The 55,772-nt window shown below is 58.8% G+C and carries 56 protein-coding genes, 2 pseudogenes and 1 riboswitch (1 of these 59 cut by a window edge); of the genes and pseudogenes, 30 read left to right on the top strand and 28 right to left on the bottom strand.

The genetic code is table 11. The features are described from left to right. Positions 1-45 precede the first annotated feature (45 nt). The gene (locus CE636_RS03270) at positions 46-1,065 is read right to left on the bottom strand and encodes a dipeptidase (protein ID WP_017900549.1); all 1,020 of its coding nucleotides are present in this window, start codon (positions 1,063-1,065) and stop codon (positions 46-48) included. Between the two features lie 242 nt (positions 1,066-1,307). Between CE636_RS03270 and CE636_RS03265 the strand changes: the two genes are divergently transcribed. The 4 genes from CE636_RS03265 (at position 1,308) to CE636_RS03250 (ending at position 5,760) form a co-directional block, all read left to right on the top strand. Beyond that, entirely contained in the window at positions 1,308-2,300 is a 993-nt protein-coding gene (locus CE636_RS03265) for an alpha/beta fold hydrolase (protein ID WP_017900550.1), read from the top strand. Between the two features lie 86 nt (positions 2,301-2,386). After that, entirely contained in the window at positions 2,387-3,127 is a 741-nt protein-coding gene (locus CE636_RS03260) for a response regulator (protein ID WP_017900551.1), read from the top strand. Further along, positions 3,124-4,467, top strand: coding sequence for an ATP-binding protein (locus CE636_RS03255; protein ID WP_017900552.1), 1,344 nt, complete (start codon positions 3,124-3,126; stop codon positions 4,465-4,467). Before CE636_RS03260 ends, CE636_RS03255 begins: the two co-directional genes overlap by 4 nt. Positions 4,468-4,569: 102 nt before the next feature. After that, positions 4,570-5,760, top strand: coding sequence for a cytochrome c biogenesis protein/redoxin (locus tag CE636_RS03250; protein WP_017900553.1), 1,191 nt, complete (start codon positions 4,570-4,572; stop codon positions 5,758-5,760). Between the two features lie 221 nt (positions 5,761-5,981). Here CE636_RS03250 and CE636_RS03245 read toward each other — a convergent pair whose 3' ends face one another. The 7 genes from CE636_RS03245 to CE636_RS03215 form a co-directional block, all read right to left on the bottom strand. Beyond that, entirely contained in the window at positions 5,982-6,887 is a 906-nt protein-coding gene (locus tag CE636_RS03245) for a LysR substrate-binding domain-containing protein (RefSeq protein WP_025999269.1), read from the bottom strand. Positions 6,888-7,098: 211 nt separating this feature from the next. After that, positions 7,099-8,580 carry a pyridoxal phosphate-dependent decarboxylase family protein gene (locus CE636_RS03240; protein ID WP_025999270.1) on the bottom strand — a complete coding sequence of 494 codons (1,482 nt, stop codon included), beginning with the start codon at positions 8,578-8,580 and terminating at the stop codon, positions 7,099-7,101. 9 nt (positions 8,581-8,589) lie between these two features. Then, on the bottom strand, positions 8,590-9,975 hold the full coding sequence (locus CE636_RS03235) for a diaminobutyrate--2-oxoglutarate transaminase (RefSeq protein WP_004202575.1): 1,386 nt from the start codon (positions 9,973-9,975) through the stop codon (positions 8,590-8,592). Between the two features lie 306 nt (positions 9,976-10,281). Beyond that, positions 10,282-11,217 (bottom strand): ABC transporter substrate-binding protein, encoded by a 936-nt coding sequence (locus tag CE636_RS03230; RefSeq protein ID WP_004202574.1) that lies wholly within the window; start codon positions 11,215-11,217, stop codon positions 10,282-10,284. 24 nt (positions 11,218-11,241) lie between these two features. Further along, a complete protein-coding gene (locus tag CE636_RS03225; protein ID WP_017900556.1) occupies positions 11,242-11,982 on the bottom strand; it encodes an ABC transporter permease in 741 nt (246 codons plus the stop codon). After that, positions 11,979-12,707 (bottom strand): ABC transporter ATP-binding protein, encoded by a 729-nt coding sequence (locus CE636_RS03220; protein ID WP_017900557.1) that lies wholly within the window; start codon positions 12,705-12,707, stop codon positions 11,979-11,981. The genes CE636_RS03225 and CE636_RS03220 overlap by 4 nt, the downstream gene beginning before the upstream one ends. Further along, positions 12,704-13,399: a TenA family protein gene (locus CE636_RS03215; protein WP_017900558.1), complete on the bottom strand. Its 696-nt coding sequence runs from the start codon at positions 13,397-13,399 to the stop codon at positions 12,704-12,706. Before CE636_RS03215 ends, CE636_RS03220 begins: the two co-directional genes overlap by 4 nt. Before the next feature lie 68 nt (positions 13,400-13,467). After that, positions 13,468-13,569: riboswitch (TPP riboswitch) on the bottom strand. A 220-nt stretch (positions 13,570-13,789) separates the two neighbouring features. Between CE636_RS03215 and CE636_RS03210 the strand changes: the two genes are divergently transcribed. The 5 genes from CE636_RS03210 (at position 13,790) to CE636_RS03195 (ending at position 18,246) form a co-directional block, all read left to right on the top strand. Next, entirely contained in the window at positions 13,790-14,911 is a 1,122-nt protein-coding gene (locus CE636_RS03210) for a BamA/TamA family outer membrane protein (RefSeq protein WP_017900559.1), read from the top strand. 18 nt (positions 14,912-14,929) lie between these two features. After that, positions 14,930-15,874, top strand: a complete 945-nt coding sequence (locus CE636_RS03205; protein WP_004202566.1) for a lipoprotein — start codon at positions 14,930-14,932, stop codon at positions 15,872-15,874. Positions 15,875-15,946: 72 nt separating this feature from the next. Next, positions 15,947-16,927 (top strand): IS5-like element ISKpn26 family transposase, encoded by a 981-nt coding sequence (locus CE636_RS03200; RefSeq protein ID WP_000019473.1) that lies wholly within the window; start codon positions 15,947-15,949, stop codon positions 16,925-16,927. After that, a complete protein-coding gene (locus CE636_RS29555; RefSeq protein ID WP_323053111.1) occupies positions 16,909-17,103 on the top strand; it encodes a hypothetical protein in 195 nt (64 codons plus the stop codon). The genes CE636_RS03200 and CE636_RS29555 overlap by 19 nt, the downstream gene beginning before the upstream one ends. Before the next feature lie 36 nt (positions 17,104-17,139). Further along, the gene (locus CE636_RS03195; RefSeq protein WP_004202562.1) at positions 17,140-18,246 is read left to right on the top strand and encodes a DUF4056 domain-containing protein; all 1,107 of its coding nucleotides are present in this window, start codon (positions 17,140-17,142) and stop codon (positions 18,244-18,246) included. Between the two features lie 36 nt (positions 18,247-18,282). Here CE636_RS03195 and CE636_RS03190 read toward each other — a convergent pair whose 3' ends face one another. From CE636_RS03190 to CE636_RS03180, 3 genes are all read right to left on the bottom strand, one after another. Then, positions 18,283-19,455, bottom strand: a complete 1,173-nt coding sequence (locus CE636_RS03190; protein ID WP_017900244.1) for a Gfo/Idh/MocA family protein — start codon at positions 19,453-19,455, stop codon at positions 18,283-18,285. Between the two features lie 13 nt (positions 19,456-19,468). Further along, entirely contained in the window at positions 19,469-20,392 is a 924-nt protein-coding gene (locus CE636_RS03185; RefSeq protein WP_017900245.1) for a TIM barrel protein, read from the bottom strand. 190 nt (positions 20,393-20,582) lie between these two features. Then, a complete protein-coding gene (locus CE636_RS03180; protein ID WP_020481012.1) occupies positions 20,583-21,623 on the bottom strand; it encodes a LacI family DNA-binding transcriptional regulator in 1,041 nt (346 codons plus the stop codon). A gap of 397 nt (positions 21,624-22,020) precedes the next feature. Here CE636_RS03180 and CE636_RS03175 point away from each other — a divergent pair, with 397 nt between their 5' ends. Both CE636_RS03175 and CE636_RS03170 read left to right on the top strand, forming a co-directional pair. Next, positions 22,021-23,271, top strand: a complete 1,251-nt coding sequence (locus tag CE636_RS03175; RefSeq protein ID WP_017900247.1) for a sensor domain-containing diguanylate cyclase — start codon at positions 22,021-22,023, stop codon at positions 23,269-23,271. A gap of 121 nt (positions 23,272-23,392) precedes the next feature. Next, on the top strand, positions 23,393-24,334 hold the full coding sequence (locus CE636_RS03170; RefSeq protein ID WP_017900248.1) for a hypothetical protein: 942 nt from the start codon (positions 23,393-23,395) through the stop codon (positions 24,332-24,334). A gap of 117 nt (positions 24,335-24,451) precedes the next feature. Here the strand turns inward: CE636_RS03170 and guaD are convergent, their stop codons facing one another. After that, positions 24,452-25,762 (bottom strand): guanine deaminase, encoded by a 1,311-nt coding sequence (gene guaD, locus CE636_RS03165; RefSeq protein ID WP_017900249.1) that lies wholly within the window; start codon positions 25,760-25,762, stop codon positions 24,452-24,454. Between the two features lie 102 nt (positions 25,763-25,864). Beyond that, on the bottom strand, positions 25,865-27,361 hold the full coding sequence (locus CE636_RS03160; protein ID WP_017900250.1) for an NCS1 family nucleobase:cation symporter-1: 1,497 nt from the start codon (positions 27,359-27,361) through the stop codon (positions 25,865-25,867). Between the two features lie 145 nt (positions 27,362-27,506). Here CE636_RS03160 and CE636_RS03155 point away from each other — a divergent pair, with 145 nt between their 5' ends. The 3 genes and pseudogenes from CE636_RS03155 to puuE all read left to right on the top strand — a co-directional run bounded on the left by CE636_RS03155 (position 27,507) and on the right by puuE (position 29,911). Then, positions 27,507-28,223 (top strand): GntR family transcriptional regulator, encoded by a 717-nt coding sequence (locus CE636_RS03155; RefSeq protein ID WP_002905523.1) that lies wholly within the window; start codon positions 27,507-27,509, stop codon positions 28,221-28,223. After that, positions 28,223-29,094 (top strand): annotated as a pseudogene (hpxA, locus tag CE636_RS03150) (allantoin racemase). Before CE636_RS03155 ends, hpxA begins: the two are co-directional and overlap by 1 nt. Continuing rightward, on the top strand, positions 29,012-29,911 hold the full coding sequence (gene puuE / locus CE636_RS03145) for an allantoinase PuuE (protein ID WP_223171644.1): 900 nt from the start codon (positions 29,012-29,014) through the stop codon (positions 29,909-29,911). The pseudogene hpxA and the gene puuE overlap by 83 nt, the downstream one beginning before the upstream one ends. Positions 29,912-30,011: 100 nt before the next feature. On the opposite strand, the gene CE636_RS03140 is transcribed toward puuE, so the two are convergent. After that, positions 30,012-30,803 carry a sulfite exporter TauE/SafE family protein gene (locus CE636_RS03140; RefSeq protein WP_017900252.1) on the bottom strand — a complete coding sequence of 264 codons (792 nt, stop codon included), beginning with the start codon at positions 30,801-30,803 and terminating at the stop codon, positions 30,012-30,014. A 109-nt stretch (positions 30,804-30,912) separates the two neighbouring features. Between CE636_RS03140 and CE636_RS03135 the strand changes: the two genes are divergently transcribed. From CE636_RS03135 to CE636_RS29360, 4 genes and pseudogenes are all read left to right on the top strand, one after another. Continuing rightward, a complete protein-coding gene (locus CE636_RS03135; RefSeq protein ID WP_017900253.1) occupies positions 30,913-31,680 on the top strand; it encodes an AraC family transcriptional regulator in 768 nt (255 codons plus the stop codon). 193 nt (positions 31,681-31,873) lie between these two features. Next, positions 31,874-32,098, top strand: a complete 225-nt coding sequence (locus CE636_RS03130) for a hypothetical protein (protein ID WP_002905514.1) — start codon at positions 31,874-31,876, stop codon at positions 32,096-32,098. A 218-nt stretch (positions 32,099-32,316) separates the two neighbouring features. Then, a complete protein-coding gene (locus CE636_RS03120; protein WP_004151880.1) occupies positions 32,317-32,937 on the top strand; it encodes a histidine phosphatase family protein in 621 nt (206 codons plus the stop codon). Continuing rightward, a pseudogene (locus tag CE636_RS29360) lies at positions 32,931-33,214 on the top strand (LysE family translocator); the annotation flags it as partial. The gene CE636_RS03120 and the pseudogene CE636_RS29360, both read left to right, overlap by 7 nt. Positions 33,215-33,427: 213 nt before the next feature. On the opposite strand, the gene CE636_RS03110 reads toward CE636_RS29360, so the two are convergent. Continuing rightward, positions 33,428-34,474 carry a GlxA family transcriptional regulator gene (locus CE636_RS03110; protein ID WP_017900254.1) on the bottom strand — a complete coding sequence of 349 codons (1,047 nt, stop codon included), beginning with the start codon at positions 34,472-34,474 and terminating at the stop codon, positions 33,428-33,430. Between the two features lie 72 nt (positions 34,475-34,546). Here CE636_RS03110 and CE636_RS03105 point away from each other — a divergent pair, with 72 nt between their 5' ends. Genes CE636_RS03105 through CE636_RS03095 form a run of 3 tightly spaced genes read left to right on the top strand, consistent with a single transcriptional unit; the run spans position 34,547 to position 36,299 of the window. Next, complete coding sequence (locus CE636_RS03105; protein WP_017900255.1) at positions 34,547-35,326, top strand: alpha/beta hydrolase; 780 nt, start codon at positions 34,547-34,549, stop codon at positions 35,324-35,326. Between the two features lie 25 nt (positions 35,327-35,351). After that, positions 35,352-35,987: an FMN-dependent NADH-azoreductase gene (locus tag CE636_RS03100; RefSeq protein ID WP_017900256.1), complete on the top strand. Its 636-nt coding sequence runs from the start codon at positions 35,352-35,354 to the stop codon at positions 35,985-35,987. Positions 35,988-35,990: 3 nt separating this feature from the next. Further along, positions 35,991-36,299, top strand: coding sequence for a YciI family protein (locus tag CE636_RS03095; RefSeq protein ID WP_017900257.1), 309 nt, complete (start codon positions 35,991-35,993; stop codon positions 36,297-36,299). 190 nt (positions 36,300-36,489) lie between these two features. On the opposite strand, the gene CE636_RS03090 is transcribed toward CE636_RS03095, so the two are convergent. After that, positions 36,490-37,215: a type 1 glutamine amidotransferase gene (locus CE636_RS03090; RefSeq protein ID WP_017900258.1), complete on the bottom strand. Its 726-nt coding sequence runs from the start codon at positions 37,213-37,215 to the stop codon at positions 36,490-36,492. 92 nt (positions 37,216-37,307) lie between these two features. Here CE636_RS03090 and CE636_RS03085 point away from each other — a divergent pair, with 92 nt between their 5' ends. Beyond that, a complete protein-coding gene (locus CE636_RS03085; protein ID WP_017900259.1) occupies positions 37,308-38,108 on the top strand; it encodes an AraC family transcriptional regulator in 801 nt (266 codons plus the stop codon). Between the two features lie 461 nt (positions 38,109-38,569). On the opposite strand, the gene CE636_RS03080 is transcribed toward CE636_RS03085, so the two are convergent. From CE636_RS03080 to CE636_RS03070, 3 genes are all read right to left on the bottom strand, one after another. Beyond that, positions 38,570-39,469, bottom strand: a complete 900-nt coding sequence (locus CE636_RS03080; protein WP_071600401.1) for a hypothetical protein — start codon at positions 39,467-39,469, stop codon at positions 38,570-38,572. A gap of 203 nt (positions 39,470-39,672) precedes the next feature. After that, entirely contained in the window at positions 39,673-40,029 is a 357-nt protein-coding gene (locus CE636_RS03075; RefSeq protein ID WP_074194074.1) for an ASCH domain-containing protein, read from the bottom strand. A gap of 251 nt (positions 40,030-40,280) precedes the next feature. Further along, on the bottom strand, positions 40,281-41,216 hold the full coding sequence (locus CE636_RS03070; protein ID WP_017900262.1) for a LysR family transcriptional regulator: 936 nt from the start codon (positions 41,214-41,216) through the stop codon (positions 40,281-40,283). 98 nt (positions 41,217-41,314) lie between these two features. Between CE636_RS03070 and CE636_RS03065 the strand changes: the two genes are divergently transcribed. Both CE636_RS03065 and CE636_RS03060 read left to right on the top strand, forming a co-directional pair. Beyond that, positions 41,315-41,749, top strand: a complete 435-nt coding sequence (locus CE636_RS03065; RefSeq protein ID WP_017900263.1) for a DMT family transporter — start codon at positions 41,315-41,317, stop codon at positions 41,747-41,749. 9 nt (positions 41,750-41,758) lie between these two features. Then, the gene (locus CE636_RS03060) at positions 41,759-42,250 is read left to right on the top strand and encodes a DMT family transporter (protein ID WP_017900264.1); all 492 of its coding nucleotides are present in this window, start codon (positions 41,759-41,761) and stop codon (positions 42,248-42,250) included. 3 nt (positions 42,251-42,253) lie between these two features. Here CE636_RS03060 and fabF read toward each other — a convergent pair whose 3' ends face one another. From fabF to CE636_RS03040, 4 genes are read right to left on the bottom strand one after another with little or no spacing between them, the layout of a single operon-like run. Next, positions 42,254-43,528 carry a beta-ketoacyl-ACP synthase II gene (fabF, locus tag CE636_RS03055; protein WP_017900265.1) on the bottom strand — a complete coding sequence of 425 codons (1,275 nt, stop codon included), beginning with the start codon at positions 43,526-43,528 and terminating at the stop codon, positions 42,254-42,256. 19 nt (positions 43,529-43,547) lie between these two features. After that, on the bottom strand, positions 43,548-45,110 hold the full coding sequence (locus tag CE636_RS03050) for a DHA2 family efflux MFS transporter permease subunit (RefSeq protein ID WP_017900266.1): 1,563 nt from the start codon (positions 45,108-45,110) through the stop codon (positions 43,548-43,550). Next, positions 45,107-46,147 carry an HlyD family secretion protein gene (locus CE636_RS03045; protein ID WP_017900267.1) on the bottom strand — a complete coding sequence of 347 codons (1,041 nt, stop codon included), beginning with the start codon at positions 46,145-46,147 and terminating at the stop codon, positions 45,107-45,109. Before CE636_RS03045 ends, CE636_RS03050 begins: the two co-directional genes overlap by 4 nt. Beyond that, positions 46,131-46,688, bottom strand: coding sequence for a winged helix-turn-helix transcriptional regulator (locus CE636_RS03040; protein WP_017900268.1), 558 nt, complete (start codon positions 46,686-46,688; stop codon positions 46,131-46,133). The genes CE636_RS03045 and CE636_RS03040 overlap by 17 nt, the downstream gene beginning before the upstream one ends. Before the next feature lie 307 nt (positions 46,689-46,995). Here CE636_RS03040 and asd point away from each other — a divergent pair, with 307 nt between their 5' ends. Then, entirely contained in the window at positions 46,996-48,114 is a 1,119-nt protein-coding gene (gene asd / locus CE636_RS03035; protein WP_017900269.1) for an aspartate-semialdehyde dehydrogenase, read from the top strand. Positions 48,115-48,254: 140 nt separating this feature from the next. Here asd and CE636_RS03030 read toward each other — a convergent pair whose 3' ends face one another. The 5 genes from CE636_RS03030 to hpxW all read right to left on the bottom strand — a co-directional run bounded on the left by CE636_RS03030 (position 48,255) and on the right by hpxW (position 52,323). After that, entirely contained in the window at positions 48,255-48,677 is a 423-nt protein-coding gene (locus CE636_RS03030; RefSeq protein ID WP_025999244.1) for a GNAT family N-acetyltransferase, read from the bottom strand. Positions 48,678-48,763: 86 nt separating this feature from the next. Further along, the gene (gene hpxZ, locus CE636_RS03025) at positions 48,764-49,150 is read right to left on the bottom strand and encodes an oxalurate catabolism protein HpxZ (RefSeq protein WP_017900271.1); all 387 of its coding nucleotides are present in this window, start codon (positions 49,148-49,150) and stop codon (positions 48,764-48,766) included. Next, positions 49,147-50,544 carry an AtzE family amidohydrolase gene (locus CE636_RS03020; protein ID WP_017900272.1) on the bottom strand — a complete coding sequence of 466 codons (1,398 nt, stop codon included), beginning with the start codon at positions 50,542-50,544 and terminating at the stop codon, positions 49,147-49,149. Before CE636_RS03020 ends, hpxZ begins: the two co-directional genes overlap by 4 nt. Further along, positions 50,541-50,726, bottom strand: a complete 186-nt coding sequence (gene hpxX / locus CE636_RS03015) for an oxalurate catabolism protein HpxX (protein ID WP_002905357.1) — start codon at positions 50,724-50,726, stop codon at positions 50,541-50,543. Before hpxX ends, CE636_RS03020 begins: the two co-directional genes overlap by 4 nt. Positions 50,727-50,736: 10 nt before the next feature. Then, positions 50,737-52,323, bottom strand: a complete 1,587-nt coding sequence (hpxW, locus tag CE636_RS03010; RefSeq protein WP_017900273.1) for an oxamate amidohydrolase — start codon at positions 52,321-52,323, stop codon at positions 50,737-50,739. 179 nt (positions 52,324-52,502) lie between these two features. Between hpxW and hpxU the strand changes: the two genes are divergently transcribed. From hpxU to CE636_RS02985, 5 genes are all read left to right on the top strand, one after another. Beyond that, positions 52,503-53,342, top strand: coding sequence for a MurR/RpiR family transcriptional regulator HpxU (gene hpxU / locus CE636_RS03005; RefSeq protein WP_004176115.1), 840 nt, complete (start codon positions 52,503-52,505; stop codon positions 53,340-53,342). A 214-nt stretch (positions 53,343-53,556) separates the two neighbouring features. Then, complete coding sequence (locus CE636_RS03000; protein ID WP_012968181.1) at positions 53,557-54,342, top strand: transporter substrate-binding domain-containing protein; 786 nt, start codon at positions 53,557-53,559, stop codon at positions 54,340-54,342. A gap of 9 nt (positions 54,343-54,351) precedes the next feature. Beyond that, positions 54,352-55,017 (top strand): amino acid ABC transporter permease, encoded by a 666-nt coding sequence (locus CE636_RS02995; RefSeq protein ID WP_017900274.1) that lies wholly within the window; start codon positions 54,352-54,354, stop codon positions 55,015-55,017. Beyond that, positions 55,017-55,673 carry an amino acid ABC transporter permease gene (locus CE636_RS02990; protein ID WP_002905295.1) on the top strand — a complete coding sequence of 219 codons (657 nt, stop codon included), beginning with the start codon at positions 55,017-55,019 and terminating at the stop codon, positions 55,671-55,673. Before CE636_RS02995 ends, CE636_RS02990 begins: the two co-directional genes overlap by 1 nt. After that, positions 55,654-55,772, top strand: partial view of an amino acid ABC transporter ATP-binding protein gene (locus CE636_RS02985; RefSeq protein WP_002905293.1) — the 5' portion only. The gene runs 619 nt beyond the window's last position; the window shows 119 of its 738 coding nt (coding positions 1-119); its start codon is at positions 55,654-55,656; its stop codon lies beyond the right edge, outside the window. The genes CE636_RS02990 and CE636_RS02985 overlap by 20 nt, the downstream gene beginning before the upstream one ends.

Below are 55,772 nucleotides of genomic sequence, written 5' to 3'. Positions count from 1 at the left end.
CAACCCGGAATCTGTAAGGATTTAACTTTATGTTTACAATATAACCTATTGTTGCCAAACATGTTTTAATACCCGCAGCCAGTTACGCCACAGCAGCTTATCCAGCACCAATTGATCATAGCCGCTAGCGCGCAAGGTATTGATAAGCCGCGGTAAGCCGGCCACATCCCCCAGCGCGTCCGGCAGGGTGACGCCGTCAAAATCCGAACCGAGGGCCACATGATCCTCACCCATTATGTTAATAAGATAGTCGATATGCCGGACGATGGTGGCGATGGGCGTGTCGCTATCGCGCCGTCCGTCGGCGCGCAGGAAGGCGTTGCCGAAATTGACGCCCACTACGCCGCCGCTGTCGCGGATCGCCCGCAGTTGCCGATCGGTCAGGTTGCGCGGCTGCGGGCACAGGGCGTGGGCATTGGAGTGGGTGGCCACCAGCGGGGCGGTGGAATGGTGGGCGGTATCCCAAAAAGCCTGTTCATTCATGTGCGAAACATCGATCTGCATCTTCAGGGCGTTGGCCTGGGCGATGAGCGCGATGCCCTCGCCGGTAAGACCCGGCCCGCTGTCCGGGCTGCCGGGAAAGGCGCCGGTGACCCCGCAGCCGAAGCGATTAGCGATATTCCAGAACGGACCGATGCTGCGCACCCCGGCGCGATAAAAGTCCTGCAGATCGTCGCCTTGCGCGTCGAACCCGCCGGCGCCTTCGATGTGCGCCACCATCGCCAGCGCCTTATCCTGACGACAGCGTTCGATATCCGCCGCGCTCAGGCACAGCCGGGCGCGGCTGGCGTCATGGGCGCAAATCGCCTTGAGAATAGCCAGCTGCTGCCAGAGGATCGTTAAGGGATCCCACGCCTGGCTGGCGTACTGCGGCGCCATACGGGCGATGTACTCCTGCGGCGGCACAAAGAGGGCGAACAGGCCGCCGGCCAGACCGCCCTGGAGAATACGCGGATAATCGAGGTGGCCGTTCTCTACCCCGGCAAAGAAGGCGGTCACCGGATCCTCGCGATGGTGAAGCCAAAGATTCAGCAGCAGGTCATTGTGACCATCAAAAATCGCCATAGCGGGCTCCTGGGTTATCAGGTGGTAAAAATGGCTGACACGGTAGCGGATTTATGCCCGGGGGCAAGCAGAAATTCACAAGCCCGCAACAATTGCCAACGTGAACGGTGTATCACACTGTATCCTGCGGCGGGTCCCTGACATTAAGAGATAAAAATGGCCCCGGTCGGGCACATGGCGGATACAAATTTCCGCTTAACTGGTCACGTACTCTCTTGACGAAGATAAAAGGTGAGAAAGCGATGAACAGATTATCCCTGATCCGGTATACCAGCGCCGCGGCGCTGGGGTTATCCACCCTGTGGTCCGCCGCCGTTTGCGCCGCTGAAGACGCGGGGGCGTTCGACAACATCCACCAGATCCACGCTGGCGATCTGAATATTGGCTACGTGGATATCGGTCCGCGGGACGGCCAGCCGGTGATTCTGCTGCACGGCTGGCCCTACGATATTCAGAGCTATGCCCAGGTGGCGCCGGCTTTAGCGCAGAAGGGTTACCGGGTGATTGTGCCGTATCTGCGCGGCTACGGCGCCACCCGTTTCCTGTCGGCGAAAACGCCGCGTAATGGTCAGCCGTCGGCGATGGCGGCCGATATTGTCCATTTGATGGACGCCCTGAACATCAGGCAGGCAGATCTGGCCGGCTTTGACTGGGGGGCGCGCACGGCGGATATCGTCGCCGCGCTGTGGCCGCAGCGGGTGAAATCCCTGGTCTCGGTGAGCGGGTATCTGATCAGCAGTCAGCAGATTGGCGAAAAACCGCTGCCGCCGCAGGCGGAGCTGTCGTGGTGGTATCAGTTCTATTTTGCCACCCCGCGCGGCGAAGCCGGTTACCGGCAGAACACCCACGACTTTGCGAAATTTATCTGGCATCAGGCGTCTCCGCAGTGGCAATTCAGCGACGCGACCTTTGCCAAAACCGCCCGGGCGCTGGATAACCCGGACCACGTGGCGATCACCATCAGCAACTACCGCTGGCGCCTGGGGCTGGAGAAGGGGGAAGCGAAGTATGCCGGCTATGAACAACGGCTGGCGGCGCTGCCGCCGATAACCGTGCCCACCATCACTCTGGAAGGGGCGAATAACGGCGCGCCGCATCCGGCTCCGGCCAGCTACCGGGCCAAATTTACCGGTAAATATGAGCACCGGGATCTGCCGGGGGCGGTGGGCCATAACCCGCCGCAGGAGGATCCGACGGCGTTTGTGCAGGCGGTGGTGGACGCCGATCGGTTGTAACCCGCGACTTGCCGGCGGCGCGACGTTGCGCTTCCGGCAACACGGCTTATGCTTGTGAAGAGTTTATTTTGCCGCAGGAGCAGCCTTTGGAGCGTATTGACCACATCCTGGTCGTCGATGACGACCGCGACATCCGGGAACTGATTGTCGACTATCTGGAAAAATCGGGATACCGCGCCAGCGGCGCGGCGAACGGCAAAGCCATGTGGTCGGTGCTCAAAAACCATCAAATCGACCTGATTGTGCTGGATATCATGATGCCGGGCGAGGATGGCTTAACGCTCTGTCGCCAGCTGCGCGCTAACCCGCAGCAGGATATTCCGGTGCTGATGCTCACCGCCCGCACCGACGACAGCGACCGGATCCTCGGCCTCGAGATGGGGGCGGACGACTATCTGGTGAAGCCCTTTGTGGCCCGCGAACTGCTGGCGCGCATCAAGGCCATTTTACGCCGCACCCGGGCGCTGCCGCCCAACCTGCAGATCACCGAGGCGGGCAGGCTGATCGCGTTTGGCGACTGGCTGCTCGATACCGCCGCCCGCCATCTGCTGGACGACAGCGGGGCGATTGTCGCCCTCAGCGGGGCGGAATATCGACTGCTGCGGGTGTTTCTCGACCATCCCCAGCGGGTGCTGAACCGCGATCAGCTGCTTAATCTGACCCAGGGACGCGACGCCGAACTGTTCGAACGGTCAATCGACCTGCTGGTGAGCCGACTGCGTCAGCGCCTGCGGGAGGATGCCCGGGAGCCGGCCTATATTAAGACGGTGCGCAGCGAAGGCTATGTGCTGTCGGTCCCGGTCTCCATCCGCGAGAGGCATGAATGAGGTTCTGGCCCGTCTCGCTGCAGTCGAGGCTGATGGCGCTGCTGTTTCTGGCGCTGCTGCTGGCGAACACCTTAACCCTGTCGCTGCTGTTTTATGAGCGAATGAGCAGCGCCCGCAGTGTGATGCTGGGCAATCTGGCGTCTGATGTCGCCACCAGCGTGGCGATCCTCGACCGTCTGCCGCCCGCTGAACGCCCGCAATGGCTGCCGAAGCTGGCGCGCGGCAACTACCGCTATCAGCTGGACGCCGGCGAACGCGGCGACTACCCGGACAGCTGGCGCGCCCGGGACGCGGCGCGCTCCCTGCAGGAGGCGCTGAGCGCGCAATATCCGGTGAGTATTGTGGCGATCCCTGGTCCGCGTCAGCATATCCAGGCCCATATCACCCTCCACGATGGCGCCCCCTTGACCCTCGACCTGTGGCCGAAGCTACCGCCCATCGCCCGCTGGCTACCGGTGGTGCTGATCGCTCAGTTTGTCCTCCTGCTGGCCTGCGCCTGGTACGCGGTTCGCCAGGTACTGCTGCCCATCACCCGTTTTACCCATGCGGTGAATGCGCTTGAGCCGGCTAGCGACACGGCGGGAACCATGGCCGAGCAGGGGCCGGAGGAGGTGCGCCGTGCCGCCCGCGCGTTTAATGCGATGCAGACCCGCATCCACGATCATCTGCAGGAGCGGGCGCGGATCCTCGCCGCCATCTCCCACGATCTGCAAACGCCGATCACCCGGATGAAGCTGCGGGTGGAGATGGCCGATCAGCCGGAACTGCGCGACAAACTGCTGCAGGATCTCGACAATATGACCCGCCTGGTGCGCGAAGGTATCGCCTTCGCTCGCACCTCGCAGCCGCTGGCGGAGGCGCGCCAGCGGCTGAACCTTGACGCCTTTCTCGACAGTATCGCCTGCGATTATGCCGACGTTGGCCGGCCGGTGCGGTTTTGCCCCGAGGAGAGCGCCGGGGTGGTGTGGATCCCACCGCAGGCCCTGCGCCGGGTGATGACTAACCTTATCGATAACGGGCTGAAATTCGGCGCCACGGTAACGGTAACCCTGACCCGCGACGCCGTCGGGGATATCACTATCCATGTGCTGGATGAGGGGCCGGGGATCCCTGAGGCGTCGCTGCAGGCGGTGCTGCAGCCCTTTTTTCGCCTGGAGGACTCGCGCAATCGCGATACCGGCGGCACCGGTCTGGGACTGGCGATCGCCGCGCAGCTGGTCAGCCAGATGAACGGCACGCTGCGCCTGTCCAACCGCCCGCAGGGCGGCCTGGACGCCAGCGTGCGTCTCGCCGCGCAGGGATTGTATCCTGCTGTATCTCCGGCGCAGTTGGAAAACTAAGCCGACAATTCTCCCGCTTTCCTGACACATCCGCCCTACATCTCCTTGCTGTAATGTCGTGGCTGCCACTCCCGGCAGCGACGACACAATGAGGAGAAGGCGATGTCGATATTAATTGCGTTTTTCGGCGGGATGTTAACCCTGCTGAGCCCCTGTACGCTGCCGGTGATCCCGCTGCTGTTCGCCAGCGTCCGGGGCCGCCGGGGGCAGCTGGCGATCATGCTGGCGGGAATGGCGCTGATGTTCGGCGTTGTCTCGTGGCTGGTGACGGTCGCCAGCGGCTGGGTGGTCAATCTGACTCTGGTTGGACGCAGCCTGGCGCTGGCGTTCTTCGCCCTTGTCGGGCTGAGTCTGCTTTCGCAGCGCATCGCACAGCGGCTGACTTCACCGCTGGTGGCGCTGGGGAATCAGCTTAACGACGCCAGCTCACGCCAGCGCGGCTGGATCGGTTCGTTGCTGGCCGGGCTGGCGGTGGGTCTGCTGTGGGCGCCGTGCGCCGGGCCGGTACTGGGGGCGATACTGAGCCTGGGCTTTGTGCATCCGGGCCAGGCGACCACCGGTGGGTTGCTGCTGGCCTACGGCAGCGGCGGGGCGCTGATGTTATTCCTGCTCGGGTGGTGCGGCGCGGGGTTGATTGCCCGTCTGCGTTTCGGGCTGGCGTTCGGCGAACGGCTGCGCCGGCTGGCGGGGGTGGCGATGCTGGCCTCGGTGGCGCTGATCGCCAGCGGCGGCGACCGCTATTTGCAAAGCGCGGGAGGGTGGAGTCAGGCGCTGGAGCAGCGGCTGGCCGCCCGTCTGCCGCAGCCGACGCAGAAAACGGTTCTGCAACCGATCGCTATGCCCGAGCCCAGCAGCGCCATGCCTTCGCTGGTGGGGGGCAGCGCATGGCTCAATAGCCCGGCGTTAACCCCGGAGCGTCTGAAGGGCAAAGTGGTGCTGGTGGATTTCTGGACCCGGGAGTGCATCAACTGCCAGCATACCCTGCCTTACGTGCGCGACTGGGCGAACAAATACCGCGCGGCCGGGCTGGTGGTGATTGGCGTGCATACTCCTGAATATCCCTGGGAGCGTTCGCTGCCGCTGCTTCGCCAGGCGGTGAAGGAGTGGCGGATAACCTACCCGGTGGTGGCGGATAATGAGTACAGCATCTGGAACGCCTTTGGCAATCAATACTGGCCGGCGCATTACATTTTTGACGCTCGCGGGCAGCTTCGCTATACCGCCTTCGGCGAAGGGGATTATGCCCGCCAGGAGCAGGTGATCCAGCAGCTGTTGCAGGAGAGCAAAGCCTGACCCGCGGCGCAGGCCTCTGGCGGATGGATCCCTCCAGGCCTTATACCTGTTGCCGGGCGGCGCTGCGCTTGCCCGGCCTACGGGAGCGCGTAGGAAGAATGTAGGCCCGGTAAGGCGCAGCTGCCACCGGGCACTGAAACGGGAACGGCGCAGAATATCCATTGCCGGTGACTGCCGAACGGTTCCCTCTCCCTCCGGGAGAGGGCTAGGGTGAGGGAAATTTACGTGACACTGTCACCTTCAACCCACCCCTGCAGGGCCTCGGTCATCAGTTCGCCGAGCAGCGCGACCGCGGCGGAATGGGGTTCCTGACGCGGGGTTTGTTGCAGACTGACGGCCAGACTGCCAGGGGATGGCAGCAGTCCGCCGGCGGGGCGCAGATTGCCGGGCATGCCGATGCGGGTGCGAACCGTCAGCCCCAGGCCAGCCTGCACCGCCGCCCAGATGCCGCTCAGGCTGTGGCTGACGAACACCACCTGCCAGGGGATCCCAGCGGCATCGAGACAGGCAATGGCGCGGGAACGCATCAGGCACGGGCTGTCGAACATCACCAGCGGCAGCGGCTCGCCGGACGCCAGCAGCGCGCGAACGTCAAAGTCAGGATGCGCAATCCACGCCAGCGGACAGCGGCCCAGCCCCGAACCCTGATCTTCGGTTTGCCACAGCAGCGCCAGATCCAGCGTCTCCTCCGCCAGCGCCTGGCGCAGCGGGCCATTGCGATCCACCCTCGCGACTATCCGTACCTGCGGATTGTGGCGGGTAAACTGCCCAAGGATCCCCGGCATCAGCGATTCGCCAAAATCTTCCTGCATGCCAAGGTGAATTTCGCCGGTGAGCCGCTCGCCCTGCAGTGCGCGCAGGGTTTCATCATTGAGCGCCAGCAGCCGTCTGGCGTAGCTCATTAACTTTTCGCCTTCCGCGGTCAGCGCCAGGTGCCGCCCCTGCTTAACCACCAGCGCGGCGCCGCACTGGCCCTCCAGCTTTTTAAGCTGGGCGCTGACGGCGGAGGTGGAGCGCGCCAGACGCTGCGCCGCCAGGGCGAAGCTGCCGCACTCCATGCCGGTCACAAAGCTGCGCAGGGCGTCGAGATCGAGGCCGGGTAAGCGTTTCTCCATTATCATCCTTATTACCGGGACGTTAGATTCTGGCGATTGCCATTATCGGGACCTTACTGTGGCATCGCGGCGGGAAGGCGTCAACGGACCCTGCGGCGAGAAGCGTAGAAGCGCGCCAGTCGCGCAGGCAGGCATAAAAAAAGCCGATAAGGGAACTTATCGGCTTAGTGCAGGCAGGGCTGGCCGCTGAGCGGGGCGACAGGCGGCGCCTCGCTCAGGCAGATTATTGCGCCAGCAGCTCCTGAGCGGTGCGCTCCACCAGGCTCAGCAGGACCTTCACATCATCCAGCGTCACCACCGGGTTCAGCAGGGTCAGCTTCAGGCAGGTAACGCCGTTGTGCTCGGTCACGCCGACGTTGGCTCGGCCGGAAGCCAGCAGGGCGTCGCCGACGCGCTGGTTGAGCAGGGCGATAGCCGCCGCGTCGCTCTGCGCCATCTGCGCCGGACGGGAACGGAACAGCACGCTCGCCAGCTGCGGCTGCATCACCAGCTCCAGCGTCGGCTGCGACTTCACGTACTCCGCGACGTTTTTCGCCATGGTGACGCCGTGATCGATGATCGCCGCATACTGTTTCTGCCCCAGCGCTTCGAGGCCCATCCACAGCTTCAGGGCATCGAAGCGGCGGGTGGTCTGCAGCGATTTGGAGACCAGGTTCGGCACGCCGTGTTCTTCATCGAACTCGGAGTTCAGATAGGCCGCCTGATAACGCATCAGCTCGTAATGGCGGGCATCCTTCAGCAGGAAGGCACCGCAGCTGATGGTCTGGAAGAACTGCTTGTGGAAGTCCAGGGTAACGGAATCCACCAGCTCCAGACCGTCAAGGTAGTCGCGATACTGCTCAGACAGCAGCAGCGCGCCGCCCCAGGCCGCGTCAACGTGCAGCCAGATCTGATGCTCCGCGGCGATACCGGCGATGTCGCGCAGCGGGTCGATAGCCCCCGCGTCGGTGGTCCCGGCGGTGGCGACGATCGCCATGATCTGCTCGCCGTTAGCCTGCGCTTGCGCAATCTTCGCCTGCAGATCGGCCACGTCCATCCGCGCGAATTCGTCGGTTTTCACCAGCGTGACCGAGCGGTAGCCGAGCCCCATCAGCGCCATGTTCTTCTGCACCGAGAAGTGGGCGTTTTCGGAGCACAGTACTTTGTACTTGCGGATATCCCCCGGCAGCCCATCCTGCTGGATGGAGTGTCCCTGACGGGCGAAGAAGGCGTCGCGCGCCAACATCAGCCCCATCAAGTTGCTCTGGGTGCCGCCGCTGGTGAAGACGCCGGCGTCGCCTGCCGGATAGCCGACCCGGGCGCGCAGCCACTCGATCAGCTTCATCTCAATGATGGTCGCCGACGGGCTCTGGTCCCAGGAGTCCATGCTCTGGTTGGTGGCGTTGATCAACACTTCCGCCGCCTGGCTAATCACCAGGCTCGGGCAGTGCAGGTGCGCCACGCACTGCGGGTGATGCACCGACAGACTGTCTTTCAGGAAGTACTCGATTGCACGGTCAATCGCCGCCTGGTTACCCAAACCCTGTTCGTTAAACTCAAGGGAGATACGCTCACGCAGTTCGTCAACGCTTTTCCCCTGATACATCTCAGGTTGCTTCAGCCACTGCACAACGGCCTGACTGGTCTGCTCGATAACCTGCTGATAGGCCTCAACGCTCTGCGCCGAACCAGCAAGAATCGGATTCAATGTGGACATGGTGGTCACTTACTCCACTCAGACCGGTTTTACGCCGGCGGCCAGCAGGGCCTGTTCAAATTTGTCGAGGAACACATCCAGTTCCGCGTTGCTGATCAGCAGGGACGGCAGCAGGCGCAGCACGCAGCCGTGGCGGCCACCGCGCTCCAGAATCAGGCCCGCTTCAAAGCATTTCTTCTGCAGCAGGGCAGAGAGTTCGCCGTCAGCCGGGTAGCAACCCATGTGATCCTGCGCTTCGTTCGGCTTGACGATTTCGATACCGATCATCAGACCGAGACCGCGTACGTGGCCAATGACCGGGTAGCGCTTCTGCAGCTCGGCCAGTTTGCCTTTCAGCCACTCGCCCTGGGCAGCGACTTTGTCGGCAATCTTGTTGTCGCGCAGGTGACGCAGGGTGGTCAGGCCGGTAGCCATCGCCAGCTGGTTGCCGCGGAAGGTGCCGGTGTGGTGACCCGGTTCCCAGGCGTCGAACTGTTTTTTGATGCCCAGCACCGCGAGCGGCAGACCGCCGCCAACCGCTTTCGACATCACGATGATGTCCGGCTGAATACCGGCGTGTTCGAAGGCGAAGAATTTACCGGTACGGGCAAAGCCAGCCTGCACTTCATCGACGATCAGCAGAATGCCGTGCTCTTCGGTCACTTTGCGGATGCGCTGCAGCCACTCGACCGGCGCCGGGTTCACGCCGCCTTCGCCCTGAACGGCTTCGAGGATAACCGCCGCCGGTTTACGGACGCCGCTCTCCACGTCGTTGATCAGGTTTTCGAAGTAGTAGGTTAGCGCTTTGACGCCGGCTTCGCCGCCGATGCCCAGCGGGCAGCGGTACAGGTGCGGGTAAGGCATAAACTGGACTTCCGGCATCATGCCGTTGACCGCCGCTTTCGGCGACAGGTTGCCGGTGACCGACAGTGCGCCGTGGGTCATCCCGTGATAGCCGCCGGAGAAGCTGATCACCGCGGAACGGCCGGTGTATTTTTTCGCCAGCTTCAGCGCCGCTTCCACGGCGTCAGCGCCGGAAGGACCGGTGAACTGCAGGCAATACTCTTTCCCTTCGCCCGGCAGGCAAGAGAGCAGGTATTCGGAGAAACGATCTTTTAACGGGGTAGTCAGATCGAGAGTATGTAACGGCAAGCCGCTGGTAATGACACTTTGGATGCTCTGCAATACATCAGGGTGGTTGTGGCCCAGAGCGAGAGTACCGGCGCCGGCGAGGCAGTCCAGGTACTGTTTGTTATCCGCATCCGTCAGCCACACGCCTTCAGCTTTAGTGATAGCCAGCGGTAACTTACGCGGGTAACTCCTGACATTCGATTCAAATTCGGCCTGACGGGCCAAAAAGGTTTCGTTGTTTGCGTCTAATAAATCAGCACGTAAAGTATCAATACGGACTTTATCCGTCATCATATCACTCCCACAACCAGCATTGCGGTTGAACGCTGGTTGAATAATTGGTGTAAGGAATTGAATTGGCATTCATAAAGCGCGCACAATATATGGCTTTTTAAATCCGCATTCAACGTTTTATTGATTGCGTTATTTTGACGCTATTCTTACCGGGGTAAAAATTAACATAACCTGCTGAATTATAATAAAACAACCCAAGGTAACGATAACCCTTTAAAGTGTAATTATTAGTGAGAAAGTCTCTATATTTTTATTGCCGCTGCGTTAAAGCGCTGACGGAAAGCCTTCCGTCAGCGATAGCAAGAGTCAATGCAGCTCAACCGCATAATTTGTTAAAGGTGTAACTTTTTTCACCAACTTATTGTTATATAAAAACTGTTCGTAAGTGTCATAGCGCGCTTTATCCAGCGCCGCCGGATCGGTGGCGAACAGCGGCACGGTTTGCAGCCACGCCTGATGGTTAAGCTCGGTCTTCAGCTCCGGGTGCGCGGCGGCGAACGCCTCCCAGCTCTCCTGCGGATGGGCGCGCAGGTAGCTGACCCCGGCCTGCAGGGCGGTGAGGAATTTACGGATTTTCGCCTCATGAATCGCGTCGCGGTGGGCGACAATCACCAGCTCGTCATAGGCCGGCACGCCGTAATCCTCGACGTTCATCACCACCGGAGCTTTGCCCTGCAGCTTCAGCTCCTGCGCTTCTATATTACGATAGCCGCCGATGACCGCGTCCACCTGGCCCGCCAGCAGAGCGCTGGTCAGCTGAAAATTGACGTTGACCAGCTTGATACTGGCCGGATCGATCCCCGAATGCTGCGCCATGGTCGCCAGGGTGGCCTGCTCAATGCCGCTGACCGAGTAACCCACCTTCCTGCCTTGCAGATCCGCCGGGGTTTTGATCTGCTTATCGAGGGCGATCACCGTATTCAGCGGCGAGTTGATCAGGGTGCCCACGCGCACCAGCGGTAATCCTTCGTCAGCGAAGAAGTGCACCTGCGGCTGGTAGGTGATGGCCAGGTCTGCCTGACGGGCGGCCACCATACGGGGCGGCAGCGCCGGATCCGACGGAGGGACAATCTTGACGTCCAGACCCTGGGCCTTAAAGGCGCCGATCTGCTCGGCCACCATAATCGGCGCATGGTCGGGGTTAATATACCAGTCCAGCACCAGGGTGAGCGGTTCATTGGCCAGCGCGTGACCGCTGAGCAGCGCCGTCAGGGTTGCCCCGGCGAAAAGCGACGTTTTCATCTGTTTTCCTTTATTACTTCATGATTATTCCGGCGACCAGTCGATCAGCCGGTGCAGCAGGGTGTCTACCGCCAGCCACAGGAAGAGGGTCAGCAGCACTAAAATAAACAGCGCGGCGAAGCAGATATCGGTTTGCAGCCGCGCGTTGGCATTGAGCATGACGTAGCCCAGTCCCTCGGCGGAGCCGACCCATTCGCCGATAATGGCGCCGATGGGTGCCACCGCCGCCGCCATGCGCAGGCCCGAGCCCAGCGCCGGCAGGGCGGCCATCAGGCGGACATGCCGTAGCTGAGCGCCAAAGGAGGCGTTCATGCTGCGCGCCAGATCGAGATAGTCGTGGTTGACCCGTCGCAAGCCGTCAAAGAAGGCGGAAGTGACGGGAAAGAAAATCACCAGCACCGCCATCGCCACTTTGGCGCTCATGCCAAACCCCAGCCACAGCACCAGCAGCGGGGCGAGGGCAAAGACCGGGATCGCCTGGCTGGTGAGCACCAGCGGCATCAGCCAGCGCTGCAGGCGCGGGGAGAGGATCATGCCCAGCGCCAGCGTGACGCCGAGCGCCACCCCCAGCGCCAGGCCGCTGAGGATCTCGCTGAGGGTAATCAGCGTGTGCCAGCCGAGATAGGCGCGATTGACCCACAGCGCCTCGGCGACCGCCGCCGGGGAGGGTAAAAGAAAGCGCGGAATGCCGCTGCGGCTGGCCAGCTCCCAGAGAAGCACCAGTCCGCAGAACACCATGGCGCCGCGCCAGAGACGTCCGCTCATGAGTGGGCCCTCATCAACTGCTGCAGCAGCGCCGCCTGGGCGTTCAACAGCTCGGGCGCGTCCGGCGCGCGCGGCGGCGCGCCGGTGAGGTGATGGCTGTCGTCGATCTCCCCGTCGGCGGCCGAGAGGACCAGCAGACGGTGGCTCAGCCGGCAGGCTTCCAGCGGATCGTGGGTGATCAGCACCACCGTCCGCCCCGCCAGCAGAGTGGCCGCGAGGGTCTGAATGCGCGTGCGGGTGAGGGTGTCCAGCGCCGAGAAAGGCTCATCCATTAGCACGATGGGCCGGTCCTCATACAGGGTGCGGGCCAGCGCGGCGCGCTGACGCATCCCGCCGGAGAGCGTCGCCGGCCGGGCGTCGGCGCAGGAGGCGAGCTCCACCTGTTCCAGCAGGGTGGCGACCCGGGCGTGATCCACTTTCTCACCGCGCAGCCGCGCGCCGAGGGCGACGTTCTCCCGAACGCTCAGCCAGGGATAAAGCAGATCTTTCTGCCCCATCCACGCCAGGCGGCCGGGTATCGGCTTGCCGTCGCTGGCGACCACTTCCCCGCAGGTGGCGAGGGCCAGGCCGGCCATGACCCGCAGCAGGCTGGTTTTTCCGGCCCCGCTGGCGCCGAGCAGCGACACCCACTGGCCGCCGGGGACCGTCAGCGACAGATTGTCGAACAGGCGGCGGTCGCCGAAATGGAGGCTCAGATTGCGGACCTCGATACCTGGCGCCGTCACGCCCGGGACTCCACCGCGGCGTTGAGCCCCATCTGCCAGAACTGCGCCTCAAGGCGGGTGGCGGTGGTGAAGATGTCGCTCAGTTCAGTGATTCGGGACTCGCTTCCACGCTGTTGCCACACGGTCTCCAGCAGCGCCAGCGCGGCGCTGACGCCCTGCAGATAGCCTTCATCGCCGTAGTTGCGGATCCACGAGGCGTAAGGATTGTCGTCCAGTCGGGTGGTGGGGTGATGCAGCAGGCCCAGACCGATTTCGGCGTAACCCGCTACGCAGGGCATTAGAGCGACCAGCAGATCCAGCGCGTCGCCTGAATGGCCGATATCCAGCACGTAGCGGGTATAGTTGATGGTTTCCGGCGCTTCGGGCTGGGCGGCCATCTCCGGTTCGCTAATGCCCCACTGGGCACAGTAGCCGACGTGCAGCGGCACTTCGTTAAGAATGGCGTTCATGGAGGCGGCCGCGGCGCGCATCTCTGGCAGCGTGCGCAGTTTACTCACCAGCAGCGCGTAGCTGCGGGCGAAATGGATCAGAAACAGATAATCCTGGGTCAGATAGCGACGAAATGCGCTTTCAGCAAGGATGCCTTCGGCGAGCTGCCGGACGAAAGGGTGCGCCACATAGTGCTGCCAGTCAGCGGCGGCCAGCTGGCGTAAACGGCCATAAAGACCTTGGCTAAACGCGGGAACAATCACAGGACCTCCAGTTGTGCAGGGGAGATCCGGGCGTGCAGGGGTGTGAACAGGCAATGGCGGTAATGCTGGCAAAATTGCCGACCCGTCCCTTCGCTGGCATGACCCAGATCAGGTTCAAAGGGTTCGGCTTGCGCCATCTCAGCCCTCACGGGACACCCCTCGGTAGCGCTATGTTATACGACATTCACCTTATGAATACAATCATCGCGCCGTCCGGCGGAGCGAAGGCGGCTTTCTGTGACGGCCAGCTCTTTTTTATCCAAAAATACCCAAAAAACAGGCCACTGCGCGTTGGTGAGGGTTCTCCGGTTACGTTATATTTTCCTTATTCCGTTGTAATAATCCTGTTCGCCACGCGTGTCGTGCGCGCCCCAACGCCCTGGAGTGAGCATGAAATTCCCGCTGTCCACGCTGGCGCTTCTGTTCCTGTTGTGCCCGCCTGGCGATGCCGCCGATCTGTTCGATGCGGAAGATGGCATGCTCGACATGAGTCAGTATCTGGCAGAAAACCGTTACGGTTTTCTGCCGGTGCCGCTGGCGATAACCGAGCCGGCCATCGGCTATGGTGGCGGACTGTTTGGCCTGTTTTTACACGGCAAAGGTAGCCGGGAGGGCGGGCAGTTTATTCCTCCGCCGCTCACCGCTTTTGGCGGGGCCGCCACGCAGAATGGCACCTGGTTTATTGGCGGCGGTCATCGTCACACCTGGCAGCATGATCGCATTCGTTACCTGGCGGGCGCCGGCTACGCTAACGTCAATCTGGATATCTATTCCGGCGACACCGGCGGCTTCAGCCATGCTAAACCGGTGCAGACGCAGACCAAAGGCGTCGCCGCGCTGCAAAAGCTGCTGTTTCGCCTGGGCGACACGCCGGTGTTCCTCGGGGCCTCCCAGGTGTATGCCCGGGCGGATGTCTCTACCGATAATCCACGGCTCAACCGGGTGTGGCAGCAGGTGCTCGGGCAAAACAGCACCTCTTCGGCGCTGGGGGTGGTGGCGGAATATGACACTACCGATAATATTTTCTATCCTCAGAGTGGGTTAGCGCTGAAGGGTGAATATCGGTTTTTCCGTTCGCTGCTCGGGGGCGATTATCACTACAACACTTTTTCGCTGGACGGAAAGGTGTTTATTCCGCTCAGCCAGACGCTGACCCTGGCGGTCGCGGGCAATTATCAGTCCTTAACCCACCATGATAAGCATCTGATGCCGATGGCGCGTCCTTATATCGCGTTGCGCGGGATTTCGCGCTACCGCTATCAGGGCGACTACGTGGCCACGGCGCAAACCCAGCTGGCCTGGGCGGTTACTCCGCGCTGGCTCCTGCAGGGATTCGTTGGCGCCGGGAGCGCCGCTGACGCGGCGGATACGCTATGGGAAGAGTCAGAGGTGGCATGGGGGGCCGGTTTTCGATACCTGATCGCGCGACAGTACGGTTTACGTACCGGGATTGACATGGCGTTCAGCGAGCATGAACAGGCGGTCTATTTCAATGTCGGTTCGGGTTTATAACTACACATGAGAACAAAAATGAGATCATCCGGCGCGGTGTTAACGCTGCTGTTAGCGGCCTGGGGCACGTCGGCTGCGGAGCCGGACGAGAGCGACAGCTATTTTCCGATCTGGGGCGAGGAGGCTCGCGCCAGGGGATATTCCATTCCGTTACCTTACGGCGTCAACCTGAGCTATATGAATATCCGACAGGATATCATGGTCGACAGTATTACCTTTTCCGGGCTTAAGCTCGGCAACCATCCCATTCCCAGCGATATGTTCGCCATCGATGCCGGGCACACCCGCGAGAAGAGCAAAACCGAAAACCTGCGCCTTGATATGTGGGTCTTTCCGTTCCTCAACGTATACGGACTGGTGGGGCATACCCGCGGGTCGTCCGTCTCCCAGGTCTCAGTGGATTCAGATCCGTCGCAGTTTCGCGGTCTGGACCGGGTCATCGCCGGCGCGGTTCATCAGCTTTATCAAAGCGGAAAACTGCAGAATATTGATTTTACGCTTGATTTTAAAGGCACCACCTGGGGGACCGGCTTTACGCTCGCCGGCGGCTACGGCAACTGGTTTGGGTTGGTGGATACTAACTACACCCGCACCGACTTCGATATCCTCGACGGCAGCATTTCGGCGGTCACCGTCTCGCCGCGCGTCGGCTACCGCTTCAGTTTTCAGGGGATCGACGGGCCGTCCCATCTCAGCCTGTGGGTCGGCAGCATGTATCAGGACGTGCAGCAGGAGTTTAAGGGCGATCTCGCCGACCTGCACATGCCGCCAGAGCTGCAGCCCCTAATTGCCGCGGTCAATAAAGACGGCGAGGGCAAATTCGACGTTAAGCAAAAGCTGACCTCGCCGTGGAATATGCTGATTGGCGCCCAGTATGAAGTCACCAAAAACTTTAACGTGCTGACTGAATTCGGTTTTAACGACCGCAATAGCTTCTTTGTCTCCGGTGAATACCGCTTTTAACTAAGGAAGGTGCGAACAAGTTCCTGATATGAGATCATCATATTCATCCGGAGCGCATCCCAGAGGGACATCATGAGCCATCAACTCACCTTCGCCGATAGTGAATTCAGCACTAAGCGCCGTCAGACCCGAAAAGAGATTTTCCTCTCCCGCATGGAGCAGATTCTGCCATGGCAAAACATGGTGGAAGTCATCGAGCCGTTTTATCCCAAGGCGGGCAATGGCCGACGGCCCTATCCGCTGGAGACCATGCTGCGTATTCACTGCATGCAGCATTGGTACAACCTGAGCGACGGTGCCATGGAAGATGCCCTGTACGAAATCGCCTCCATGCGCCTGTTTGCCCGATTATCCCTGGATAGCGCCCTGCCGGATCGCACCACCATCATGAATTTCCGCCACCTGCTCGAGCAGCATCAACTGGCCCGTCAATTGTTCAAGACCATCAATCGCTGGCTGGCCGAAGCAGGCGTCATGATGACCCAAGGCACTTTGGTGGATGCCACCATCATTGAGGCACCCAGCTCTACCAAGAACAAAGAGCAGCAACGCGATCCGGAGATGCATCAGACCAAGAAAGGCAATCAGTGGCACTTTGGCATGAAGGCCCACATTGGTGTCGATGCCAAGAGTGGCCTGACCCACAGCCTAGTCACCACCGCGGCCAACGAGCATGACCTCAATCAGCTGGGTAATCTGCTTCATGGAGAGGAGCAATTTGTCTCAGCCGATGCCGGCTACCAAGGAGCGCCACAGCGCGAGGAGCTGGCCGAGGTGGATGTGGACTGGCTGATCGCCGAGCGTCCCGGCAAGGTAAAAACCTTGAAGCAGCATCCGCGCAAGAACAAAACGGCCATCAACATCGAATACATGAAAGCCAGCATCCGTGCCAGGGTGGAGCACCCGTTTCGCATCATCAAGCGGCAGTTCGGCTTCGTGAAAGCCAGATACAAAGGGCTGCTGAAAAACGATAACCAACTGGCGATGTTATTCACCCTGGCCAACCTGTTTCGGGTGGACCAAATGATACGTCAGTGGGAGAGATCTCAGTAAAAACCGGAAATAACGCCAGAAATGGTGGAAAAAATAGCCTAAATAGGCTGATTCGATGTGTTTGCGGGAAAAAAATCGGCCCAGATCCGCGAAATTTTAATCAGCGAGTCAGCTTGGGAAGAAATGACCTGCTTATTCGCACCTTCCCTAAACCTGCAGGCGCCGTCTGCCGGTAAGATGCGCGTTCTTTTGTTGCTGTGGAGAGGCTGTTGATGCGTAAAGCCTTATGGCTGTTATTCGCGCTGGCGCTGCCGGCGCTGGCGCAGGACCCGGTATTGCCCGCGGTGACGGCGATCCATCCGGTGCCCACCCTGGGCGAGCTGTCGCCGCCGGAATCGCTGCGGCCATGCTGCGCCTTTGGTTACGACCTGCACGTGCGGGCGGTGGGCATCCCCATCCCGGTGTACCAGATTGGTAACGTGCTGACTCTGGATTCTCTGGGCAAGCACCATTACAACGACAGCGCGCTCGGGGCGGTGAAAAATCTGCTGGGACTGAGCGAGGAGCAAAACGGGCTTATTTATACCCGTCGCGGCGGGTTTATCGATATTGCCCATGTGCGCGACACGGCGGATTACACCTTTTATCTGTTCAATCGCATTTCGCCGACGCTGGGCCAGGCGGGGCGCATATTCTACAGCGAAGAGCTGGGGGTGCGCCGCGTTCAGCTCAATGCCTTTACGCCGCCGCCGGGCGTCAGGCAGCGCTATCAGCTGGCGGCCTGGCTCGCCGGGCATCTGGCCTTCGAAATCGCCCAGTGGCATGAGATCGCCCAGTGGTATGGCTTCCAGTCGGTGCCGGGGTTTTCTGAGGAGATCTCCGCGTTTTCGCCGGAAGATCTCTATTCCAATTTACTGGGCGCCAGGCTGGCGATTAACGTCATCCTTAGCGGCCATGGCGGGTCAGTGGAAGCGTATAATCAGGCCATGGAGGCGGCGCTGAAAAAGGCGCTGACCCGGCTGATGGTGGCCACGCGAGGGGAGACGGAAGCGATGTTCCAGCGGATCGATGGCGACTGGTGGAACAGTCGCCGACGGGTGCCGGATAAGTTTCTGGTGCTGAAGCGTAATTACGACCTGCAGGAAAACCGGCTGCCGACGCCGGTCCCTTTCGAAACCATGCCGCCATATCGCCTGACCATGCCGTCGCAGGTGGCGGGATTCCGCTTGCGCGACCTCGGCGAGCTGCAGATCTACCCGGGGCACGATATGCAGGCTCTGCCGGCGCCCGAGCAATACTATGGCGCCGCAGCGTTTCAGGGGCTGGCCGATCGCGCCCGCGAGGCCGATAAAACCCAGCTGGCGCGCATTGAAAAGTAGCGTGGAAGGCTCAGGGCGAGGCCCTGAGCCGGCGAGTTAGCGGAAGTCGACCCAGCATGCGCCGTTGTCGGCCGAGCGCACGCAGTTTTCCACCCAGCGGACGCCGAACGCCCCGGCGCGGGCGTCCGGATACCAGAAGTCGGCCAGCAGCGCTTCGTCGCGCCGGTCCGCAGCGTCCATAGCGATGGCGAAGCGGCGATAGAGATTCGACCAGGCCTCGAACAGCCCCTCCGGGTGACCACCGCCGATGCGATCATCCTGACGCGCCAGCGGATCAAGATAATCCATGCCGCGCTCCAGAATGCGCGCTGGTTCGCCCTGCACCTCGTAACGCAGCTGGTTGGGCTGTTCATCCCACCATTCGAGACTGGCCTTTTCTCCCACGATGCGCACCTTTTGCCCGTGCATGGAGCCGCAGTTAACGGCGGAGCTCCACAGCGAGCCGATGGCACCGTTGTCATACTCCATCAGCACCTGCGCGTTATCCTCCAGCGGCGCGCGGCTTTTGACGAAGCTTTGTCTGGCGCACATCAGCCGGGCGATCTTCAGCTGCGGGGCCATGGTTTCGACCAGAAACAGCGGGTGGGTGGCTAAATCCCCCAGCACATAGCTGGGGCCGACGAAGCGGGGATCGACCCGCCAGCGGGTACTGGCGTTTTCCTGCTCCACCGGCTGGGCGTGGAAGCCATGAGCAAACTGCATATTGACGATACGGATGTTGCCCAGCAGTCCGTCGGCGATCATCTGCCGGGCCTGGAGGATAAGCTGATGACCGGCATAGCCGTAGGTCACGCCGATGATTTTGTGCTGCCGCTGGCTGAGGGCCACCAGGTCGTCCGCCTCTTCGCTGCTGAAGCACAGCGGCTTTTCGCACACCACGTGCAGCCCGGCCTCCAGCGCCGCCCGGCAGATGGCATAATGGGTGTTATTCGGCGTGGCAATCGACACGGCCTGAATACCGTCCGGGCGGGCAGCCTCGCCGCGAAACAGACTCTGGTAGTCGGCGTAACAGCGATCGGGATCCACCCCCAGCTGTTGGCCGAACTGGCGCCCGCGTTCGGCATCAATATCAAAGGCGCCTGCCAGCAGCGCAAAGGTGTTATCGCGCAGGGCGGCAGAGCGGTGAATATAGCCGATCTGGCTGCCGCCGCCGCCGCCGACCATGCCCCAGCGCAGGGTGCGATCGAGAGGTCTTAAACCGTTAATCATGGGGTGTCTCCTGTCAGAATCCAACGTCGCGCAGATAGCGCAGGCTCTCCGTGACCGCCTGCAGGCTGCCTGCGGCATGGCGCGGATCACGCTCTTGTTCAATGGTTATCCAGCCCTGATAGCCGCGACGGGCAAGGAAATCGTTAATGGCCGGGTAGTCAATGGCGCCGCTGCCGAGCGGGCACATCACCCCTTCGGCGCAGGCGGTGAAAAAGTCGATGCCTTCGGCGATGGCGCGCTGGTAAACCTGCGGATCCACATCCTTGAAGTGCAGATAGTCGAGTCGCGCGTAATAGCGATCCAGCCAGGTGAGCGGATCCATTCCGGCGTAGTAGAGATGCCCGGTATCCAGACACAACCCCGCCACGTCGTGCGGGATATCGTTGGCCAGCCGCTCGATTTCATCGGCAAATTCGATGCAGCCCCCGGCGTGGGGATGAATAACCGCCCGCACACCGTACTCCCGCCAGGCGAGGGTGCTGAGGGCGCTAATGTGCGCCATCATCCGCTGCCAGTCCTGGTCATTGAGGCGCGGAGCCAGCGCGCTGCGTCCGGCAAATCGCGCCCGCTCGGGGTTGCCGAAGTCGATAATCACCAGATAGGGCGGCTGGAAAGGGTGCCCCGGGATAGGTTCGGCGGCCGGAACCTGAGACAGATTGCGGCATATTTGATGGGTCAGCGCCTCCAGAGTGGGGTAATGGGCCTCGCTCACCAGATCGTCAAAGATCGTCCCGGCGACCAGCGACAGCTGATGCTGGTCCAGCGCCGCGCGCAGGCTGGACGGGTCGGTGGGCAGGTAGCCCCACGGGCCGAGCTCGATGCTGCGATACCCGGCCTGCGCCGCCTCCTTCAGCACGGTAGCCCAGGCGGGAAGGTCAGGGTTTTTCGGGTCATCCACACCCCAGCTGCAGGGGGCGTTGGCGATAGGATGTGTCATGTCGGCTTCCTTTTTTCACAGGGGATGCCGCAGAGTATTGAATGAAAATTTCATAGCCAACAATATTGGAATGATGATTTTATGATGGCCATCATGATTTATATTGAGGTTGTTTTTGATAGTTATTTATCAAAATGAGGCGAGGCGTGGTTCAGGCGTGAGGCAGCCCCGTTGGCGACGGGGCGAGTGTTTACATATTTTCTTTGGTGATGATATCGAAAAGCTGAGGGTGCGAAATCACGTCGCTGGGCGGCCGCGAAACGGCTTCCGTCATGGCGCGCAGGGTGGCGGCGGCCAGGTCATCCAGCCGGTGGTTGAGAATGACATCGATGGTGCCGTCGATCAGCGCCAGTTCACTGCCGCTTAGCGGGCCATGGCAGACCAGGGTGACGGCCTGCTGGCGGCCGCTGTCGCGCAGTGCCCCGACAATTCCTTCGACGCCGCCGCAGGGAGCATAGATCGCCTGCAGGGCCGGGTACTGGCTGAGCAGCTTTTCCGTTACGCTTCTGGCGACATCCGCCCGTTCGTGGCTGCGAACCGGCTCGAGGATCTGCTGCCCTTTACCCTGCTCACGCAGGCAGGAGCGGAAGCTGATCTCACAGCTTTCCTGACAGGTAAAACGATTATCGCCAATGATAATGGCTATTTCGCCTTCGCCACGGCATAAGCGGTCGATAAACCAGGCGGCGGTGCGCCCGGCTTTTTGGTTATCGAGGCCGATATAGCCGCTGCGCTGGGGAACCGACAGATCTGAAAGTAGAGTGAATACGCGAACGCCGCGGGCGGCGGCCCGGCCCACCGCATGGCGAATCAGCGGGTGATCCAGCGCCACCAGGCCGAGCACCTCCACCTCATCGCTGAGCCGGTGAATGGCCTGGGCCATTGCTTCCACCGCATCAATGGCAAAATGCAGGATCGCCGGTGTCTCGCCTGCCGGTAGCCACGGCGCGGCCTCTCTTGCCAGCGCCCTTGCCAGCGGCAGGTAGAAGGAGTGGGTCTCCTGCAGCAGAATAAAGCCCATTCTGACGGTAACCGGCGCTTTGCCGGCGGCCAGGCGATAGTGCGGCTGTTCGAGCGTAAACCCCAGCCGCCGGGCGGCCTCCAGCACGCGGTACGCGGTCGATTCCTTCACCGCCGCGCGCTTGTTGAGTACCCGGTCGACGGTGGCCACGCCGACGTTAGCTTCACGCGCTATGTCGGAAAGCGTGATTTTGCTGGTGGATTTTTTCACTGTGATGACCATTAAAAATGAGCGTTATGATAGAAACTATCACGGTAACGCTGAGCAGAACAGCGACAATCTGCGTGCCACGGCACAAGCCTGCGTTCCTGCCGCGTAAAGTGTGACGGGTATACACAGTCTGTGATCAAAAGCGACTACCTGTTCTGGCATTGCTGCTATGCTATTGAAATAAAATTAATAATAAAGGCAGTGTCGTCTTTGTCGGTTAAACCGTGCGCAAAGTCGCTCCGGATGGGCGTCGCTGGGCCTGTAACCGACTATACTTGCCGCGCACGCGCGTAATGACGTTTACTCGATGACTTTTTGCTATCACTTTATGCCAGCGTCAGGGCTGCACTGAATAATGTGCCGTTCCGCGCCGGGAGTGGGTCGGTTTGGGGCCTGTATGTTATTAAAAGAGCTGGCTGTTTTTGATGTATTAAGCACGCCGATCTGGGTAGTCCATCCTTTTACAGAGTGTGTGGTCTATGCCAATCAGGCTTCCCGGACGCTGAGCGGCGATATGTCGCTGAATGAGATGCGCAACGGTATCTATTCCACCTGCCCGGAAACGCAGCTGCAGCATTATCTGCGCTATCTCGACGCGATGACTGAGATATTTGAAGTCTGGACGCTGCAGACCGCCAAAGGGTTGCAGTCGGTATATTGTAAAACCACCCTGGTCGAGACCGAGGACAGCGGCACCTTACTGTTATTCGAAGCGGTGAAGCTGCTCGCGCAAAATCAGTCGATTCATACCGGCTCCCGCCGCTACCAGCGGCGGAACAATGGCTTTTTTGCCCGCTTTTTTATGACCAATACCGCACCGATGCTGTTGATCGATCCTCAGAAAGAGGGCCGGATTGTCGATGCCAATATTGCCGCGCTGCGCTTTTATCATTATTCCGATGAGGAAATGCGCACTAAACATACCTGGCAAATTAATACCCTGGGCCGGGATGTGATCCCTATTATGAATAACATTGCCAATATGCCCGGCGGGCATAAGCCGCTTAATTTTACTCATATTCTGGCTGACGGCTCGCTGCGCCATGTTCAAACCTATGCCGGGCCGGTGGTGCTATATAATATTCGGCTGATGTTATGCATCATTCACGATATCACCGAAGAAGTGCTTCTGAAAAAAGAGCTGGAATTTTCCGCCGCCCACGATCCCTTAACCGGACTGCTCAATCGCCGCGAGTTTTACCGGCTCGTCGATGCGCCGTCGTTTATCGGCCATGGTTTTTGTCTGCTGCTAATCGATATCGATCATTTCAAAAGTATTAATGATATTCACGGTCATCAAAAAGGCGATGAAGTCCTGTTGGTGATCTCCCGCATTCTGGAAACCTCGGTGGACCGCGAAGATAAGATATATCGCTGGGGAGGCGAGGAGTTTCTGCTCTTTTTGCCTCATTCGCCGATCGCCCGCGCGCTGATGGTGGCGGAGGCTATCCGTCAGGCGATCAGCGAATATCAGACGCTGTCGGTCACCGTCAGCATTGGCGTTGCCGAGCATCATGATGGCGAAGCGATTGATCAGCTGTTTTACCGCGTCGATAAAGCGCTGTATGCGGCGAAAAATGACGGACGCAACCGGGTAACGCGCTTGCCGTCGGAAAACGTAGCGGCCCATTCCGGGCGGTCAGAATAGAGGTGGCGCTATTTATCGCCGTCTGATGCGCAGGCAGACTCGCCGGCTATACTCAGGGGAGTCCTGCCTGCTGATTCGGGCGGTAATCTTGTTTGCCTGCGGCTGAGGTGGCATGCGACTCATGGTGCGTTTTCTCGTTGTCCTGTCGGTAGTTTTTCTTTCTGCGCCGGCGACGCTGGCGGCGAACGGTCACGCCATCAAGCAGCGTGCCGATGCTGTCCTGACCCTGATGAGCTATACCGTGGTCCCCGACGTGACCGCCAGCGATCTCAATATCGGCTCCGGGAGCAACGACAAACACAACCTGGCCATTACCCAGTTTGGCGGCGGGGCGACCCTGAGCGAGTCGTTTCCTCTCTATCTCGAAGGAACGATGGGCTACAGCCGTTACGACCCGCGTTTTGTGGTCAGCAATGGCGAACAGACGCGGAATGTGCCCACCAAGTGGAACAGCCTGACCACCACCGGCGGCGTCGGCTGGGATTTTTCGCTGCACCGGGATCGCTTTGGTGGCAACCTGGTGCTGCGGCCGATCGTCAATGTGATGCTCGGCACCCTGGCCAGCGATGCGCGCCTCGGCAGCTGGGTAATTGAGCGAAAAACCAACGCCGAACTGCAGTTCCTCGACGGCGGTCGGTTCAATGCATGGGGGCTCGGCGGGGCGCTGATGCTGGATTATGAACGCTTCTCCGCCACCCAGGATATTGATGCCGAGCTGCGTTACTCCTATATGCATCTGCAAAGTTTCGGCAGCAGCGCCGAGGTGGTGCAGGGGGAGGCCAGCGCGGAGAATCTCGGTCTGTATCTGCGCCGCCGCGCGCCGATCGCTGACTGGACGCTGCTGGGCAACCCGCTGCGCTACGTGCTGGAGGGGGCGCATACTGCATATCTGGGCGAACAGCGAGGGGCGCTGGGCTTCTCCGGTTTAACGTCGCTGGGGATTGGCCTCGAGCTGGACAGCAGTAAATACCCGGTCTTTATCACCCGCACCCGGCTGGTGGCGCGCTATATGTTCGGCAATAACACCACGGGCTATGGCGTTGGACTGGCGATGAGTTTTTGAAGGCCATTAACCCAGCTGCCGCCGGCCAGCGCCTTCTTACCCCCGGGAGAGACCAGGGCGAAGGGGGACAATAACCGCCCCCGCTGCCTGACGGTTCCCTCTCCCCCCTGGTGAGGGTTAATCCTGACACCACACCCGCTCGCCGTTCACCCACGTCTCGCTGATATTACGCTCATCACCCAGGGTCATCAGTACGAACAGCTGCTCATGAATATCATGGCAGCGGCCCATCCGCAGACGCTGCAGCGGAGTGACCGCCGGGTCAATCACCACAAAGTCGGCCTCTTTGCCCGGCTGAAAATTGCCAATCTTCTCTTCCAGCCGCAGGGCGCGCGCGCCGCCGAGGGTGGCGTGATAGAAGGCCTCGCTGGCGCGCAGGCGATAGCTCTGCAGTTGTCCTACCTTGTAGGCCTCGCCCAGCGTCCGCAGCATGCTGAAGGTGGTCCCGGCCCCGACGTCGCTGCCGATACCCATCCGCACCTGGTGCTGCCAGCAGGCGGGCAGGCGAAACAACCCGCTGCCGAGAAACAGATTCGAGGTCGGACAGAAGGCGACAGCGGAACCGGTGTCATGCAGGCACTGCCACTCGGCATCATCAAGATGGATCCCGTGAGCAAATACGCTGCGTTCGCCGGTGAGCTGATAGTGATGATAGACATCCAGATAGCGCGCATGCTCCGGCCACAGCTGCTTAACCCAGGCGATCTCCTCGCGGTTTTCACTGAGATGCGTCTGCAGCCAGGTATCGGGAAACTCGGCCCGCAGACGCTGCACCGCCTCCAGCAACGCCGGCGTCGAGGTGGGAGCAAAGCGCGGGGTAATGGCATACCCCAGCCTGCCACGCTGATGCCAGCGGCGGATCAGCCCCCGGGTCTGCTCGTAGCTCTCCCCGGCGGTTTCGCACAGGTAGTCGGGCACATGGCGATCCATCATCACTTTCCCGGCGATCAGGCGCATATTGAGGCGCAGCGCTTCGCTAAATAACGCCTCCACCGAGGCCGGATGCAGGGTACAAAACACCAGCGCGGTGGTGGTGCCATGGCTTATCAATTGATTTACAAAAAACTGCGCTATCTCCTGGGCATACTCCGCATCGGCAAACTGGCTCTCCACCGGGAAGGTGTAAGTGGTAAGCCACTCCAGCAGCTGTTCGCCAAAGGCGCCGATCATCTCGGTCTGCGGATAGTGGACGTGGGCATCGACGAACCCCGGCAACAGCAGCTTGCCCCGCAGGTTGACATAGCCCTTCAGCGGATGCAGAAAGGCTTCACCCTCCCGCCATGGCAGGAGCGCGACAATTTTCCCGTCCTGTAAGAACAACAGGCCATCATCGAGATAGCGGGCCTGGGCGGCCACCTCATCCGGGGTCTCCGCCACGCCGGCGATATCAAAAAATGCACCGCGCACCGCGGTCTGGTAATCCATCATCGAACCTGCCTTCTCTTAACGCTCTGGGAATAGTGATAAACAGCAAGATTGGTGCCAGTTTGCAGCCTGCCGCGGCCAGACGCCGCGGGAGAAGGGGGAAGGTTACTCTTTTTGCGCCACCGCGCCGGAGCGGAAGGCGGCTTTCGCCTGCACTTCGCGCTCGTCGCGAGCCAGCCAGCGGTAGGTGGTCGCGCCGAGGAAGACGCCGATAAACCAGCTGAAGTTCGCCACTTCATGCAGGGCCGGAATAAAGCTGATAATCAGCCCCAGGCCCACCGACGGCAGCAGGGCGGCAATGGCTTTCGGGTTAAAGCCGTTGCGGTACCAGTATTTACCCTTCGGCGTATCGTCAAACAGGTCGTCCACCGACACCCGGCCGCGTTTGATCAGATAGAAGTCGGCGATCAGGATGCCAAACAGCGGGCCAATAAAGGCACCCAGCACGTCGAGGGTATAGTGGATCAGCTCCGGTGAGTTAAACAGATTCCACGGCGTCAGGAGTATCGAGCCCACCGCGGCGATCATCCCGCCGGCGCGGAAGCTGATTTTCTGCGGCGCGCAGTTAGAAAAATCGAAGGCTGGCGAGACAAAGTTAGCCACAATATTGATGCCGATAGTGGCGGTGATCATGGTCAGCAGGCCGATGGCCACCGCCAGATCGTTGCCCACGCGGCTGACGGTTTCAATTGGATCGGTGATCATTTTGCCGAACAGCGACTGGGTGCCGGAGACTATCACCACGGTGACCACCGAGAACAGCAGGAAGTTGAACGGCAGCCCCCAGCGGTTGCCGCGGCGGATCTCGCCCATGCTTTTGCCGTAGCGGGAAAAGTCGCCGAAGTTGAGCAGCGGCCCGGAGAAGTAAGAGACGACCAGCGCCGTGGCGGTGATCATCTGCCAGGTCTGCTCGCCAGCGCTGAGGGATTTGCTGGCGAGGGTAAAGGAGATCCCATCCAGACCGGTCTTGTATACAATCCAGCCGGCCAGGGCCAGCATCACCACATACACCGCCGGACCGGCGATATCGATAAAACGCTTGATGGCGTTCATGCCGTGCCAGAACACCATCGCCTGCAGCAGCCACATGGTGGCGAAGCAGAGCCAGCCGAGCGTCGACAGCCCGAGGAAACTGCTGCTGGTCAGCGCGGCAAGGGAGGGCCAGAACTTGAGCAGGACCAGCATCAGGGCGTTCGCCGCCAGATAGGTTTGAATACCGTACCAGGCGAAGGCGATTAGCCCGCGGATCACTGCGGGGATATTGGCGCCGAAGACACCGAACGCCTGACGACAGATCACCGCGTAAGGCACCCCGGCCATCTGGCTGGGCTTCGCCACCAGGTTAGCGCACAGCTGCACAATACAGATGCCCACCAGCAGGCAGAGCAGAACCTGCCAGCTGGCCAGGCCAAGCGTAAAAAAGCTTGCCGCCACCACGTAGCCGCCCATGCTGTGCACGTCCGACATCCAGAATGAAAAGATATTGTACCAGCTCCAGTTCTGGTCGCGGGTGGGCGCCAGATCGTCATTACATAGCCGCGGACTGTAGCTGGCGGCCGCCTCGTGAGTCTTCGTCTGCTGCGTGTGGGATGAATGTGGCATGAAACCTGCTCCTCTGAATGAAAACCCTTTTGATATGGATTGCTGAGGCTATTGCAGGATCCAGGCCAGAATGATGAATATTGTATACAAAAAATAAATTTTATGTATACGATCTGCTATCGATAAGTGAAACCGGAGTGGGTTAATGAATAATGAACATCGTCTCCAGGCCGCGCCAGCGCTGCAGGATAAGGACGAAAGCATTTACCAGGCGCTGATGACGGCTATCGTCGAACATCAGCTGCCGCCGGGCAGCAAACTGCCGGAAGAGGCGCTGGCGGAAGTGTTCGCCGTGAGCCGCACCGGCATCAGAAAAGTGCTGCAACGACTCGCCGCTGTGCAACTGGTCACATTAACGCCCAAACGTGGTGCACACGTCACCAGCCCGAGCGTGGAAGAGTCCCAGGCGATCTTTCGCACCCGGGCGCTGCTTGAGGTCGCGAATCTGCCCGATGTGATCGCGCGCTGTCAGCCGCCGCATCTGGCGGCGCTGGAGAACATTATTCAGCGTGAGCAGCAGGCTCATGAGGCGCACGACGGCCCGGCGGCCATCCGCCACTCCGCTGACTTTCACATTCAGCTGCAGGCTATCTCCGGCAACCCGGTGCTCACTGAGATGGTGACCCGCCTCAGCCAGCGCTCCTCGTTAGTGATTGCCGCCTGGGGCGCACCCTGGCGCCAGGGCTGTCGCTGCGACGATCACCAGCAGCTGGTCGGTTTGCTGCGGGATAAAGCCCTGCAGCCGCTCAGCGAGGCGCTGATGCACCATTTTGATCATATTGTCGCCAGCCTGTGCTTCGAGCGCGATGGCGTCAGCCTGCCCGATTTTTCCCGGCTGTTCGCCGGTCACAAGGAGTCGTGATGTCTTCTGTTTGTATACAAGTGATAAACCCCAACACCAGCCTGGCGATGACCGAAACGATAGGCGCCGCCGCGCGCGCGGTCGCCGCGCCGGGCACCGAGATCCTTGCGGTCTGTCCTCGCGCCGGCGTGCCGTCAATTGAGGGCCATTTTGACGAAGCCATCGCAGCGGTCGGTGTGCTGGAGCAGATCAGGGCCGGACGCGAGCAGGGGGTGGATGGACATGTGATCGCCTGCTTCGGCGACCCGGGGCTGCTGGCAGCGCGCGAACTGGCCCAGGGGCCGGTGATCGGCATTGCGGAAGCGGCGATGCATATGGCGACGATGGTCGCCACCCGTTTCTCCATTGTGACCACGCTGCCGCGCACGCTGATCATCGCCCGTCATTTACTGCACCAGTACGGATTTCATCAACACTGCGCGGCGCTGCACGCCATTGATTTACCGGTGCTGGCGCTGGAAGACGGCAGCGGCCTGGCGCAGGAGAAAGTGCGCGAGCGCTGCATTCGCGCGCTGAAAGAGGATGGCAGCGGGGCGATAGTCCTTGGCTGCGGCGGGATGGCGACCCTGGCGCAGGAGCTGACCCGCGAGCTGCGGGTGCCGGTGATCGATGGCGTCAGCGCGGCGGTGAAGATGGTGGAGTCGCTGGTCGCGCTGGGCCTGGCGACCAGCAAGCACGGGGACTTAGCGTTCCCGGAGAAAAAGGCGTTAAGCGGGCAATTTCAGTCGTTAAATCCATTTTAAAAGGGGCAGAAGATGCTTGAGAACCAGGAACACTATCCTCGCGATCTGCGAGGTTATGCAGGGCAGCCGCCGCACGCGCGCTGGCCGGGCGGGGCGCGGATCGCGGTGCAGTTCGTCCTCAACTATGAGGAAGGCGCGGAGAATCACGTCCTGCATGGCGATGCGGGTTCGGAACAGTTCCTGTCAGATATCATCGGCGCCGCCAGCTATCCGGCGCGTCATATGTCGATGGACTCGCTCTATGAGTACGGCAGTCGGGCCGGGTTCTGGCGCATCCATCGCGAATTCAGCCAGCGAGGACTGCCGCTGACGGTTTTCGGCGTGGCGATGGCGCTGGCGCGCCATCCGGAGATTGTGGCGGCGATCAAGGCCGCGGATTACGATGTGGTCAGCCACGGCTGGCGCTGGATCCACTATCAGCACATGGATATCGCCGAGGAGCGCGAGCATCTGCACAAAGCGGTGCAGGTGCTGACCGACCTGTTCGGCAAGCCGCCCACCGGCTGGTATACCGGCCGCGACAGTCCCAACACCCGCCAGCTGGTGGTGGAGCACGGCGGCTTTGACTATGACAGTGATTATTACGGCGATGATTTACCCTTCTGGAGCGAAGTGGCCTGCAGCGACGGCAGCCGCCGACCGCACCTGATCGTGCCTTATACCCTCGACGCCAACGACATGCGCTTTGCCACCGCCCAGGGGTTCAACACCGCGGAGCAGTTTTATACCTATCTGAAAGACAGCTTTGACGTACTGTACGCCGAGGGAGAAACCGCGCCGAAGATGATGTCCGTGGGGATGCACTGCCGGCTGCTTGGGCGTCCGGGTCGTTTCCGCGCGCTGCAGCGATTCCTCGACTATATCCAGCAGCACGACAAGGTGTGGGTCTGCACCCGGCAGCAGATCGCCGACCACTGGCGCGAGGTTCATCCGTATCGCGGGTAGCCTGCTGCCCCTTTTCCTGACCCTCTCCCCGGGGAGAGGGCATCACCCGATCGCGACTCTTGCACCGATAAACCCTGAAAGACGCCGTGATGAATCGTGATTATTGAATCAGCATGGCGAGGAGTACCAGGAACAGTAGCAGGACATAGATGCGTGCATACCATACATCCGGTACCGCAGGGATAGCCCGGCGGCTAAACGCTATCCCGGCCCAGCCGGTCAGGACGAGCAGGCCTAGAATTTTCAGGCTGATAAAACCCAGAAATCCGCTCAACGGAATGGTGTGCCAGCCAATGATGGCATAGGTCACAGCGCCGCATAGCGCCACGGGCAAAGAAAGCGGGTTGGATGCGCTAACGCACTCCTGCATCGCATACCCGTGTCGCCGTAGCAGGGGCACCGTCATGACGCTGCCGCCCACGCCCAGCAATGCGGCAATCGTACCGATAACCACACCGCCGCCGGTGACCACTGGCAGTGACAGCCGACGCCGAGCGCTGCCCGTGAAAAATCCCTTGCGCAACAAACAATCGCTGATGGTTGCCAGCATATAGAGAATAAACAGCGCGCGAACGATATTCTCGCTAAATAACCCCGCCAGACAGGAGCCCGCTACTGCCCCAATGGCTATAAACCATATCAAAGGAAACAGCGTCTGTGCGGCAAGCTTGCCCGCTCGCCAGTTACGATAGCCGATCCAGCCGGCGTTAAATATCATCACCGCCGTTGAGGTAGCCACCGCGACGTGCATAGCATTTTCCGTGAGTTCCGGCTGGCGGAGCATCAGTTGATAGACAAAGGGCACCACCACAAAGCCGCCGCCGAAGCCGAACAGCACCGTGGTAATGCCGGTAGTAAAGCCTGCCAGTGCAATAATAACGATATCATTCAACAGAATATCCCCGCCCTGAAAATGAGCGAGCAGCTTATACCGGTCGCGTACAGCTTCCCATTTGCACAGCGCTCAATTACCTTTGTAAATCGGTCAAAGGGAGACAGGTGTGCGCAACGTAAAAATTGACGAGGTCGATCGGCTCGATCGCGAAGTGGTGGCGTTAGGCAATGACTATGCGCAAGGGTATATTCTGCCCCCGCACCAGCATCGTCGCGCACAGCTGCTGTACGGCGCGACCGGACTGATGTATGTCACTACGCAGGACGGAGAATGGGTGGTTCCTCCGCAACATGCTGTCTGGATCCCCCCTGAAACCGTGCACGCTGTCAGATTTGCGGGGGTGACCACGCGCAGCTTATATATTGAGCCAGATTGTGTGGCCGCTTGCATTAAACACCGGCGTTGCGAAGTGATCAGCGTCTCGCCGCTGTTGCGCCAGCTACTGCTGGAGGCTGTAGATTTACCACCGTTGTACGACAGCCCACGCGATCGCATGCTGATACAGTTGATGTTGCTGGAACTGGCCGCCATGCCGGTCCGCGAATTTGATATTCCGTTGCCGCAGCATCCGGCGCTGCTGGCGCTTTGTCAGGCTTTTTTGCTTAACCCCACTATCCATGATCCTGCGGCGCGCTGGGCCGGGGCGCTGTTTATGAGTCCTAGTACCTTTCGTCGCCATTTCCTGAAGCAGCTGGGCCTGTCATTTTCCGCCTGGCGACAGCGAGCCTGCGTGGTGAGCGCCCTGGCATGGTTGATAGCAGGCAAACCGGTGAACGAAGTGGCCTTATCCCTTGGATACGACAATGCGTCCTCTTTCGCCACCATGTTCCGCCGCGTGACCGGGCAACCGCCGTCGTTTTATCACCCAGCCTGATGCTCAGGGGAAGTGGGCTCCCGGCAGCATGTGTCGGCAATGAATGTCACTTTCATGGCGTTACTATGCGTTAACGTAGCCATAAGACAGACACCTGGCTTGCGTCTTCAGGTACCCCTACATTTAGTGGTGGCTACCTCCAGGCGGTTTATCTATTCTGCCTGTAACCGTGAGAAGACCGGAGTCTCTCTTTGTGAACCATTTAATCTTTGAAAAAGTCATCATCATCTTCATTCTCGTCCTGTGGGTATTCGATACATTCAGAACCAGGAAAAGAAAACGTTTTGATCCTGCCATTGAAGCGGCTGATGCCAGAGAACGTTATCAATGGCGTTATTTCAGATGGGGTTTTCGGATCATACAAGTGGTAGCGGGAGTGTATATCTTCGTACAGCTGATTCAGGTATTAATAAGATAGAGGCCCGGGCAGAGTTGCTTTTGCGTCGACAAAGGGAAGTGTTAGCTGTGTGCAAGAAGCAGACGTTAACGTCGTTAAATGCGTCACTTCTGAAGCTGAACATAACCATTCTCAGCTACACTTGTTCCTGTTTTTTCGTCGCGAGCCGAGCACTTTCCTGCATATTACAGGGGGGGTAAGTGGGGAGCATTTCAAACAACAGCATATGTGGCCCTTCAATGATGCAAGTAATACTGGTTCGACACGCGGAAACAGAGTGGAATGTAAAAGGTATTATTCAGGGACACAGTGATAGCGCCTTGACGCTTCGTGGGGAGCGTCAAACAGCAGCCTTGCTGGCAGCGTTTGTAGCGAGTGATTACCGGGTAGAATGTGTTTACGCTTCTCCGCTTGGCCGGGCCTGGCAAATGGGACAGCGCCTGGCGGAGAGTTTTCATTGTTCACTGATAGCTGAACCAGCTCTGAAAGAACAGGCTTTTGGTCAGTTTGAAGGTATGACAACCATAGAGCTCCTGCAGAATAATCCAGACGCCGCAGAAGCGTTATTCAACCTTGATGCAGAGTATTGTCCGCCAGAGGGTGAGTCTCTCTCACATGCTTCGCAGCGAATTATGCATTTTTTAACCAATCTGGAAAAAAAACGTCATCATCGAACAATATGTATTGTGTCTCACGGACAGGTCATTCAGGGTGTGCTTGCGATGCTAAAAAGTGGTGCTGTGGATGATTTTCACCGGTATGCACAACCCAACGCGAGTTACTCCGTGTTCGAACTGATTAATGGAAGATGTACCGCCCTAAAATGGGGGATCGCGACGCATTTACGTCACCTGGATTAAACAGTCTGACTTACCCCAGATTCCTGCTGTTCATGTTTGCTGTTCTTCCTCAGTTTGTCGTTCCCGTCGCGGGTCCTGTCTGGTTGCAATTGCTTGTTCTGGGGAGTATTCAAAAGCGGGCTGGAATGGTTTCCCTGGGTTCAGTCGCGATGGCATCAAGGACGTTTGGAAACGGCTCTTAACACCCGGGCGATATCAAATGGCAGGAACGGTGTACAGGCGTTGTCATCCGCATGATGTTTAGCGGGCCGGCATAGTATCGACATCAGCCCGTTAAGGTATACACAACCTGTAAACCCGCTGTCCGCTTCTCGTTCAGACTGGAACTTAACCTCAGTTGGTTCGTCCGCTCTGTGCCAGAAGCGGACAGCCATGGAGTATAGGTATGTTGCTCTGAATACCGGTCAGGAATTAATCCCGTTCAGATCGGCAACTGCGCGGAACACCATCCTCAGGTGAAAGTTCAACGCGTCCATTAGCAACTCGAATCTCAAGGGCGCTTTATTAAAAGACGCTTTCTGAAACTTCCAGGGGACATCCCCATTATGGTGCTAAAGGCACGCCTGAACGCTGTTTCATCGCCGTATCCGCATGCACTTGCGATCTGAGAAATAGTTTTTCCTGGGCTTTCCAGCAGCACGGATGCCGTTTCAATACGAACTCGGGTAATGAAGTCTTTTGGGCTTTCCTGGACGAGTAGTTTCATTTTACGGTTTAGCGTCCGGGTGGTCATATTCAGAGCTGCAGCAAGTTGCTCAACCGTCATTGCAGGATTTTGATAACGAAGCAGGCTCTCTGCTTTAGTCAGCAAAGGATGTCTTGAATTGAGAAAACCTGCGGGCGCATAAATTTGCTGTGACAGAGGCTGGCTGTCAGCAACGGCCATGTCAGCTGTTAACTTTGCCAGCTCATTACCTGCGTATTTGCGAACTAGGTATATGACCAGATCAACCCATGAAAGTGGTCCACCCGCAGTGACAACATTGTCCTGCTCGGCCAGGGTTTTTCCCCATACAGGTTTTGCCAGTGGATAGCGTTCAGCGAAAGTGGGATATAACCACCACGTTGTGGTGCAGACCCGTCCGTTGAGTAAACCCGCTTCTCCCAGTACAAAACTGCCTGCACAGGCTGAGGCAATACAGCTTCCCTTTAAATACTTCACTTTCAGCCACTCGGCTGCATTTGATACAGCGGCTCTGTCAACGGGAAATCTATGCTCATCCAGCTGCATACCGCTGGCAATAATCACCCCAAAGGTATCAGGTCCACTAAATGCGCCATCACTTTCAATACTGCGTCCCTGAACATCCCTGACCGGCTGACCATCAGCGGTAATCGTCCTGACGTCGAATAAAGGAACATCTCTGGATAACTCAGGATTTACCGTAGGGTTCATCCTGACCACCTGATTCGCCAGCCAGAACATATCAGCCAGCCCCGCAAGCGCCGAACGCATGCTGCCCGGAAGAGCAAGTAACGCAACGCGCATGTTTAACCCCGTCATGAAGAATGTCTGATTTCGCATGTTACCTGTCATTAATGACACTTCATACCCTTTGTCATGGTGATTACACTGCCTGAAATTCAACACCGCAGGAAGAATACAAACATGTGGATGAAAAATGTTATGTCACGTGCGCTGATAAAAGGAGCATTTGCCTTGTGTCTTCTATTCATGAATAGCCCGTTGCTTATGGCACAGGAAGAGGGGATAAAAAATATCGTGCTGGTTCACGGTGCCTTTGCTGATGGCTCGTGCTGGTCAGCCGTCATCTCCCTGCTGCAAGAGAGGGGATACCACGTTACGGCTGTTCAGAATCCTCTGACGTCATTACGAGACGATGTAACTGCAACTGAGCGTGTGCTTGAGCGCCAGAAGGGTAACGTTCTGCTCGTGGGGCATTCATGGGCAGGAGCCGTGATCACTCAGGCTGGCAATGCGAGCAACGTCAGGGGACTGGTCTATTTATCCGCTCTTGTTCCTGACAGCAATCAATCCGTATCTGACGCACTGGCGCGATTTCATGCACCCATGACAGGGATGGAAGCCGATAAGAACGGCCTTATCTGGCTTGATGAGCCAGAGTTTTTTCACCAGGTTATGGCCAATGAGCTAAGCATCAAAAAGAGCCGGCAGCTCGCTGCTGTGCAGCAGCCTGTCGCCGCTACCGCCTTTCAGGAAAAAGTGAAGGAAGCCGCCTGGCGAAAGAAACCGTCCTGGTATCTCATCACAGAAAACGACAACGCGCTGAATCCGTCAGTACAGGCCCGTTTTGCCCATGAGGCTGGGGCGCACATCACGCGAATTCACTCAGACCACCTGTCCATGATTTCTCATCCCGAAGAGGTTGCCGCATTGATTGTTAACGCGGCGCAGAGCATCCACTGATCCGTACATGCCAGGAAAATTTGCAATGAAAATTCTCCATCTTGATTCCAGCATCAACCATGAGTTTTCAGTAACCCGCCAGTTGTCGGCTGAAATAGTAAGGCAACTGGTGGCAACCGGTCAGGGGCATCAGCTGACTTATCGGGATCTTGTTAAAGACGAAATCAGTCATCTGACCGGGGAGATCGCTTCAGGTTTCAGGTCTGTATCGGAACGGCCGATTGCTACACCCCTTCTGGCATCTGAGCAGCAAATATCAGACGCTCTGGTCTCGGAGTTTCTTGAAAGCGAGATGATTGTTGTCGGCGCGCCAATGTACAACTTTTCTGTATCCAGCCAGCTGAAGGCCTGGATGGACAGAATTGCTCAGCCAGGGAAAACCTTCAGCTATACCCCAGCTGGGCCCGTTGGACTTGCGGGGGGCAAAAAAGTCATCATCGCCTCAGCGCGGGGCGGTTTTTATGCCGGTACGGGACTGGAAGATATGGATTTTCAGGAACAGTTCCTGCGCAAGTTTCTGGGCTTCCTGGGCATCTCGTGTGTTGAATTTGTCCGTGCTGAAGGTGTGTCGAAAGGTGAGGACGTAAAACTCAGAGAAATTTCCCGTGCTTTGTCTTTAATTCCACAGGCCATTAATGCGATTTTTGCCGCTAAGGAATGAACCATGCTGTACGCCGTTACACTGACTTACCTGACACAACCCGATGCAATTTCTGCTCATCTTGACGCACATAAGCAATGGCTGGTCAGGGGTTTTAAAGAAGGCAAAATCCTTTTTGCTGGCCCCCTCAGCAATCATGCCGGCGGCTACATACTTTTTAAAGGAGACAATGCAAGTGAAATTCAACACTGTCTTCAGGATGACCCCTTCATCATGCATAACATTGCCGATGCAGAAATAATGGGTATTGAGCCAGCGCTATGTGCGCAGGGATTCCCTGAGAAATGGGCAGAGAAAGCCCGTTTCATTTGACTATTAATCGCTCTAAAGTGCCCTGCATCCTGTGAAATGACTCCGTAACAGTTATTTAGAGGGCACTTTCTCTTATCATTTTTATGTCCGCTTTTCGCTCATAGCGGACCTTCAACTCAGGTAGCTTGTCCGCTCTGTGCCAGGAGCGGACATTAAAATCAAAACCGATGGCAAGCTCACCAGCATGACATTATGCTTTCGCTGCTTTGTAACGTGCCACCAGCTTATCCAAAAAGCCAAAAAGTACTTGATTCATTTCACTGTAATCGTGCGCCCGGAGCGCTTCAGGCGTGTCAACGAAACGATATTCTGCTGCACGGCTCAGGTCTTTCTCAGAATGAGCGATCAGCCGCTCTACAACGTCCAATGTGAGCTCCATGTGGCACTGGAAACCAAAGACGCGGTCTGAATAGGCAACGATCTGCCGCGGACAGCCTTCGCTGTAAGCAATAATTTTGGCCTCTGGCGTCAAACCTGGCATATCGTTATGCCAGTGACCCACTGTCAGTGTTTCCCCAAAGTGAGAGAACATCTCATCCTTCCTGCCGTCTTCGGTCAATGTGATCGGGAATTTGCCAATCTCTTTTTCCGGGCTATGAGAGAACGGTGCGCCCAGCGCTTCACCGATTAGCTGTGAACCCAGGCAAATACCGATCACCGCCTTACCGGTTTTAACCGCAGAAGCAATCAGCGCCTGTTCCGCTTTAGCATTAAAGTGCGGGCACGCTTCAAGCGTTGTGTCCGGATCTTGCGGACCGCCCATAACGATAAGAAAATCGATGCCTTCGGCGTCAGCAGGTAGCCGATCGCCTGCATAGACGCGTGAGTAAGTTACATCATGACCCTGGTTTATTGCCCAGGTTGCATATGCGCCCGGGGCTTCAAAACTTTCATGTACGATAAAGTGTACGCGCATGAGGTTAAGCTCCTGTAATATCTTTGATGATCAGAATGATAAGTCACGCACCCATTGCCTAAGGCTCTTCTCCGGGTGGTTCCAGTTTCGATATGATAATGGCAGGGGCTAAATCTGAAATGCCAGGTAGTATAGATAAAGCGCCAAGACATGATGAGGCCACAGGCTGGTCCAGTACTGCGATAAGCTATCAACGCGGCGAGGCAGATCCTCCCCATCATCATGTCGAGGGGCAGCTACTCTTCGCCACCAGAGGGGTTATGCTGGTGCAAACAGAGAGCGACCGTTGGGTGATCCCTCCTCAGCGGGCATTATGGTTACCGCCTCTGCATATCCATAGTTACCATCTGCTTTCACAAACCGATCTCAGAGCGATCTATTTCAGCAGTAGCCTTATCGCAGAATGTACGAGCTTTACAAAGAGTCAGCAGGTGCATGTGATAACGGCTACGCCGTTAGTCAAAGAACTTATCGCAGGGCTGTTCAGTGAGGACTACGCCAGACCGATTCAACGGAAGATAGCTTTGTTGCTTCTGGAAATTCTCAGCGAGGCTCCACCTTTAACGATGGCGCTACCCATGCCGAATGATGAGCGATTATTTAGCGCGGCCAGATCGCTACTGGTCAATCAGCGCTGGGAAGCATCGCTAAGCGAGCTGGCTTTTATGTCGGCCATGTCGGAACGGACCTTTTCCCGCTTGTTTATGAAGGATACAGGCTTTAGTTTTAGAACATGGAAGCAGAGAGCCAGAATTTGCGCTTCGTTGGATCTTCTTGCGAACGGCGTTCCAATCAAACAGGTCGCTTACCAGCTTGGTTTCTCATGCCCGGCGGCCTTTACCGCTGCTTTTCGCTGCATTTTGGGGGCAACGCCGCGCGATTATGTGCCTTAAACCGGGAAACCCTCAAAGCGGTCTTTGAGACTGTCATGGGCATATTACCAGACGCAGAAACCCTGCGAGGGTAGGCGTATCCCGCCTTTGCTGTTGAGAAAGGTAGTTTAATTTGCACCCGACACACTCTCATTGATTAAAGCACGGAGTGGAGATTACTGCGGTCCACAGTTCTGACAAACCGTGAAAGAGAAGGCCTGCGTGAAGAAAAAAGGTGTCGCGATACGTTATGAAATTACCTTATGACAGACCTTGCGGTGATTTACGGCACCGGGTGGATTCCGGACGCTGTGAGCCGACTCATTGCTACGAAGCCTGATGCTGCTGTACCTCAGGCCATATGATAGCCTGCACAACAATCACATACCGCCCATTAATGCATCCAGGTGAGTACTCCCGGGCCCTGGACGTCCCCTGTGTGCCAAAAGCGGAAGTAGGCTGAAGATAAATTAGCATTGCTGTTAGTCGTGGGTTCTGCAGATGGGTAGAAATTGATAACTTAGGATGCAAGTTCGTCCCGCTCTTTCTGCAGTTTTCATCGAGGGGATATTCTCCGGAATAATTGTGCCCATATACAAAGATAGTTCAGAATCGGAATGAGTTAATAATCGGTACAGCAGGCGTTGCGCTCGGGCTGACAATGATCGACCACGAAAAGCAGGAAGTATTACTTTGTCAGTAATACGATATCCTCGCAGAAAAGCGATGTTTCCTTTCTGGCATATTAGCAACCCGGCGCGAACGTCGTTTTCATAGATAATATATACTTCTCTCTCAGAAATATGGTCACACAACTCTTCGTCATCAACTGCTACCAAAGTGTTTGCAGACAGTTCGCGAACTGTCTGCCATGTATGCTTATAGGCATCGCCCAGAGCCTGACAACACCAGTCAAAATCTTCGTATGTCGCCACTTGCAAAGTAAGAGATTTATCATTGAATTCAGGGGGTTCAGAAAAAGAGGTGGCGTATATATACTGGTCGGGAATACCCTGTGGGAAGGACTGGCCGGGTACAAGAATGCGGACATACTGAGCTCTGAGTTGTGACCATTCCTTACTAATGAGTTCTAATGCAGTATGATTTAGGTCAGAATCCATACCTACAATATCAATAAAAGGTTTGTTAATATTTCCGCCCTGATAACGGGGGCCAGTAAGAAATTGCTTTCCATCAATTTTGAGTTTTCGTTGTAAAAAATATTCCTGACATAATCCAGTTTCTCTCCAGGGAAATCGCGCCGAGAAACTTCTGTCTGTACACCTCGATTCCTGCTCTGACAACCATTGTTTTAGCCATGAACGTAGGGTAAATTCAGGCACAGGTAGCCTGGCATATTGAGATAGCATGTAAGATAGCATAAAAAATATTTCGCCCTTGGATGTAAAAATGTTCTTTATAAACAAATCAGAATAGCTCTACTCTCATTTTATTACCAATTATAGCTGGCACGTCCGCTCCTTGCTCAATGCGGACCTTTAGCTCGATAGCTTGTCCGCTCCGCGCCAGAAGCGAACAGTGTTATCAGTGGCGATTGATAAAACGTCAGCCCGTAGACCTTGTCTCACAGCACCTCAACCACTTCAAATTCTTCTGCGATCAACTCCATATCCTCAGAAAAATGACCTTCGGAGCTGAAAAATCTCTGATGCTCTTTCTTCCAGTATTCAAGGCTTAAATCGCCTTCACCTTCTTTGCGGGCGAATGCTTCAGTCACATCACAAAAACGAACCAGCTGCATCGAAATCAGTCTGATCACGCAAACTGGAACATTCTGGCCATCAAGAATAATGTTATAACTCCCTATCCTCGGGGCAGCTTTTTCCTGCTGGTAAGAGGCAAAAGATCCGCAAGAGGCCGTTTTTATCCCTTTTTTGATCAGGTCAGCAAGCTCGTTAGCCAGCTCCGGACTGTCACCCATTTGCCAGGCATCTGCGCCGGGATACTTCTTTTTTATTTCCTCAACCTCAACCATGAAAATCCCTTCGTTATCGTCAATGAAAAGAAATGGCATACCTTTTTAACATGAGCGGTCCCAACATTATCAGCGATATCTTTCTTTAGATAGTGTGGTCCGTTTTTCGCTCAAAACGGACCTTAAGGGCATTGAACGCGTTTGCTCTGCGCCAGAAACGGCAGTTAACTTCAAGACGAACCATAAAGTCGCCTGTCTTATTCAGACTGCCAGTAAAGCGGTGAACCGAACGCGTCGATGTAGTAATCGATAATCGCCCGCACGTTCAGCGGAGGGTGGCGGGCATTCGGATAGATTGCCGCGATATGCTGTGGCTCCGTTTTTATGGACCTATCCAGCTCCGGCAGCAGTTCGATAAGTTCGCCGCTCTTTAGCCGGTCTCCAATCAGCCAGTCAGGAAACAGCACAATCCCCATCCCTCCGAGTGCGGCAATCAGCAGGGTTTCAGCATTATTCGATGACATCAGGGGTGAGACAGGGTAGTGCACCCATTCCTCACCGTGCCGGCGCAGCAGCCATTGGTTTGGTCCTGACGAACCGCGGTAGACCAGGCATTTATGCCGGGCGAGCTCTTCGGGCGATCCCAGCATGCCGTGCCGGCGGATATAATCCGGTGACGCGGCAAGATGATAGCACTGCTGGCCAAACACGCGCGCATGAAATGCGGAATCCGTCAGTACGCCAATCCGGAAAATCACGTCAGCCGGCTCACGGTGCGGATCGATGTAATCATCAGTCAGCGTAAGCTCAATGCTGAGTTTCGGATATCGCTCCGTCAGGCCCGGTAACGCGGGTGCGACATGGCGCTGTCCAAAGAATACGGGTGCGTTTATGCGGACCATTCCGGAAGGCTCAAGCGTTCTCTCGTTGAGTTCCCGCCGCGCCTCCTCCATGTTGCCAGTCATCGCTCGCGCATAGCGGATAAAAAGATGGCCGCTTTCCGTCGGGATTATCGCCCGGGTATTGCGGTAAAAAAGCTGCTGGCCGAGCACATCCTCCATCTGATGGATGACCCGCGATACCTGAGAGGCCGATATCCCTTCCCGCCGGGCCACGACAGAGAAATTCTGCGTCTCATAGACGTCTATAAAAATCAACAGAGCGCGAATACTGATGTTCCCAAGCTCATTCATTAATGCATATCCTGCACAGGTGTTTATCTCATTATGGCATTTTTCTCATCCATATTAAGCCGTAATCTCCTCCGCCTGGACTACTGGAGATGATTGCTATGCAGCTAATATTGATTTTTATCGTCATTGCCGGGGGCATGGGACTGTCCATAGAGGCAGGATTGCTCGGACCATTGGGTGGGGAGGTCGGTGACCTCTGGGCGACCTTCAGCATATTCGGCGTGGGCGCTGCGCTGACCTTTCTGCTGATGCTTTTTTTCAGCCCGCGCAACAGTCCATCGTTCTTTGCACAACCAGCGTGGCAGCTGCTTGGCGGCGTGCTTGGGCCGATTTACGTCATCATCCTGACCGTGGTAACGCCGGCAATCGGCATCGCCATGACGATGATCGGCATCCTGGCAGGCCAGGTTTTCAAGAGCCTGATTATTGATCACTTCGGTCTGCTCGGTACGTCGCGCCGGAAAATTGACAGTAAACGTATCATTGCGCTGATTTTCATCAGCGCAGCGCTGGTTATGGTTGCACAGGGGTAAATTAACATTATGACTATTATCATGATTCTGCTCGCCGTCGCCGGTGGCGCCATGCTGAGTATCCAGGCGGCTATCAATGGCCAGCTGGGCAGCAAGGTTGGCGTATTCAAAAGCGCGTTCCTGACATTTTCTGTCGGCGCCCTGGTGACGGGGCTGCTGATCTTTTTCTTCGAACCCAAACACACCCTGACGCTGATGGACGTGCCTAAATGGCAACTGCTGGGCGCAATGTTTGGTGTGCCTTATATCGTTATTATGGTATTGGCCGTCCAGCGTATTGGCGCGGCAGTTGCTACGGTCGCTGTCATTTTTGGTCAGTTAACCATGAGCATGCTGATCGATAACTTCGGCTGGCTGGGCAATGCGTCGATTCCATTCTCGCTGAGCCGAATCGGCGCCATTGTCTGCCTGGGTATCGCGCTGTTCTTCATTTACTCCAGCAGTAAGTCAAAAGCCGCCACGGGGAAAATCCCCCGCCAGCCATCGCCGGGGGGGAGTTGACGATTATTCCCAGCGTTTCAGCAGCAGACTGGCATTAACCCCGCCGAAGCCAAAACCGTTCGACAGCGCATAGCGCATCTTCTGCGGGCGGGCCTGCAGCGCCACCAGGTTCATGCCTGCCGCCTCTTCATCGGGGTGATGCAGGTTCAGCGTCGGCGGCACCACCTGATCACGCAGCGCCTGAATGGTGAAGATGGCCTCTATCCCGCCGGCCGCGCCTAACAGATGGCCGGTGGCGGATTTCGTCGAGGTAATGGCGACCGGATGCGCGCCAAACAGCGTTTTAATCGCCGCCAGCTCACCTTTATCACCGACCTGCGTCGAGGTGGCGTGGGCGTTGATATGGTCAATCTCGTCGACGGTCACCCCGGCCTGGCGAATAGCGGTCTCCATGGCCCGACGCGCGCCGTTCCCGTCTTCCGGGCCTGCGGTCAGGTGATAAGCATCTGCGCTGGTGCCGTAGCCGACCAGCTCGGCCAGCGGCGTGGCGCCGCGCGCCAGCGCGTGCTCCAGTGACTCGATCACGATAAGCCCTGCGCCTTCTCCCATCACAAATCCATCGCGGTCGCGGTCAAAGGGGCGGGAAGCGGCTTCCGGCTGGTCGTTGGAGGCGCTGGAGAGCGCCCTTGCCGCGGCAAACCCGGCCAGGCTAACGCGATGAATTGCCGCTTCCGCGCCGCCGCAGAGGGCAATATCCGCCTCGCCGCTGCGGATCATCCGCGCCGCATCGCCAATGGCCTGGGCACCCGCTGCGCAGGCGGTGACCGGCGCGCCGATGGGGCCCCGGAAGCCGTGAGCGATAGACACATGCCCGGCGGCCAGGTTGGCCAGAAAAGAGGGGATAGTGAACGGCGAGAGGCGACGCGGCCCGCGTTCATCGGTGGTATGTACCGCATTGGCGATCTCGCTGAAGCCGCCGATCCCGGTGGCGATCACCGTGGCGGTACGTTCCTGTTCGGCCGCAGATGCTGGCGACCAGCCGGCCTGGGTCAGCGCTTCACGGGCGGCGACCAGCGCAAACTCGATAAAGCGATCCATCTTTTTGCGCTCTTTCGCCGGGATGGTCGCCAGCGGGTCGAAGCCGTGCAGCGGATCGCTGTCAATGGACGGCACCTGGCCGGCCACTTTGCAGGGAATATCCGCGACCAGCTGCTCGCTGAGTCGGGTGATCCCTGACTTTCCTGCCAGCAGCGACTGCCAGACGTGCTGTACGCCGCAGCCCAGCGGGCTGACAATCCCCATCCCGGTGACGACAATGCGTTTAACGGAAACGCCCATAGTTTACTCTCCTGTAGTATCAGTGTGCCGGCGGCTTTTTCATCAAGGGAACCAGCAGCGCGGCAAGCAAAAAACCCATCATGATGAGGTAGAAAGCATCGGAAAAGGCCTGGGTTCGCGCCTCCCGCAGCGCCAGCGCGGAAAGATTTTTCAGCGCCGCCGTCTGCGCGGCATCCGGCGAGATCCCCTGGACGGTGAAGTTTGCCGCGCTGCGCTGAACAAAATCGCTCATCGTCAGGTTGGCGTTATTCAGATGGTCCGCCAGGCGGTTGTAGTGCAAATTGGTTCTGTCGTTAAGCACCGTGCCGCACAGGGCGATGCCGATAGCGCCTCCGAGGTTGCGCATCAGATTAAACAGCCCGGAGGCCAGCTTCAGGCGCGCGGGCGGCAGGCTGCCCAGCGTCAGGGTCACCGTTGGTGCGACGGCAAACTGCTGCGCCAGTCCACGAAAGGCCTGCGGGAGCAGCAACTGGTCCGCTCCCCAGTCATGGGTTATCGGGACGAAGCTGTACATCGACACCGCAAAGCCGATCAGCCCGGCCATCAGCAGCCAGCGCAGGTCAACGCGGTTGGCCAGCCACGAATAAAACGGAATAGACATGACCTGGAACAAGCCGGTGGAAAATACCGCCAGGCCGATCTCCAGCGCGCTGAAACCCCGCACGCTACCCAGATACAGCGGGGTTAAATAGATGGTGGCGAAGATGCCGACGCCGGCCATAAACGAGAAATAGCAGCCGAGGCTGAAAGTTCGGTCCTGCAGGGCCCGCAGTTCCATCACCGGCTGCGGATGGCGGAGGGTGCGGATAACAAAAGCCACGCCGCAGAGCAGGGCGACCCAGGCGGTGGTCGTCAGGGTCGCGTCATCAAACCAGCCCCAGCGTGGACCTTCTTCGAGGGTATATTCCAGGCAGCCGAGGGACACGGCCAGCAGCAGAATACTGAGATAGTCGGCGCCGCGCAGCAGAGTGGGGTCGGCGCTGTCTACTTTCACCAGCAGCGGCACTGCCACCGCGATGTAAATCCCCGGAACAACGTTGATAAAGAACAGCCAGTGCCAGTTGTAGTTTTCGGTGATCCAGCCGCCCACCGTCGGGCCCAGCGTCGGGGCGAGGGAGGCCAGGCCGCCGATTGTCGCCGCGGAAATGACCCGCTGTTTGCCCTGAAAAAAGGCGAAAGCGGTGGTGAACACCAGGGGGATCATCGACCCGCCCGCCAGCCCCTGCAGGGCGCGGAAGGCGATCATACTCTGGATGTTCCACGCCCAGCCGCACAGCAGGCTCATCAGCGTGAAGCCCGCCGCGGAGGCGGCAAACAGCCAGCGGGTCGACATGACCCGGGCCAGCCAGCCGGAAAGCGGGATAATAATGATCTCGGCGATCAGGTAGCTGGTTTGTACCCAGACGGTCTCATCGTCGCCTGCCGACAGGCCACCGCCGATATCCCGCAGCGAGGCGGAGACAATCTGGATGTCGATAAGGGCGATAAACATCCCCACGCACATGCTGGCGAAGGCAAAGATTTTCTTCGCCGTCGGCATCGACAGACTTTGCGGGGCGGACAGCGCCTGAGCGGTGCTCATCGAGGGCTCTTTTCGTTCACGGTGACGATCACCGACAGTCCCGGGCGCAGGACGTCAAGCTTTGCCCCGTCACCTTCCAGCGCAATGCGGACCGGCACCCGCTGCACGATTTTAGTGAAATTCCCGGTCGCGTTCTCCGCCGGCAGAATGCTGAAGCGTGAGCCGGTCGCCGGCGCCAGGCTGGCGACATGGCCCTTAAAGGTATGGTTCGGCAGCACATCGGCGACGATGGTCACCGCCTGGCCGGCGCGCATATGCGCCAGCTGGTTTTCCTTAAAGTTGGCGTCAATCCACAGGCCGTGCGCGGGCACCAGGGAGAGCAGCTGCGTGCCGCTGCTGACGAAGGAGCCGGACCACGCGCGGCGGTTGCCAATCACCCCATCGAACGGCGCGCGAATATCGGTATAGCTGAGGTTCAGCCTGGCCATCTCGAGGTTAGCCTGGGCCTGCGCCAGGGCAGCCAGGGTTTGCTGCTGGCGAGCATCCAGCACCGCCATCTGACGTTCGGCCACGGTTTTATCCGCTTTGGCTTTCTCCTGCTCGGCATGCGCCCGGCGATAATCGGCGGAGGCGTTATCGCGGATCTGTGCGGAAATCGCGCTCGACGCGGCCAGGGCGTTATAGCGTCGGTTGTCGTTAGCCAGTTTTTCGGTTGCCGCCGTGGCGGCCAGTAACGAGGCCGTAGAGCCGGCAATGGTCGCCTGCTGTAGCTGGCGGGTAGCCTGGATATCGGCCAGCGCGGCCTGCTGCGCCGCCACTTCTCCGGCGGCTTTCGCGAGGGCGGCGCGGTAATCGCGGTCGTCAATGCGGATCAACAGGTCACCTTTTTTCACCGCCATATTGTCCTGCACCGCCAGCTGCTGGATATAGCCGGAGACTTTGCTGGAGATGGCGCTAATGTCGCCGCCAACATAGGCGTCATCGGTGGTCTGCAGAAAACGTCCGGTTTGCCACCAGTACGCGCCGTAGCTCGCTGCCGCCAGAACGGCGGAGAGGGCCGCCAGGACGAGGACGCTTTTCTTACTGGCCAGCTTCATGGTTGGCATCTCTGTAGGGTTCAGGCTGGAATTTTTGCCCGCTATCGCCTTCGCGTTTGCGCAGCAGATATTCATGACGATATTGCATCAGCGGCGAGGCGGCGGGGCCCGGCACCATGGCGTATTTACCCGGGATAATCTCTTCCCCGGTCGCTTTATCCACCATGATCGGATCCACCCGGCGCTGGGTGGCGGTTTCCACCAGCTGCATCTGACGGCCTTCGGGAGCGAAATGGCGGTTACCCCATTCCGCCAGCGCCAGCAATACCATGCGAAAATCGCGGCCGCGTTGCGTAAGGTGGTATTCGTAGCGCGGCGGGGTGCTGCTGTAGCAAACCTTCTCCAGCAGCCCGTCGTCGACCAGCGCCTTCAGGCGGCGCGACAGAATATTGGGCGCGACGTTGCTGCTCTTCTGGAACTCGTCAAAGCGGGTAAAGCCCGCGAACGCGTCGCGCAGGATCATGATGCTCCAGCTGTCGCCGATGCGGCCCAGGCTGCGGGCGATGGGGCAGGGAGCGTGGCAAAGCGGTTCATTTTTCATGGGCTGTCCAGTAACAAGGTGGCTTTTGCCAGCAAATTGACATAGTCACTATCAAAATGCAAGTGACTATTTATGGCAGCCAGGGGAGAAGCCACTGCCGTTCCGCTACGTCGTTTCTCCCTTTGAACAGTCTCCGCCGCCTTATATCTGCCTGACCGTAATAAGAGATAACTATCGCTGATGGCAGATGAAACATTTTAATAATGATAAAAATCGATGTGCTGGGTAATGACCTTTATTGGGGGATACGATATAAGGTATGGTGACACTCAAATTAACATTCTCATAACTTTTTAAGGTTAAATAAATGAAGCAGGTGGGTATTGTTGGCTGGCGGGGCATGGTTGGCTCAGTATTGTTGCAGCGCATGATCGAAGAAAATGATTTCGACGATATTTCAGCGCATTTTTTTAGTACCTCCAGTGCGGGTGCCGCTGGTCCGGTTATTAAAGGTAAAAGCGACAAACTGAAAGATGCGAATTCCCTTAGCGCCCTCGCCGAAATGGATATTATTATAACCTGTCAGGGCGGGGATTATACCAAAGCCATCTATCCTGCGTTAACTAACTCTGGCTGGCAAGGCTACTGGATTGACGCCGCTTCGGCGCTGCGGATGGATGACAACGCCTGCATTATTCTCGACCCGGTCAACCGCGATAATATCGATCGCGCGGTGAAAGCGGGAATGAAACTGTTTGTCGGCGGCAACTGCTCCATCACGCTGAGCCTGATGGGGCTGGCCGGGCTGATCAAGGCTGACCTGATTGAATGGATGAGCGTGATGACCTATCAGTCTGCCTCCGGGGCGGGCGCCAAACAGGTGCGGGAATTCATCGCGCAAAGCGCGTATATCAGTCAGCATTTATCTGCGGATGAACTGACGGCATCAGGTTCCGTGCTGCCTTTAGTCAATAAAGTGAGTGAGTTGATTAATAGCGCCGGCATGCCGGTGGAGAATTTTGGCGTCCCGCTGATGGGCAGCATCATTCCGTGGATCGACAGCGATCTTGGCGATGGAAACAGCCGCGAAGAATGGAAGGGCGAGGCGGAAACCAATAAAATTCTTGGCCTTGCGCCCGGCACCATTCCGGTCAATGGCTTATGCATTCGGGTCGGCGTAATCCGCTGCCACAGCGCTGCCATTACCCTTAAACTGAAACGTGAGGTCAGCGAAGCGGAATTTGCTGAGTTAGTGACCCATTCCCATCCGTGGGTAAACTATATCCCCAATAATAAGCAAGAGAGTGTCAGTAAATTGACCCCGGCTGCTATTAGCGGCTCGCTGCAGGTGGGTATTGGTCGCTACAAGAAAATGTCGCTAAATAATGAACCGATTTATTCAGTATTGACGGTGGGCGATCAGCTGTTATGGGGCGCGGCGGAACCTTTACGCCGCATGTTAAATATCCTGCTGGGCAAAGTGTAACTGATGTTATCCGGACAAAAAGCACCTGCCTCAGGTGCTTTTGTTATATCCGGAAGGCACCCGGGCTGCATTACCGCAATATTAACGAACATGTTGCTGTTCATGCGCCGCAATCGCTCCGTTTAAAGACTTCCTGGCGGCTAAGACAAACGTTTAACGAAGCGTTTGCGGACTTCCTTATAGCCGTTAGTTTCATAAAATTGATGCGCTCTGATTCTGTTTTCACTGCTTGAAAGCTCAATATGAGCGCATTGTTTATCGCGGGCGAGGCGCTCTGCGGCATGGAGAAGCTGGTGGCCTATCCCTGAACCCCGTGACGATTCCTCTATCACCAGCGCGGAAATTAATGCCCACAATCGGTTTTCATGTACCGGTAAGATAAAATTGATAACGACCACGCCACACACGGTGTTTTCTGCTTCAGCCACCAGCGTATGCATCATACTTTGGGGTTCAGTGATGCGTTGCGCTAAGATCGCCGTCTCCGTCTGATAGCCCAGCTGCAGAAATAGCGTTTTCAGCGCGGGGATATCTTTTGATTCAGCAGCCCTGATTAACACCATGACCATCGTCTCCTCACGTATTGATACCGGGCGGGTGCGGGCCGGTGAATAGCCTCATTCCCCCGGCCCGCGTCAGTGTACGCCTCTCAGTCCATCAGACTGACCTGGGCGGCGACAATCCGCCAGCCGTAGGGAAAGCGCACCCACGTTTGCTGCTGGCGTCCAGGGCGGGCGCTGCCTTCGCGGGTAAACTCGGTGCTGCATACCGCCATGTCCGCGCCAAAGGTGGTGATGGTGGTATGGCGCAGGTCGCGGGCCAGACCGGCGGCGGGGCGGGCGGCGCGAAAGGCGCGGATCGCCTCAATGCCATACAGATTTTCGCCTGCCCCCAGCCGCACGGTGCGCGGGTCATGCCAGAACAACGCGTCCAGCGCCTCGATGTTATTGCTGACCAGCGCCTCTTCATACTGGTAAAACGCCGCCGTCACCTCGGCGAGGATCGCCGGGCGGTCTACATTATCCAGAGTGATCATGCTGCACTCTCCGCCACTCGGGCATCGGTAATGCCCATCGCTTCCAGCGCCCGCGCGGCGCGAAGACAGGCTTGTTCGTTAAACGGCGCGGCTATCAGCTGCAGGCCAATCGGCTTGCCGCTGGCGGTACGCAGGGGCACGGTCACCACCGGCAGCCCAAGGAAGGAGATCGGCTGGGTCAGCATGCCCATGCTGGCGCGCACCGGCAGCGACTGGCCGTTAATCACCATCTCCTCGGCGCCTATCGACGTGGCGCTGCATGGGGTGGCCGGGGCAATCAGCACGTCGGCCTGACTGAACAGGGATTTCATCGCCTGACGGGCATGACGGCGGAAGCGCTGGGCCTGCAGGTACCACGCCGAGGGGATCATCGCCCCGGCCAGCAGCCGCTCGCGGGAGTGGGGTTCAAAGCGCTCGGGCGAGTGGCGAAGATCCGGCAGATACTGATTGCCGCCTTCGCTGGCGCTGATGATAAAGGCCGCCGAGCGAGCCAGGGCGGCATCCGCAAACTGCAGCTCGCTGTCGGCGCCCAGCGCGTGGGCGACTCGATCCACGGCCGCCCTGGCGTCATCATCGCACCAGGTGGTGAAATAGCCCCCCAGCCGCGCGCAGCGCAGCCCCTCCAGTCCGCGCTCCAGCAGGTTGACGGTGCGCTCGCTGGCTTTATCGGCCTGAAAGTCATCGGCCGGGTCGCGCCCCTGCAGGGCGTCATACACCGCGGCGAGGTCGGCCACCCGGCGGGCAAAGGGACCAATATGATCCAGACTGGCGACAAACGGATGGCTGCCGGAGCGGGAGAGGCGGCCGAAGGTGGGTTTCAGGCCAAAGATCCCGCACAGCGACGCGGGGACGCGAATCGAGCCGTTGGTGTCGCTACCGAGACTGAAATGAACCAGTCCGGCGGCCACCGCTGCGGCCGAACCGCCGGAGGAACCGCCGGCGATCCGCGACAGATCGTGCGGGTTACGCGTCGCGCCATAGTGGCTGTTTTCAGTGGTGAAGCCGTAGGCGTAGGCATCCATATTGAGCATCCCGCTGAGCAGGGCGCCGGCGCTGTGCAGCTGGCGCACCGCCCAGCTGTCGCTGGCGGCCGGCGGCCGGTCGCTCAGCAGCTCCGCCCCGGCGAGGGTGGTGTGCCCGGCGACATCAAACAGATTTTTCACCGCATAGGGAATGCCTGCCAGCGGCGGCAGGGGGCGCTTTTCCCGGCGCAGGGCGTCGATGCTGTCGGCCTCCGCCAGCATGCGCTGGGCGGTGACCTCGGTCCAGGCGTTGATCTGCGGATTCACGCGGGCGATATCGTCCAGCGTCTGGCAGGCGATCTCCCGGGCGCTCAGTTCGCCATCGTGCAGCGCACGCTGGATCTCGGCGATGGTGAAATGGTGAAGTGTCATGCTTTATACACCCCCGCAATGTCGTCGCGCGGCCCGAGGGGATAGTCCATCAGCGGCTGCGCCATGGCGGCGATGCGGGAAAACTGGCGCTCCAGCTCCTCACGGCGCGGCGCCTCCAGCTCCAGGCGTAACAGGTGGGTCATCTGCGTCAGATACTCGCTCCAGTCTGGCTGTGTGGTCATGGTCTGCTCCTTAGTATCCGGCGGCGGCGCCGTTGCTGCGTGGATCGGTAGCCCCTTCAAGCAGGCCATTGGGATGGCGGACAATGGCCCCGGCGTGGCCCATCGCCTCGCTGAAATCGGCCAGCACTTCCACCTCGTGCCCCAGCTCGCGCAGACGCGCGATGCAGGCGGGGGCAAAGCGTCCCTCCAGCTTCAGTGAATCCGAGGACTGCCCCCAGGTGCGGCCCAGCAGCCAGCGTGGCCGTGAGATGCTCTCCTGCAGCGGCGCCCCCTGCAGGATATAGCGGGTAAACAGCGCGGCCTGGGTCTGCGGCTGACCGTCGCCGCCCATCGAGCCATAGACCATCACCCGGCCATCGTTCAGGCGCGCCGCGGCGGGGTTGAGGGTATGGAACGGCTGTTTGCCAGGGGCCAGCGCCAGGAGATGCTGCGGATCGAGGCTGAAGGCCGCCCCGCGGTTTTGCCAGACGATCCCGGTGTCCGGGATCACCACGCCGCTGCCAAACTCGTGATAGATGCTCTGAATGAATGACACCGCCAGCCCGCTGTTATCCACGACGCCCATCCAGACGGTATCGCCCGGTCCTTTGCCGCCGCCCCAGGGAGAAGCGCTGGCGTCGTCGATGCTGTCGGCCAGCGGCTGCAGGGCTTCCGGGGTGAGCAACGCCTGAACATCCACATCCAGATGGCGCGGATCGGTGATATGCGCATCGCGCAGGGCAAACGCCCGCTTGGTGGCTTCGACGATACGGTGCACCGTTTGCGCCTCGTCGGCGTCGGCCATGTTCAGACGGTCGGTGATGCCGAGGATCGCCAGCGACACCAGCCCCTGTGTGGGCGGGGCGAGGTTCCACAGCGTGCCCTGCCGGTGCTGAAGGGTCAGCGGCGCCGGACGCCGGGCGCGGTGGGCCTGCAGGTCGCCGAGGGTGACGGGCATCCCCAGCGCGGCCATCCCCTGGGCTAGACGTTCAGCCAGCGGGCCGCGATAGAAACTGTCGAGACCGTCGCTGGCCAGCATGCGCAGCGTTCCGGCGAGGGCGGACTGGCGAAAGCGGCTGCCGGTCCGGGGGGGCTCGCCCGCCATCAGCCAGGTTTCGCTGAAGCCTGGCTGATGGCGCAGCTCTTCCAGTTTGCTGGCGGTGGCGTGGGCCTGCGAGGCGGTGACCGGAATGCCGTCTTCGGCATAACCGATAGCATCGGCCAGCAGGCGGGCCACCGGCAGCGCGCGGCCGGTTAAGTCCCGAGAAATACGCAGCGCCTCGTCCCAGCCGCTGACGGTGCCGGCGACGGTCAGCGCGGCCTGCGGTCCCCGGTGGGGAATATGCTGCTGTCCGGCGTAGGCCTCGAGGGTCGCCAGCGACCCGGCGGCCCCGCTGGCGTCAATGGCGATGGGGTCTCCCTCAGGCGGCACGATCAGCCAGAAACCATCCCCACCCAGGCCATTCATATGGGGATAGACGACGGCGATGGCCGCCGCGGCAGCCACCATCGCTTCAATGGCGCTGCCGCCCTCGCGCAAGATGGCCAGCGCGCTCTGGCTGGCGAGGTGGTGGGGAGCGACCGCCATGCCGTGGGTCGAAACGTTGCTACTGTGCATAAATTATCCTTTCTGAACGAATCACCCGCAGAACACTGCAAAAGCTGTTCCAGCTCTGAACGTTTCGTTTCATTGATAAAAACAATGACCGGAATTTTCCCGCTGGCACGCTATGTGTAAGGCATAGCAGATACAGTATGATGAGGGATGGACGATGAAACGAAAGTTACAGGGGCGCTATGCAACAACTCGATGAACGACTGAAAGGGCAATACGCCTCGCTGTCGCCGCAGGAACAGCGGGTGGCGGATTTCATCTTTGACCACTTTGATGACCTGATAAGCTACAACAGCGCCGAGCTGGCGCAGCTGAGCGGTGTATCGAAAGCCACCGTCAGCCGGCTGTTCAAGCGCCTGGGCTATGACAAATATAAGGACATGCGTGATGAACTGCGCACCCTGCGCCAGAGCGGGATGCCGCTGACTGATCAGCGCGACGCGGTGCAGGGTAACACGCTGCTGGCGCGTCATTATAAGCAGGAGATGGCGAACCTCACCCAATGGGTCAATGCCCTTGACGCGCGCCAGTTCGCCGAGGCGCTGACGGCGATGGTGGCCGCGCGCCGTATTGTGGTGATTGGCATGCGCAATGCCTATCCGGCGGCGCTGCACCTGCGCCAGCAGCTGCTGCAGGCCCGCGGTCAGGTGCTGGTGCTGCCCCAGCCTGGGCAGAGCCTCAGCGAAGAGCTGGTCGATCTGACCGCCGATGATCTGGTGGTGATGATGGCATTTCGCCGGCGGCCGCGGATCGTCCGCCCACTCCTGCAGCAGCTGCAGCGAGATGGTGTGCCGGTCCTGTTAATGTGCGAGCCGCAGGCCCACAGTCTGTTCCCGCTCTCCCGCTGGCAGCTCTGCGCGCCGCTGGACAGCGTCTCGGCTTACGACAGCTATGCCTCGGTCAACAGCCTGATCAATCTGCTGGCCAATGCCTTTCTGCACGAAACGCTCGATAGCGGTCGTCCGCGCATCCACGATATCGCTACGCTTTACCAGCAACTGGACGAGCTGGAACAACGGTGATGGGGCGCCAGCGTGGTGCTGTGCATCAATATGGTGCATATTGTTCCGCGTTCTGGCGCCGTTGTTTTTTATTCTTCGGCTCCTTACTGCCTGTCCTTTCTCACTTTTAGCTTAAATTCCTCGCCAACCCGCGCATCGACCGTATCTGGCACATTAGTTGCAAAAACAGATTCAAAGAATCTTTTGTTTCATGCTAACGTAACGGGTAAACATCATGAAGAAACTGTTGATCGCACTGGCCGGGGCCGCTTGTCTCCTTTCGTCTGTTTCTGCTGCGCAGGCTGACCAGCTCCAGGATATTGAAAAACGCGGCGTCATCCGCATTGCCGTGCCCCAGGATTTTCCGCCGTTCGGCTCGGTGGGGACTGACCTGCAGCCGCAGGGGTATGACATCGATATGGCGCGCTATCTGGCGAAGTCGATGAAGCTCAAGCTGCAGCTGGTCCCGGTGACCAGCGCCAACCGCGTGCCGTATCTGCAGACCGATAAGGTGGACCTGGTGATCTCCAGCCTCGGCAAAAACGCCGAGCGCGAGAAAGTGATCGACTTCAGCCGCGCCTACGCCCCGTTCTTCCTCGGGGTGTTTGGCCCGAAAGGGGCGGAGCTGAAGGACGCGGCCGCGCTGAGCGGTAAAAGCATCGGTGTGACCCGCGGGGCGGTGGAAGATATGGTGCTGACCAGCGTGGCGCCGCAGGCGGCGCAGATTAAGCGCTACGAGGACAATAACACCACGCTGTCGGCCTATCTGTCGGGCCAGGTGCAGTATGTCGCCACCGGTAACCTGGTGGTGGCGGCCATCTCCCGGCAGAACGCTGACAAAGCGCCGGTGCCGAGCTTTATGCTGAAGGACTCGCCGTGCTTTATCGGGCTGAAAAAGAACGAACCGGCGCTGAAGGAGAAAGTGGATACCCTGATCGAGCAGGGCATTAAGGACGGCACCCTCAACGGTTTGTCTGAGAAGTGGCTGAAAGCGCCGCTGCCTGCCAGCCTCGGCGCGTAAGGTCTGTGGATGACGGAGCAACTTCATTTTTCTGAGCTCTGGCCGCACTGGCCGGAGCTGCTGGCCGGTCTGTGGGTGACGGTGCAGCTGACGGTGCTGGCGACGATCGGCGGACTGGCGATTGGGATCCTCGGGGCGGCAATCCGCAGCGGCCGCCCGGGCATCCTCAGCCGGATCTGGGGCGGATATGTGGAAATCATCCGTAACACGCCGTTCGTGGTGCAGCTCTTTTTTATCGTTTTTGGTTTACCGAACCTGGGACTGAAGATGACCGCCGGCGAAGCGGCGCTGCTGGCGATGGTGGTTAACCTTGGGGCTTACAGCACCGAGATCGTGCGCGCCGGCATCCAGGTGACGCCGAAAGGCCAGTGGGAGGCCGGACGCGTGCTCGGGCTCAGCCGGACGCAAACTTTCGTTCGCGTGGTGCTGCCCCCGGCGCTGCAGCGGATTTATCCGGCGCTGGTTAGCCAGTGCATCATCGTGATGCTCGGCTCGTCGGTGGTGTCGCAGGTCTCCTATGAGGAGCTGACCTTCGCCGCCAACCTGATCCAGTCGCGGACGTTTTTGAGCTTTGAGGTCTATCTGGTGACCACCGGGATCTACTTAGCGTTATCGATAGCGATGCGCCAGCTGCTGATGGCGGCGGGGCGTAAATGGCTGGGGGTGCAGGCATGATGACCACCTTTACCGACTGGGACATTATCCGCAACCTGCTGCTGGCCGGTCGCTGGACGGTGCTGCTGTCGCTGGTCGCGTTCACCGGCGGGGCGCTGGTGACCTTACCGCTGCTGCTGCTGCGCCTGACCGGCGGACGGCAGGTGAAACGGCTGATCCGCGGCTACGTCGAACTGTTTCAGGGGACGCCGCTGCTGATGCAGCTGTTTCTGGCATTTTTCGGCGTGGCGCTGTTCGGCATCGACGTCTCGGCATGGACCGCGGCGTCGGTGGCTCTGACGCTTTATACCAGCGCCTTTCTGCTGGATATCTGGTTCGGCAGCATTCGCGCGCTGCCGAAAGGCCAGTGGGAAGCCTCGCGCTGTCTCGGGCTGAGCTTCGGCCAGACCCTGTACCGGGTGGTGGCGCCGCAGGCGCTGCGCATCGCCATCGCGCCAACGGTGGGGTTCGCCGTGCAGGTGATCAAAGGCACGGCGCTGGCATCGATTATCGGCTTTGTGGAGCTGACCAAGGCAGGAACCATGCTGACCAACGTCACTTACCAGCCGTTTAAAGTGTTTGCCCTGGTGGCGCTGGGCTATTTCATTCTGTGCTATCCGCTGTCCCGCTACAGCCGTTATCTGGAGAACAAATTCAATGCCTCTCATCACCATTAATCAGATGCAGAAGTACTACGGCGACAACCATGTGCTGAAGGGCGTCGATCTGGATATCGACATGGGGGAAGTGATCTCGATTATCGGCCGCAGCGGCTC

The organism is Klebsiella sp. LY (genome assembly GCF_004010915.1).
Lineage (GTDB): Bacteria > Pseudomonadota > Gammaproteobacteria > Enterobacterales > Enterobacteriaceae > Klebsiella > Klebsiella quasipneumoniae.
Note: the sequence above shows the minus strand (reverse complement) of the source record. Positions and strands in the feature narration are given on the sequence as shown.

Coding starts and splice junctions, on each gene's coding strand:
- asd (WP_017900269.1), top strand. CDS start 46,996: ATGAAGCAGGTGGGTATTGTTGGCTGGCGGGGCATGGTTGGCTCAGTA.
- CE636_RS03235 (WP_004202575.1), bottom strand. CDS start 9,975: ATGATGACGGATAAAGTCCGTATTGATACTTTACGTGCTGATTTATTA.
- CE636_RS03155 (WP_002905523.1), top strand. CDS start 27,507: ATGAATAATGAACATCGTCTCCAGGCCGCGCCAGCGCTGCAGGATAAG.
- CE636_RS03255 (WP_017900552.1), top strand. CDS start 3,124: ATGAGGTTCTGGCCCGTCTCGCTGCAGTCGAGGCTGATGGCGCTGCTG.
- CE636_RS03205 (WP_004202566.1), top strand. CDS start 14,930: ATGAGATCATCCGGCGCGGTGTTAACGCTGCTGTTAGCGGCCTGGGGC.
- CE636_RS03020 (WP_017900272.1), bottom strand. CDS start 50,544: ATGACACTTCACCATTTCACCATCGCCGAGATCCAGCGTGCGCTGCAC.
- CE636_RS03110 (WP_017900254.1), bottom strand. CDS start 34,474: ATGACAGGTAACATGCGAAATCAGACATTCTTCATGACGGGGTTAAAC.
- CE636_RS03105 (WP_017900255.1), top strand. CDS start 34,547: ATGTGGATGAAAAATGTTATGTCACGTGCGCTGATAAAAGGAGCATTT.
- CE636_RS03085 (WP_017900259.1), top strand. CDS start 37,308: ATGATAATGGCAGGGGCTAAATCTGAAATGCCAGGTAGTATAGATAAA.
- CE636_RS03195 (WP_004202562.1), top strand. CDS start 17,140: ATGCGTAAAGCCTTATGGCTGTTATTCGCGCTGGCGCTGCCGGCGCTG.
- CE636_RS03060 (WP_017900264.1), top strand. CDS start 41,759: ATGACTATTATCATGATTCTGCTCGCCGTCGCCGGTGGCGCCATGCTG.
- CE636_RS03070 (WP_017900262.1), bottom strand. CDS start 41,216: ATGAATGAGCTTGGGAACATCAGTATTCGCGCTCTGTTGATTTTTATA.
- CE636_RS03040 (WP_017900268.1), bottom strand. CDS start 46,688: ATGAAAAATGAACCGCTTTGCCACGCTCCCTGCCCCATCGCCCGCAGC.
- hpxX (WP_002905357.1), bottom strand. CDS start 50,726: ATGACCACACAGCCAGACTGGAGCGAGTATCTGACGCAGATGACCCAC.
- CE636_RS03175 (WP_017900247.1), top strand. CDS start 22,021: ATGTTATTAAAAGAGCTGGCTGTTTTTGATGTATTAAGCACGCCGATC.
- CE636_RS03270 (WP_017900549.1), bottom strand. CDS start 1,065: ATGGCGATTTTTGATGGTCACAATGACCTGCTGCTGAATCTTTGGCTT.
- CE636_RS03160 (WP_017900250.1), bottom strand. CDS start 27,361: ATGCCACATTCATCCCACACGCAGCAGACGAAGACTCACGAGGCGGCC.
- CE636_RS03000 (WP_012968181.1), top strand. CDS start 53,557: ATGAAGAAACTGTTGATCGCACTGGCCGGGGCCGCTTGTCTCCTTTCG.
- CE636_RS03120 (WP_004151880.1), top strand. CDS start 32,317: ATGATGCAAGTAATACTGGTTCGACACGCGGAAACAGAGTGGAATGTA.
- hpxU (WP_004176115.1), top strand. CDS start 52,503: ATGCAACAACTCGATGAACGACTGAAAGGGCAATACGCCTCGCTGTCG.
- CE636_RS03095 (WP_017900257.1), top strand. CDS start 35,991: ATGCTGTACGCCGTTACACTGACTTACCTGACACAACCCGATGCAATT.
- CE636_RS03080 (WP_071600401.1), bottom strand. CDS start 39,469: ATGCTATCTTACATGCTATCTCAATATGCCAGGCTACCTGTGCCTGAA.
- CE636_RS03225 (WP_017900556.1), bottom strand. CDS start 11,982: ATGAGCGGACGTCTCTGGCGCGGCGCCATGGTGTTCTGCGGACTGGTG.
- hpxW (WP_017900273.1), bottom strand. CDS start 52,323: ATGCACAGTAGCAACGTTTCGACCCACGGCATGGCGGTCGCTCCCCAC.
- CE636_RS03210 (WP_017900559.1), top strand. CDS start 13,790: ATGAAATTCCCGCTGTCCACGCTGGCGCTTCTGTTCCTGTTGTGCCCG.
- fabF (WP_017900265.1), bottom strand. CDS start 43,528: ATGGGCGTTTCCGTTAAACGCATTGTCGTCACCGGGATGGGGATTGTC.
- CE636_RS03200 (WP_000019473.1), top strand. CDS start 15,947: ATGAGCCATCAACTCACCTTCGCCGATAGTGAATTCAGCACTAAGCGC.
- CE636_RS03100 (WP_017900256.1), top strand. CDS start 35,352: ATGAAAATTCTCCATCTTGATTCCAGCATCAACCATGAGTTTTCAGTA.
- CE636_RS03250 (WP_017900553.1), top strand. CDS start 4,570: ATGTCGATATTAATTGCGTTTTTCGGCGGGATGTTAACCCTGCTGAGC.
- CE636_RS03045 (WP_017900267.1), bottom strand. CDS start 46,147: ATGAAGCTGGCCAGTAAGAAAAGCGTCCTCGTCCTGGCGGCCCTCTCC.
- CE636_RS03170 (WP_017900248.1), top strand. CDS start 23,393: ATGGTGCGTTTTCTCGTTGTCCTGTCGGTAGTTTTTCTTTCTGCGCCG.
- CE636_RS03185 (WP_017900245.1), bottom strand. CDS start 20,392: ATGACACATCCTATCGCCAACGCCCCCTGCAGCTGGGGTGTGGATGAC.
- CE636_RS02995 (WP_017900274.1), top strand. CDS start 54,352: ATGACGGAGCAACTTCATTTTTCTGAGCTCTGGCCGCACTGGCCGGAG.
- CE636_RS03265 (WP_017900550.1), top strand. CDS start 1,308: ATGAACAGATTATCCCTGATCCGGTATACCAGCGCCGCGGCGCTGGGG.
- CE636_RS03090 (WP_017900258.1), bottom strand. CDS start 37,215: ATGCGCGTACACTTTATCGTACATGAAAGTTTTGAAGCCCCGGGCGCA.
- CE636_RS03065 (WP_017900263.1), top strand. CDS start 41,315: ATGCAGCTAATATTGATTTTTATCGTCATTGCCGGGGGCATGGGACTG.
- guaD (WP_017900249.1), bottom strand. CDS start 25,762: ATGATGGATTACCAGACCGCGGTGCGCGGTGCATTTTTTGATATCGCC.
- CE636_RS03050 (WP_017900266.1), bottom strand. CDS start 45,110: ATGAGCACCGCTCAGGCGCTGTCCGCCCCGCAAAGTCTGTCGATGCCG.
- CE636_RS03075 (WP_074194074.1), bottom strand. CDS start 40,029: ATGGGTGACAGTCCGGAGCTGGCTAACGAGCTTGCTGACCTGATCAAA.
- CE636_RS03030 (WP_025999244.1), bottom strand. CDS start 48,677: ATGGTGTTAATCAGGGCTGCTGAATCAAAAGATATCCCCGCGCTGAAA.
- CE636_RS03190 (WP_017900244.1), bottom strand. CDS start 19,455: ATGATTAACGGTTTAAGACCTCTCGATCGCACCCTGCGCTGGGGCATG.
- CE636_RS03230 (WP_004202574.1), bottom strand. CDS start 11,217: ATGAAAACGTCGCTTTTCGCCGGGGCAACCCTGACGGCGCTGCTCAGC.
- CE636_RS02990 (WP_002905295.1), top strand. CDS start 55,017: ATGACCACCTTTACCGACTGGGACATTATCCGCAACCTGCTGCTGGCC.
- hpxZ (WP_017900271.1), bottom strand. CDS start 49,150: ATGATCACTCTGGATAATGTAGACCGCCCGGCGATCCTCGCCGAGGTG.